Here is a 57,671-nt window from a genome sequence, read left to right on the forward strand (position 1 = left end):
AGCGCATAGCTGAGGCTCGCGCCGTCATCGATATCGGTGTCGTTGCCCGCCACCGAGCCGGTGATCAGCGTGTCCTCGTCGCCCGCGTCGGTGTCGTCCACCGCAACCGGCGCGTCGTTGACGCCCGTCACCGTGACGGTCAGCTGGCCGGTGTCGGAGCCGCCAAGCCCGTCGGAGACCGTGTAGGCGACCACCACGTCCGTCGTGGCCCCCGCCGCCAGGTGCTGGTAGGCGGGGTGCGTGGTGTCGAGCGAATAGCTGCCGTTGGCGTTGAAGGTCAGGCCGGCCGGCGCCGGATTGACCAGCGCATAGCTGAGGCTCGCGCCGTCATCGATATCGGTGTCGTTGCCCGCCACCGAGCCGGTGATCAGCGTGTCCTCGTCGCCCGCGTCGGTGTCGTCCACCGCAACCGGCGCGTCGTTGACGCCCGTCACCGTGACGGTCAGCTGGCCGGTGTCGGAGCCGCCAAGCCCGTCGGAGACCGTGTAGGCGACCACCACGTCCGTCGTGGCCCCCGCCGCCAGGTGCTGGTAGGCGGGGTGCGTGGTGTCGAGCGAATAGCTGCCGTTGGCGTTGAAGGTCAGGCCGGCCGGCGCCGGATTGACCAGCGCATAGCTGAGGCTCGCGCCGTCATCGATATCGGTGTCGTTGCCCGCCACCGAGCCGGTGATCAGCGTGTCCTCGTCGCCCGCGTCGGTGTCGTCCACCGCAACCGGCGCGTCGTTGACGCCCGTCACCGTGACGGTCAGCTGGCCGGTGTCGGAGCCGCCAAGCCCGTCGGAGACCGTGTAGGCGACCACCACGTCCGTCGTGGCCCCCGCCGCCAGGTGCTGGTAGGCGGGGTGCGTGGTGTCGAGCGAATAGCTGCCGTTGGCGTTGAAGGTCAGGCCGGCCGGCGCCGGATTGACCAGCGCATAGCTGAGGCTCGCGCCGTCATCGATATCGGTGTCGTTGCCCGCCACCGAGCCGGTGATCAGCGTGTCCTCGTCGCCCGCGTCGGTGTCGTCCACCGCAACCGGCGCGTCGTTGACGCCCGTCACCGTGACGGTCAGCTGGCCGGTGTCGGAGCCGCCAAGCCCGTCGGAGACCGTGTAGGCGACCACCACGTCCGTCGTGGCCCCCGCCGCCAGGTGCTGGTAGGCGGGGTGCGTGGTGTCGAGCGAATAGCTGCCGTTGGCGTTGAAGGTCAGGCCGGCCGGCGCCGGATTGACCAGCGCATAGCTGAGGCTCGCGCCGTCATCGATATCGGTGTCGTTGCCCGCCACCGAGCCGGTGATCAGCGTGTCCTCGTCGCCCGCGTCGGTGTCGTCCACCGCAACCGGCGCGTCGTTGACGCCCGTCACCGTGACGGTCAGCTGGCCGGTGTCGGAGCCGCCAAGCCCGTCGGAGACCGTGTAGGCGACCACCACGTCCGTCGTGGCCCCCGCCGCCAGGTGCTGGTAGGCGGGGTGCGTGGTGTCGAGCGAATAGCTGCCGTTGGCGTTGAAGGTCAGGCCGGCCGGCGCCGGATTGACCAGCGCATAGCTGAGGCTCGCGCCGTCATCGATATCGGTGTCGTTGCCCGCCACCGAGCCGGTGATCAGCGTGTCCTCGTCGCCCGCGTCGGTGTCGTCCACCGCAACCGGCGCGTCGTTGACGCCCGTCACCGTGACGGTCAGCTGGCCGGTGTCGGAGCCGCCAAGCCCGTCGGAGACCGTGTAGGCGACCACCACGTCCGTCGTGGCCCCCGCCGCCAGGTGCTGGTAGGCGGGGTGCGTGGTGTCGAGCGAATAGCTGCCGTTGGCGTTGAAGGTCAGGCCGGCCGGCGCCGGATTGACCAGCGCATAGCTGAGGCTCGCGCCGTCATCGATATCGGTGTCGTTGCCCGCCACCGAGCCGGTGATCAGCGTGTCCTCGTCGCCCGCGTCGGTGTCGTCCACCGCAACCGGCGCGTCGTTGACGCCCGTCACCGTGACGGTCAGCTGGCCGGTGTCGGAGCCGCCAAGCCCGTCGGAGACCGTGTAGGCGACCACCACGTCCGTCGTGGCCCCCGCCGCCAGGTGCTGGTAGGCGGGGTGCGTGGTGTCGAGCGAATAGCTGCCGTTGGCGTTGAAGGTCAGGCCGGCCGGCGCCGGATTGACCAGCGCATAGCTGAGGCTCGCGCCGTCATCGATATCGGTGTCGTTGCCCGCCACCGAGCCGGTGATCAGCGTGTCCTCGTCGCCCGCGTCGGTGTCGTCCACCGCAACCGGCGCGTCGTTGACGCCCGTCACCGTGACGGTCAGCTGGCCGGTGTCGGAGCCGCCAAGCCCGTCGGAGACCGTGTAGGCGACCACCACGTCCGTCGTGGCCCCCGCCGCCAGGTGCTGGTAGGCGGGGTGCGTGGTGTCGAGCGAATAGCTGCCGTTGGCGTTGAAGGTCAGGCCGGCCGGCGCCGGATTGACCAGCGCATAGCTGAGGCTCGCGCCGTCATCGATATCGGTGTCGTTGCCCGCCACCGAGCCGGTGATCAGCGTGTCCTCGTCGCCCGCGTCGGTGTCGTCCACCGCAACCGGCGCGTCGTTGACGCCCGTCACCGTGACGGTCAGCTGGCCGGTGTCGGAGCCGCCAAGCCCGTCGGAGACCGTGTAGGCGACCACCACGTCCGTCGTGGCCCCCGCCGCCAGGTGCTGGTAGGCGGGGTGCGTGGTGTCGAGCGAATAGCTGCCGTTGGCGTTGAAGGTCAGGCCGGCCGGCGCCGGATTGACCAGCGCATAGCTGAGGCTCGCGCCGTCATCGATATCGGTGTCGTTGCCCGCCACCGAGCCGGTGATCAGCGTGTCCTCGTCGCCCGCGTCGGTGTCGTCCACCGCAACCGGCGCGTCGTTGACGCCCGTCACCGTGACGGTCAGCTGGCCGGTGTCGGAGCCGCCAAGCCCGTCGGAGACCGTGTAGGCGACCACCACGTCCGTCGTGGCCCCCGCCGCCAGGTGCTGGTAGGCGGGGTGCGTGGTGTCGAGCGAATAGCTGCCGTTGGCGTTGAAGGTCAGGCCGGCCGGCGCCGGATTGACCAGCGCATAGCTGAGGCTCGCGCCGTCATCGATATCGGTGTCGTTGCCCGCCACCGAGCCGGTGATCAGCGTGTCCTCGTCGCCCGCGTCGGTGTCGTCCACCGCAACCGGCGCGTCGTTGACGCCCGTCACCGTGACGGTCAGCTGGCCGGTGTCGGAGCCGCCAAGCCCGTCGGAGACCGTGTAGGCGACCACCACGTCCGTCGTGGCCCCCGCCGCCAGGTGCTGGTAGGCGGGGTGCGTGGTGTCGAGCGAATAGCTGCCGTTGGCGTTGAAGGTCAGGCCGGCCGGCGCCGGATTGACCAGCGCATAGCTGAGGCTCGCGCCGTCATCGATATCGGTGTCGTTGCCCGCCACCGAGCCGGTGATCAGCGTGTCCTCGTCGCCCGCGTCGGTGTCGTCCACCGCAACCGGCGCGTCGTTGACGCCCGTCACCGTGACGGTCAGCTGGCCGGTGTCGGAGCCGCCAAGCCCGTCGGAGACCGTGTAGGCGACCACCACGTCCGTCGTGGCCCCCGCCGCCAGGTGCTGGTAGGCGGGGTGCGTGGTGTCGAGCGAATAGCTGCCGTTGGCGTTGAAGGTCAGGCCGGCCGGCGCCGGATTGACCAGCGCATAGCTGAGGCTCGCGCCGTCATCGATATCGGTGTCGTTGCCCGCCACCGAGCCGGTGATCAGCGTGTCCTCGTCGCCCGCGTCGGTGTCGTCCACCGCAACCGGCGCGTCGTTGACGCCCGTCACCGTGACGGTCAGCTGGCCGGTGTCGGAGCCGCCAAGCCCGTCGGAGACCGTGTAGGCGACCACCACGTCCGTCGTGGCCCCCGCCGCCAGGTGCTGGTAGGCGGGGTGCGTGGTGTCGAGCGAATAGCTGCCGTTGGCGTTGAAGGTCAGGCCGGCCGGCGCCGGATTGACCAGCGCATAGCTGAGGCTCGCGCCGTCATCGATATCGGTGTCGTTGCCCGCCACCGAGCCGGTGATCAGCGTGTCCTCGTCGCCCGCGTCGGTGTCGTCCACCGCAACCGGCGCGTCGTTGACGCCCGTCACCGTGACGGTCAGCTGGCCGGTGTCGGAGCCGCCAAGCCCGTCGGAGACCGTGTAGGCGACCACCACGTCCGTCGTGGCCCCCGCCGCCAGGTGCTGGTAGGCGGGGTGCGTGGTGTCGAGCGAATAGCTGCCGTTGGCGTTGAAGGTCAGGCCGGCCGGCGCCGGATTGACCAGCGCATAGCTGAGGCTCGCGCCGTCATCGATATCGGTGTCGTTGCCCGCCACCGAGCCGGTGATCAGCGTGTCCTCGTCGCCCGCGTCGGTGTCGTCCACCGCAACCGGCGCGTCGTTGACGCCCGTCACCGTGACGGTCACGGTCTCGGCAGTGGTCGAGCCATGGCCGTCATCTAAAGTGACGGTGTAAGTCTCGGTTACACTCTGTCCTTGGGCCAAATATTGGGCTGCAGCGTTGTTGAGGGTGTAAGTCCAGGCAGTCGTGCCGCCGATCGTGTTCGGTTGTTCAGTAGTGACGAATGTCAGCGAACCGAGAGGTGAGGCGGGGCCACCAGTGATGCTGACCACATGGGTATCGGCGAGATCGTAATCGTCGAACGTAATGTTTCCGGTCGCAGTCAGCGCAGGTCCATCTTCGACAACAGCGCCGGCCTGAACTCCACTCGTGATGGCGACCGGATCATTGTCGCCCAGATTTACCGGAGTTCCATCGACATAGATTGTCAGGTTCTCAACCTTGGACATGTTCAGAACGGTGCTTCCTCCATTCACGGAGAAAGTCACTGTTTCATTCGAGACTTGCCCGTTGCCAACGGACCGAACAGAAAGCCATTTTTGATAGAACGTTGTAAGTGCGGACTGATAGAGCTCGTATTCACTAGCCGTCATGTTGAACACGAGCGTGTCAACTCCAGAGCCTCCGTCGTAGGTGTCGACTGTTTTTAGTCCGGAGATGATGTTTTCAGAGAGCGTGTAAATCAGGGTGTCGCTTCCGGAATCCCCGTTTACAATGTCGCTGCCGGCGCCTCCATCGACCGTATCATCGTCGGCTCCGGCAACTATTCGGTCATTGCCAGCGCCCCCAGAGATGGTGTCGTCGCCAGCTCCGCCGTTGAGCGTTTCACTTGCGCTTGTCCCCACGATCGTATCGTCGCCTGAAACGCCGGTTGCCATTGTTGATCGCCCTATTCCTGGTTCAAATGTTCGTCCACCGAGACAGTTGGTATGCGGCACTTCCCCGATCACGATGGATCGCGGAAAAGAAAGGTGATGGCGAGGTTAAGCAAAATGGTCAGGCAGACCCTTTCGGGGGTCGCCTAGTGAATCGCTGAGCAAAATCTACTGATCTAATGCGCTAGCCAGCGCATTAGAGTCGAACGCAAGATTCTGCTCTGGTTTCGGCCAGTTACCCCACCCCACACTCGTCTAGCCCTTGCTTGGGCATAATCTTTATTGGTTCGCCGGACCGCATTAGGCGAACAGAGTAGGCAATTAGATGTCGGCTCCAAAAATTTGTAAATGAGTAACCATATTAAACTGTGTGGTTAGTTAATATATGCATGAATTCCTACTCTTTTTGCGAGCGTCACGACCATGGTCGCAACGGCCAGTAATTGACCTTAGCAAAGCTCGCCGGCGACATCCCCGCCAGGCAGTCAGCTCAAAGGCGACGAGCGAAGCTATACTCATCTCTGCACCCGTCGTCGCCAGCCAGACAGTCCCGCGCAAGTAGAGCAATCCGCATCAAGCCATCAACCAAGTGTGTCCGCCTGTTACAAACATCTCGATGTTGCCGGGCATTAACCCGAATTCGGTAGGGGCAAAACCGAATTCGGCCACAACGCAAATCAACCTTCATAGAACCGCCTCACACGCAACAGCACAAGGCGGCATCATGTCGAACGTCAATGAACTTCCAGCGGCCGGCTTCATACGGCTGGCATCTATCCTTGCGCCGAATGGGCCGATCCCCGTCAGCAAGTCCACATGGTGGGCGGGCGTCAAAGACGGACGGTTTCCAAAACCGGTCAAGCTCGGTCCGCGCATCACGGCCTGGCGCGTCGATGACATTCGTGCGCTGATCGATCGCGGAGCCGCTTGAGATGGCACGGCACCGGCTCGACCGGCGCAAGGTTAAAATCCATCGCAGCTATACGATCGATGAAGCCGCTCGCACGATCGGTGCGGCCAAGGGAACGGTGCGACGCTGGATCGACAAGGGCCTGCCCGCGATCCGGGATCGCAAGCCCGTCTTGATCCTCGGCCCTGATCTTGCCGATTACATGGCTAGGCAAGCCCGTCCGAAGCGATCTTGTCCGCCGGGCACCTGCTATTGCGTCAAATGCCAGGACGTGCGCCAGCCGGCCGGGGGCATGGCGGAATTCGTGCCGATCAATGCAACGTCGGGCAACCTTCGGGCGCTCTGTCCGGATTGCGGAAACCTGATGCACCGGCGCACCTCGCACGCCCAGCTTGAGGCGATTCGAGGTTTTCTGGACGTGACGATCGTGGAGCCGCTGCCACGCATAGATGATAGCGGCCAACCCTCCGCGAATGATCACTTGCAAAAGGAGCCGAAAACCCATGCGTAAGCACCATCCCGAAAATGAGCGGACGAAGCGGCGTTACTTCGATTTCCTGAAACACGCCAAGCGGCTTGCGGAATCGAGCGTCGATCAGGTGGCGGCGGCGATAGCAGATTTCGAAGCCGCAACCGGGTACCGCGATTTCCGCCAGTTTCGGATCGAATGGGCGCAAAAATACAAACGCCAACTGGCCGAACGAACGAACGTCGAGACGGGAAAGCCGCTGGCCAAGGCGACCATTTCTTCGCGGCTAGCGGCGATGAAGGCGTTCTTCCAATGGCTGGCCGAGCAACCGGGCTTCCGTTCGAAGCTCACCTATTCCGACGCCGAATATTTCAACGCGTCCGCTAATGACGATCGCATAGCCAAAGCGGTGCGCGATAAGCCGGTCGCCAGCATCGAGCAAATCCAACGGGTGCTCGAATCCATGCCGGCCGGAAGCGATATTCAAAAGCGCGACCGGGCGCTGATCGCCTTCACATTTTTGACCGGCGCGCGCGACAACGCGCTTGCCTCGATGTCGCTGAAGCATGTCGATCTCGCCAGGCGAACCGTGTTTCAGGACGCGCGGGACGTGCGGACGAAGAACCGTAAGACGTTCACCACATGGTTCTTTCCGGTGGGCGCCGATGTCGAAGCCATCGTGACGGAATGGATCTCATGGCTGGAAAAGGAAAAGCGATGGGGGCCGGGCGATCCGCTGTTTCCGGCGACCAAGGTGACGCTGGGCCTGAGCGGCGGTTTCGAGAACGGCGGGCTGGACCGCAAGCACTGGAAAAGCGCCGCGGCGATCCGGACGATTTTCAAGACGGCATTCGAGCAAGCGGGCCTGCCCTATTTCAACCCGCACTCGTTCCGGAACACGCTGACCATGCTGGGAGAACGAATTTGTCCTTCGCCGGAGGCCTTTAAGGCGTGGAGCCAGAATCTCGGGCATGAGCATGTCGCGACCACGTTCACTAGTTACGGCGCGGTTCCCGGCCATCGCCAGGCGGAAATCTTCGATCAGCTTCGCTCGCGGCAGACAACCGGCGCGGCGGCGGAGCGACTTGGTCCGCTCGACGCCGACACAATCGCAAAAGCGGTTGTCGCCGCGCTCAGCCGACACGCCGCCTGAGCGGGCCGGACGGTATGACAGTCATTCGCTGTTGCCAGCGGCAGTCACGCCTGATTCTATGCGGTCCGACACGAAGCAGACAAACGGCCGGGTTTGGGAGAATCAATGGTTGAGCAAGCACAGGCCGACGCGTTCTTGAACGCGTTGAGGAAGATGCGCGGTTCGGCCGGCAACGGAAAGCTCCGCCAGGCGCTGAACTGGGATGAAGTGACCTACAATGCGGTCAAGCACGACCTTCTCGCAACCGGCGCGATCGAGGCAGGCCGCGGGCGCGGCGGTTCGGTAGCGCTCGTAGACCGCACCAACCGCGCTATGATCGCAGAGATACTCCGCAAGAACCCACCGCCGGGATTTTCGTCTCCGGGAGAGGCGGAAAATTCAGCCACCGCCGATGAAAAGCTTGCCGATCAGCCGACCTCGCCCAGACGCGGCAGGGCAACACCCGTCAAATCCAATGGCGGCAATCTTGGTTTCGAGGCGGAACTGTTCAAGACGGCCGACAAGCTCCGCGGCAATATGGAGCCGTCGGATTACAAGCACGTCGCGCTCGGGCTGATCTTCCTCAAGCACATCTCCGATAGCTTTGAGGCAAAGCGCGCGGAATTGCTGGCGGACTATCCCGACGGCGCGGAAGACCCCGACGAATACGCAGCCGAAAACGTGTTCTGGGTGCCGAAGGAGGCGCGCTGGTCGCATCTTCGCGCAAGCGCTAGGCAGCTCTCGATCGGCAGGCTGATCGACGAGGCGATGCTGGCGATCGAGAAGCGCAACGAGAGCCTCAAAGGCGTCTTGCCGAAGGACTATGCGCGGCCTGCACTGAACGCGGTGATGCTCGGCGAGTTAATCGATCTGATCTCCGGCATCGCGCTTGGCGCGGAGCGCGGCGAGGCGCGTGACGTGCTCGGCCGCGTCTATGAGTATTTTCTCGGCCAATTCGCCGGCTCGGAAGGCAAGCGCGGCGGCGAATTCTACACGCCACGCTCGGTCGTGCGCGTCATGGTCGAGATGATCGAGCCCTACAAGGGCCGGGTCTACGATCCGTGCTGCGGCTCAGGCGGCATGTTCGTACAGTCGGAGAAGTTCGTCGAGGCGCAAGGCGGTCGGATTGGCGACATCGCCATCTATGGGCAGGAATCGAACTACACGACGTGGCGGCTTTGCAAGATGAACCTCGCTGTGCGCGGCATCGACGCCGACATCAAATGGAACAGCGAGGGCAGCTTCCATAAGGACGAGTTGCGCGACCTAAGGGCCGATTACATCCTCGCCAATCCGCCATTCAACATTTCCGACTGGGGCGGCGATCGGCTGCGCGAGGACGCGCGCTGGCGCTACGGCGCGCCGCCGGCCGGCAATGCCAATTTCGCCTGGGTTCAGCACATCGCGCACCACCTCGCGCCGGCAGGCGTGGCAGGCGTGGTTCTCGCTAACGGCTCGATGTCATCGACGCAGAATGGCGAGGGTGAAATCCGCCGCGCGTTGATAGAGGGCGTAAGCGGCGCGCCGGGCGTGGTTGATTGTATGGTGGCATTGCCGGGCCAGCTGTTCTATTCGACGCAGATTCCCGTCTGCCTGTGGTTCCTCGCGCGCGACCGCTCCAACGGCGTCGCGCGCGACGTGAAGCTGCGCGACCGCCGAAACGAAATCCTTTTCATCGACGCGCGCAAACTTGGCCACATGGTAGACCGCACGCGCAAGGAATTCTCCGACGCCGACATCGATCGGATCACGCGCGCCTATCACGCGTGGCGCGGCGAAGCCGATGCGGGCGCATATGCAGACGTGCCTGGCTTCTGCAAGGCGGCTAGCCTGGAGAATATCAAAAGGCACGGCTACGTGCTGACGCCAGGCCGCTATGTTGGCGCGGCAGACGTGGAGGATAACAAATTACCGTTCCCCGAACGGCTTTCTACGCTGCAAGTCATGCTCGAAGAACAATTCGCACAAGCTGATAAACTAACGGAGACGATCCGAATCAGGCTTGCCGGAGTGCGGGTCGATGGCTGAATGGAAGACCGAACCTCTGGACGACTGCCTTGAGACCCTGCTTGACTACCGTGGGAAGAGCCCGCCTAAGTCGAACGCAGGCATTCCAGTGCTATCCGCCAAGGTGGTTAAGACGACCGGTCTTCTCCGGCCAATTCAACAAATGATATCCCGGAACTATTATCCAACTTGGATGGTCCGGGGGCTCCCACGCCCCGGCGACGTTGTGATGACGACGGAAGCGCCAATGGGAGAGGTCATTCAGCTTGACAACGAAACGGCCCAGTTTGCGCTGGGGCAGCGCATCGTTTGTATGCGCGGCAAGGCCGAGAAGCTGGATAACACGTTCCTCCGCTATTTGCTAACGTCACCAATGCAACAAGGCATTTTGGCGAGCTATGCCACCGGAACAACTGTCTTGGGGATTAGCCAAAAGGCACTGCGCTCGGTGCCGATTACGTTCCCGGTTTTTGCCGATCAGCAACGGATCGGTATGCTACTTGGTGCGCTCGACGACAAGATCGAGTTGAACCGGCGGATGAACGAGACGCTGGAGGCGATAGCGCGGGAGATCTTCAAGGATTGGTTTGTCGACTTCGGTCCGACCCGCGCCAAGATCGAAGGCCGCGACCCTTATCTCGCGCCTGAGGTTTGGTCGCTTTTCCCGGATCGGCTCGATGACGAGGAAAAACCAATAGGGTGGACTTCGGCGTCTCTCGGCGCGTGTTGCTCTACCATTTTCAGTGGTGGCACACCCTCAACTACTGAAAAGACCTACTGGGGCGGTGGGATCGCATGGCTTTCATCCGGTGAAACACGAAATCTGGTAGTTACAGAAACCGACCGAACCATAACGGCAGCAGGCGTCGAAAATTCGTCCACCAGACGTGCTTCCGCGCTGAGCACGGTAATCGCTAGTGCGGGACAAGGAAATACACGCGGACAAGCATCCTTGATTGCAGAGCAGATGTATATTAACCAGTCTGTTATCGCGATGTCTGCGAATCCGGCAGTCACTACTGATTTTTTGTTGTTTTTGGATGTAAGCCGTCGTTACGATGAGCTTCGTCAGATGTCCGATAGCAATAGCTCTCGCGGCAGTCTAACCACAAAGATTGTCTCCTCTCTTAAAACCGTAATTCCACCCCGAAGCATTGTAAGGAGTGGCAACGAAGTTATTCGACCAATTTTCGAACAGATCATTTCTAACCAAAGAGAAAGTCGAATTCTCGCTGCTACCCGCGACCTACTCCTGCCAAAGCTCATGTCCGGTGAGGTTCGCGTCAAGGAAGCTGAGACAATCGTCGGGAAGGGGGCATGAGCGCTGACTGGTATCCGGGCATACGGGCGTTCTGCACGCATTGGAAACACGCGCCGATGCTGCAACAGACTTTCGAGACATTGGAGCGCGAGTTTGTCGACGAGAACGACGCGTGCATCGACGCCGCGAAAGGCTTCGTCGAATGCGCTTGCCGCCTACTGATCCAGGAACTGGATGATCCGATCAACCCAATCGCCACTTGGCCCGACAGCCCGATCAAGGGCGCGCATCCCAGTTTCAACAATTGGGTGTCGGCAGCTTTCCGGCTGATGGCGCTTGTCGAGAGCCGCGACGACCCGTTCAGCAAGATCATTTCGCAGCACTACAGCCTGACCGAGGCTCTCGGAAGATTCCGCGACATCGCCGGCACGATCAGCCACGGCAAGAATGGCCTCAGCCAGAAGCTCTCGGTCCATCATAGACGCGCCGCGCTCCTAGCGGCCGACGCGATCGTGACGTTCCTGCATCAGGGCTATCTCGAAAGGGAGCCCGATCCGGTCCGGACTTTCGAGCCTTACGAACGCTTCGAAGCATCAAACGCACTGATCGAGAAGCACGTTGCATTCGACGCCGAAGCCGACGAGGAAGGTAATTTGAGCGTGCGCGTCTATCTGCCAGGCGGAGAAGAGATTGCGCTCGCAATCGAAGCGTCGCGCCTTTTGTTCGGTGTCGACCGCGAAGCCTACAAAACCGCTCTCAATGCTTGCCGCGAGGCGGAAAAGGCAGCACTTTCCGGTTCGTTGTTCCGCGAGGCAGGGTCATGACCAGAGCAGACCTAGAGGGAGCTTGACATGCCGTTCATCGCAAAGAGCGCTCCGGCTAGCCCTGACGCTGACGACATTATGACGATCCGTGAAAGAGGCATGTATGGCGGTGATGCTATTAGCGCAGGCGATACGATCTTTCTGTGGAGTTCAGAAACACGAGGCGGCAACGGTCTGTGGGCGCGGGCAACCGTCCTGCGGCGGCTGCCAGAAAGCGGACGTATCGCGATCGTGGCCCGGGTGGACCGGGTCCGGCCGGAAGCAAGGCTGATGGTCGAGCACCTGGAGCCCTACCGCGACTCCCGCGGCGCGAATCCGATGATCGGCCTGTCCCGGAAGCTGTATGGGCACGCTCACAACAAGATCGCCGCGCTCGACGATGATGAGGCCGCGTTTCTCGACAGCTATTTCGGTGCGTGAGATGCGATAACGGGCGCGGGGAACTGGACTATGGCCTTCCTCTCTGAAGCTGCGCTGGAAACGACCGTGCTCGATCAGCTCGGATCGCTCGGTTACGCCCTTGCGACCGATGCCTTGATCGGCCCGGACGGCCGCAATCCCGAACGCGACGCCTATGCCGACGTGATCCTGGTGCGGCGGCTGACCGTCGCGATCGAACGGTTGAATCCGACGATCCCGGCGGAAGCGCGCGACGACGCGCTGCGCAAGGTGCTGGCGACCGAAATGCCGTCGCTGGTCGAGGAGAACCGGCGGCTGCATAGGCTGGTGGTCGAAGGCGTGGATGTCGAGTTCTATACGGAAGACGGGACGATCCGTGGCGACAAGGTGCGGTTGGTCGATTTCGACGACATCGCCGCCAATGACTGGCTAGCAACGGGGCAGTTTCCCGTAGTAGACGGACGAACCAACCGAAGGCCTGACATCGTCGTCTTCATCAATGGCCTTCCGATCGGCGTGATCGAACTGAAAGCGCCCGGCAGCGAACATGCGACGCTTGCCGGCGCGCACAACCAGCTCCAGACTTACAAGGCACAAATAGCCTCGCTGTTCCGCACAAATGCGGTGCTGGTGACGTCCGACGGACTGACGGCGCGGGTCGGTTCGCTTACCGCCGACCAGGAACGCTTCATGCCCTGGCGAACCACCGATGGCGCGATGGTCGCCGCGAAAGGCCAGCCGGAACTTTCCGTGCTGATCGAGGGAGTTTTCGACCGCCAGCGGCTCCTCGACCTGTTGCGGGATTTCACCGTCTTCGGAGAGACTGGTTCCGGCCTCGCAAAGATTATTGCGGGGTATCACCAGTTCCACGCCGTCGGCCGCGCTGTGAGGTCGACCTTGCGGGCGCTGGCGCTCAACCGGGGCGACGATAGCGCATCCTATTCGCCGGGGATGCGGGAAAACCCGGTTTCCTATGGGCTGCCCGGCGTCGCCGGCTACGGCAAGGGCGACAAGCGCATCGGCGTCATCTGGCATACGCAAGGCTCTGGCAAGAGCCTGCTTATGGCGTTCTACGCCGGCCAGCTCGTCCGGCATCCCGAAATGGAAAACCCGACGATCGTCGTCATCACCGACCGCAACGACCTCGACGACCAGCTTTTCGGCACGTTCGCCATGTGCCGCGACCTCATCCGTCAGACGCCGATCCAGACCGACAGCCGCGAGGACCTCAAGAGGGAACTGGCGCGCGCGTCCGGCGGCGTGATCTTCACGACGATCCAGAAGTTTTCGCCCGCGACCGGGGAAGCGGTGTTTCCGATGCTGTCGGACCGGCGCAACGTCGTTGTGATCGCTGACGAGGCGCATCGCAGCCAGTACGGCTTTGGCGCGAAGATCGAGCGCAAGACCGGGGTTATCGCCTACGGATTCGCCAAATATTTGCGCGACGCGCTGCCCAACGCTTCCTTCATCGGCTTCACAGGAACGCCGATCGAGAAAGACGATACCAACACGGCGGCCGTGTTCGGCGACTATATCGATATCTACGATATCAGCCGCGCGGTCGAGGACGGCGCGACCGTGCCGATCTACTATGAAAGCCGGCTGGCGCGGATCGAACTGCCTGAAGACGAGAAGCCGGCGATCGACGCTGAGATCGAGGAACTGACCGAAGACGAGGCGATCACCGAGCAGGAACGCATCAAGCGCAAATGGGCGACAATCGAGGCGCTGGTCGGCTCGAAGAAGCGCCTCCAGATGATCGCCGCCGATCTCGTCCGACACTTCGAAGCGCGTTCGGCTGCGCTCGATGGCAAGGGCATGATCGTGTGCATGAGCCGGCGCATCTGCGTCGCTCTCTACCAGGAAATCGCGGCGCTCCGGCCGGACTGGCACAACGGCAACGACGAGGCCGGCGCGATCAAGGTCGTTATGACCGGTTCGGCATCCGACCCGCAGGATTGGCAGCCGCATATCGGAACGAAAGGTCGCCGCGACTTGCTGGCCAAGCGAGCAAAGGACGCCAACGACCCGCTGAAGCTCGTCATCGTGCGCGATATGTGGCTGACCGGTTTTGACGCGCCGTCGATGCACACGATGTATGTCGACAAGCCTATGAAGGGTCATGGACTGATGCAGGCGATCGCCCGCGTTAACCGCGTGTTCCGCGACAAGCCGGCTGGTCTTGTCGTCGACTACATCGGCATCGGCGACAATCTCAAGAAGGCGCTCCAACAATATTCCGGCGCGGACCAGCGCCAGGCCGGCATCGACGAAGCGGAAGCGGTCGCCGCGCTGCTGGAGGCCTATGAAGTGGTCAAGACCATGTTCCATGGCTTTGACTATGCGCGCGGGCTCGCCGGGACGGATCACCAACGTCTAGTCGTGCTTGCCGAAGCAATCGAATGGACCCTAATCCGCCAGCACGAAGCGGCGGCAAGAGAGACGACCGAGGATGGCAAACGGCGCGAGAACCGCCGCTATCAGGATTCGGTACTAGCCTTGTCGAAGGCGTTCGCGCTCGCCTCGGCCAGCGACGAGGCCCGAGCCGTACGCGACGAAGTCGGCTTCTTCCAAGCGGTGCGCGCGGCGCTCGTGAAATCGGCTGACAATGGCGTCCGCTCCGGTGTCGATCGCGAGTTCGCCATTCAGCAAATCCTCGATCGGGCCGTCGTCTCCACGGAGATCGTCGACATCCTCGCCGCCGCCGGGATCAAGACGCCTGACATCTCGATCCTTTCGGACGAGTTTCTCGCCGAGATTCAGGCATTGGAGAAAAAGAACCTTGCGCTCGAAGCGCTCCGAAAACTACTCAGCGGCGAAATTCGTTCGCGCAGCAAGACCAACATCGTCGAAACGAAGCGGTTTTCCGAGCGTCTCGAAGACGCGATCGCGCGCTACCACACCAATGCGATCAGCACCGTTGAGGTGATCCAGCGACTGATCGAACTTGCCAAGGATGTCCGCGCTGCGCTTCGGCGGGGCGAGGACGAGGGGCTGACGCAGGACGAGATCGCGTTCTATGACGCGCTGGCCGAAAACGAGAGCGCCGTGGACGTATTGGGAAACAATTCCCTTAAGGTTATCGCCCACGAACTGCTTGAAAGCCTCAAAGGCAACGTCACCGTCGACTGGTCGCACCGGGAAAGTGCGCGGGCGCGCATGCGTGTGCTTGTCAAACGCATCCTTCGCAGACATGGCTATCCGCCAGACCTGCAAGACGCAGCTGTGCAGACTGTCCTGAGACAGGCGGAGGCTTTGTCGGCGAGTTGGGCTTCCTAAAATGCCGAATATTCTTGTCGTGGTGCGGCGCCTCGTCGCATGGGATAATCTTAGCGTCGAGACTGTGTCACAGGCGGGTGACATTTGAGAATGTTGGTATATTTGTTGGTATTCCAAAACCCGCATCGACTTTTACGATTTATAAACAATAGTTTAACCTCCGTCTTCGACGCCTCTTCTGGCACCATTCCAGTTAAGATTCTAGACCGTTTAGTATGGTCCAGAAGCACAGCAAAAAGCCCAGCCTACCGGGCTTTTTTTGTGGTCCGTTGGCGTCCGATGCTGCTTGCCGATATCCCGCTCAGGAACTTTATCGTGTCGGTCGAGCGGACAGCTTCCTCCCGCCACGTCCAGTCGTCGATCGTGTCAACGCCGAACCCGGCTGCAAACCGGTAATTGTCCGAGCCTTCACCCCGTCCAGCGTGATCGTTGCCGGGACCTCCCGTCGGCGCTGGATTTCAGCATTGTTGTCATAATATTCCTATCTCTGCTATTGAGGCTTGGGGTTTTGGATAAGGCGGACATTGTCCACCTTATGAAGGGCGGTAATTTGAAAGAACAGCCTGAAATTTGGCAGCTGAACGCGCGCACTTCATTTCGTCGGCTTCATTACAAAGTCAACGCGAGCTTCGAGCCGCATTCGCCCCTCCCCGCGTTGCCTCCAACAGGATGGCATCCAGCGTCCGAAACCATCCCCAGTGCTTGGCCCGACGAATATCTCAAGGACTTTGGCCAACCGTTCGAGCCGAGTCGCTTCTACCTGAACTGCGCCCAGGTGCTTGGCTTCGCTGCAGAGAACCCCGAAGCAGAACAGGATTGCGCGATAGTCCTGAGCGAATTGATCGAGACTGCCAAGCGCTATTCGCTGCTGCATGAGGGAGCGCGTTTTACGCGGTACGACTTCGAATTCCCGCGCGAGGGCTATAAACTTTCCCCAGGGTTGGGTGAGCGCGATAGGTAACGGTTTCATCCTGCACGCGCTCTGCCGCGTTGCTCGCAGCTTTCCCGATCTCGGCGCAATCGAACTTGCGCACGAATACGCTCGCGCCTTTCAGGTCGTGAACCGAGGCGGGAACGATCGGCCTTGGTTCACTTTCATCGGCGAGGACGGCTTTCTCTGGCTCGATGAGTATCCCGCTGACGACGGCTATCCGACGCGGGTTCTGAACGGGCATATCCACGCGCTATTTGGGCTACAGGTCTACGCGACAAGCACACTTTGTGAAACCTCCGCAGCGATCGTGGACGGCGCGATAACGACGATGCGGCATCACGTGCTAGAATTTCGCCGGCCCGGCAAAATTAATCGCTACAGCCTGCGGGAACCAACCAAGAAAGACTATCTTCCGGAGCGCACAGTTCGCCAGCAGCTGGAGCTATTCAAGCTCACGCGTGACAAGTGGTTCTTTGAGGCCGCGCGAATGTTTCGGGACGACATTCGGGAGGCTCGCAAGGGGGCCGTCCTCGAATTCTTCAGCAGCGATGGGCAAGCTTCGTTGTTCATTGCAGACAGCAAGGTGTACCGGTGGGACGGTACCGCTATCGGCGTGGTTGCCGATGGCGTGATCCACGACACTCAAGGACGGTTCGTCGGATGGGTCAAACACAACACGCTTCTCAATTCCCGAGGTGAGAGGTGCTTCGTGACTCCACAGGCGGATCGGAGCGACCACTCGGTTTCGATCTTCATGCGTCCCCCGAAGGGAGCCAAGCAACGTGCGCCAGCCCCGCTCCACAAGGAACGGCCGCCCGTTTATCCAGGTCAGCAATTCTCCTGGGCGGCTGATCCATTCATCGAAGCCGCAAGCCGTTACTTCCACAAGCCGAGGCGTTCGCTGGTGCGACGAGTACTCGGAAGGCTCAGGCGAATTCTACTTCCAAAGCGCCCCAGCCAGCACGCCCGCTGATCTCCGATGATCGGCTAGCCCTGGTCGAGATCGATGTCCGCGATGAGCAGTCGTTCGATCACGTCGCGACTTCGGTATCCTTCCAAAGCCAGACTGCTAGCGAGCCGGATCGCCCTCGAATATTTGTTTCGATCGGCCCGTGAAGGGCGCCCGACTTGTAAAGCTCGCAGTCTTCTCCGGCGACGTGCAGCAACTCGTTGCTGACGGCAAGTTCGGTCCGGTGGCTGGCGGCAACCTCCATCAGGCGGCTGGCGACATTGACGGTGTCGCCGGTGGCCGCGATGTGCTGGTGGCTTTCGCCGCCCAGTCTCGACGCGATGACCGTGCCGAAATGCGCTCCGATTTTATAGCCCAGACGCGATGAGGTGGATCCAGGCAGGGCGGCAAGCCAGGCTTTGGTGCGATTGGATAGCCTGACGCTGCAACTGGCGGCATTCGACGCATCACCGGCCGCCGGTTCGGGCAGGCCGAACAGGATCATCGCTCCGTCACCCATGAAACTGGTGACGATGCCGCCACACTCCGTTACCTCCTCGTCAACCAGCGTGTGAAACGCGCTCAGCAGTTCGCGAGTGGCATTCGGCCCCAAGGTCTCGCTCAACCCGGTGAAGCCGGACAGATCGATGAACACGACCGCCGCGTCTTCACTCACCGGCTCCTGAAGGAAGTCGCCATGCTTTGCCAGCCACTGGCCCAGCCCTGGCGCTTGCACTTTCTGCAGCAACCGGCTCTGCGTGGCGAAATATTGCGCGCGGTTCCTGTCGCGCCAGAGCTGCGCGGCTCCGAACAGGATCGCCGGAGGCGCAGCGGCTGCCATGGGCAGCGCGGCGCTCAACCATATGCCGTTCGAAAAGGCTGTTACGTTGGCTAGGGCCCAGGCCAGCACCACGCCGATGACGGCTGCCAGGCCGATCGCGCTGCGCCGCCAGGCCACGAGCGCGACGAGGATCATAGGCAGGACCACGGCAAAGCCGGCATCGACGAGACGAACATGCTGGTCTCTCACGATACCGTCGCCGGCGGTCAGGTGGGCGATCGCCGTGGAGATCACCTCGACGCCTGGGAGCACCGGGTCAAAGGGGGTAGGAAACACATCTCCGCCGCCGGTTACAGTTGCCCCGATCACGACAATCCGATTGCGAATTTCGCCGTCGTCCAATTGTCCCGCGAGCACGGTCGCGGCGCTGATCGTGGGTATGGTGCCGCGCGGGCCATAGAAGGCGAGAGGGAGAAGGTGGCCCAGATCCGTCCGGATCGACCGCGTTCCCAAAAGCAGGCGGTTGGGCTCGATCTCAGGCTCGGCTCCGATCGCCAGCGCGGCGACACGCAAAGGGAGAGAGGCTTCAACCTGGTCTCCCGAACGAAACAGCAGCGGAACGAAGCGGGGCGTTCCCGTCTGGTCGGTGGCCACATTCACAACGCCAACCGCGGCGGCGTCGGAAAACGCTTGCAGCGGCATCAGAAATCGTTCCGCATTCGGCACCCGAACGAGGGGACCGTCGGTTTCGGGTGGTATCCACTGTTTGCCGCCCGCGAAAACCGCTGCCGCCGCGATCACGGCCGCACTCCCGCCAAGCGATCGCGCCAGCGCTTCGTCGTCCTGTCTTTCCTTTGGATCGACGAGCAGCAGGTCAACTGCGATCGCCTTCGGATCAAGGCGCGCGATTTCGTCTATGAGGCGAGCCAGCGTGGCGCGGCCCAGGGGGTAGCCTTGGTCTTTCGCGACCTCGTCGTCTATCGCGACGATCGTGATCAAATCAGGCGGCCTCGCCGTTCCCCTGATCAGCGTTCGAACATCAGTCATGGTGGCCTCGACACGATCGAGAAACCACATGTCGCCGCGCCAGTGAAAATAGCCCAGGCCCGCACCCCAAAGCCCTGCCAGAAGCAGTGCAATCAGCGTCGGGAGCGCCCGGCGTTTCAAGGCTTTATTCTCCCAGGCGCGCCATCAATGCAGACACGCGCGCCGCCGGCCAACGCTTGACGGTCAAGGGAGTCGTTCCGCGTTCGACATCGACGCCTTCGCCCGGGCCCAGCAGGACGCCGGCGCTCGAGCTTGGCCGTTGAACACCGACGCGACCGTTGACGACAAAGACCGAGGTCTTGCCACCCTGCACGTCCACCGCCCATTTCGTGCCTCGCACGGCGGCAATCGCCTGGGGCGTGACGACGACGAACCCAGGCGTTTGTCCAGTCGGGACCTCAAGCAGCAACGCCTTCCGTCGTAAAATGACACCGTCGGCATTTCCGTCCTGATTACGGTCCGCCAGTGAATATCGAGCACCGCCTTCGGTGGTGATCCTCACACCGCCCGGGCAGCGCAGGACTTGCCTTGAGGCACCCGCAGTTTGCTCCAGGTTGCATCCCAGGCCGGCAGATTGCGGCAATGCAACGGTCGCCCAAAACACCATCAGGAAGACGACGCTCGCGCTGCAAATGGCTCGGTAGCTCGCACTCACGGAAGATGCCTCCTCGTATCGTTGCAATACGTTCACGCATCGCCACCGGCTACGGACTGAAGCAAAATTAGCTCAAGGTGAATCGAGCCGAGGTATGTCCGCTACAAATGCCGATGTTTTCTATTCATCAGTATAGCCCGGTTCCCCTGAAAGGAACAATTCAACCGATGCTGGCGATGGATTTTCGCCATCGCAAGCCGACGTGGGGCATAGCATCGCGGATATTAGTCTAGCCGGTGGCCACTACGCGCCGTTGCCGCACCAGTGAAATAATGCCGTAGGCCAGCAGCGCAACCGCCACGAAAAGCAGGCCTGCGGAGATGGGGCGACTTACGAACTCGGTCAGATCGCCGTTGGAATACATCATGGCGCGGCGCATATTGGTCTCGAAGATAGGCCCGAGCACGAAACCCAGCACCATCGGGCCCAGCGGAAAGCCGTAGCGCTCCATCCCGTAGCCCAGCACCCCGAAGCCGAGCATGAGCCAGACCTCGAACAAGCGGTTGCCCGAGGCATAGGTGCCGACGACCATCAGCACGACAAGCACCGGCAGAAGGAAGCGGCGCGGCACCAGAAGCACGCGGGGGAAAAGCCTGATCGTGGCGAGCTGGATCACCAGCAAAAGGACTGTAGCGAGGAAAAAAGGCGGCATAGATCATGGCGATGAGGTCCGGCTCGTTGCGGAACAGGAGCGGTCCGGGTTGCAGTCCGTGGATGGTGAAGCCGCCAATTAGGACTGCGGTCACTCCGTCTCCCGGGATGCCGAGCGTGATCAGCGGCAGCAGCGCGCCGCCGACACTGGCGTTGTTGGCCGTCTCGGAAGCGTAGATGCCCTCCACCGCGCCCTTGCCGAAGCGTTCCGGCGTCTTGGAAGCCTGGCGGGCGGCGCCATAGGCGACGAGGTTGGACGCCGATCCGCCGATGCCGGGCAGGATGCCGATAGCGATGCCGATCACACCCGAACGCAGCATGTTCCAGCCGTTGCCGACAAATTCGGCCAGGCGTACGCCACTGCCGCGAATGTCGAAATTCGGCTTGATGCGCAGCGACGGCTCGACCGTCTGGCGGATCATCTCGGAGATGGCGAAGAGCCCGACCATGAAGGGCACGATGCCGATGCCGGCCATGAGATCGATGGAGCCGAAGGTGAAGCGTTGCGCAGCTCCGATCGGCGCGAAGCCCACGGTGGCGATGGCGAGACCGAGCGTCGCCGAGAGCAGTCCCTTGACCACATTGGCCTGCGCAAGCACCACCACCAGCATGAGGGCCGCAAGTGTGAGCGCGGTGAATTCATGGGCGCCGAAGCGGATGGCCAGGCGCGTCAGCGCCGGCGCGAAGGCGACCAGCACGACAAGGCTCATCAGTCCGCCGACGGCGCTGGCGACCATTCCGGTGGCAAGCGCCTTGGTCGCCTCGCCGTTGCGGGCGAGCGGATAGGCGTCGAAGGTGGTTGCGATCGAGGACGGCGTTCCGGGGATGCGCAGCAGGGTCGCCGACACGAGGCCGCCGGTGATACCGCCGATATAGGTCGCGACCAGCATGGCGATGGCTACGTCGGGCTGCATGGCGAAGGTGACCGGCAGCAGCAACGCCACCGCCATGGTGGCGCTGAGCCCCGGCAACGCACCGAAGAAGAGGCCCACCAGAAGTCCGCCAAGCATTATCGCCAGCGTGTCGAGCGAAAGGAGCTGGCCCAGATTGATGAAGAAGAGCTCTAGCATGATCTAACCCAGAAAGACGCCAGGAAGGGGAACGCCGACCAGCACGCGCAGGCCCGTGCCGACCACGAAGGTCACGACTGCCGCGGCGAGGATGGCGACGATCGCACTCCGCACCGTGCGAGGGCCGAACAGGAAGATGGCGATGGACAGGAAGACGAAAGTGGAGAGGCTGAAGCCCGCCTTCTCGAAAAGCGCTACATAGGCGCAGAGATTGACGAGGTGGATGATGCTGAAGAGTGCCGGTTCGGCAGGGATCATTGTTGCGGTGTCGGCGTTCTCGCCGACTCCCGCCTCCACCGCCGGCGGAGGCGGCGCGACACGCCGGATCGCCAGAACGCTACCCAGTAGCACGAAGAGAATGCCGAGCGCGGCAGGCAGCACGGCAGGACCGGGATCGCCCTGCCCCAGGCTTGGGGCGGTAAGCCGATACATCAGCCATATCATGGCGAACCCGAGCAGAACGAAGCCCGCGCCCAGTATCCTGTCTGCCTTCATCACAGGTTCCTCCCCATATGGCCGGGGCGTCCCGCGGGCCGCCCCGTAGATCGCGCGGCTTCTATTTGCCGCCCATCAGCGATTTGACGAATTCCAGTTCCTTGGCCAGGAACTCCTTGGTCTCGGCTGGGCCGCGCACCGCAGGAACCTGCGAGCCCTTCTCCAGCGCCGCCGAGAATTCCGGATCCGCCTTCATGGCCGCCAGCACGTTCTCGAAAGCCGAGACCGCCGCCTCGTCCATCGCGGGCGGGCCATAGACGGTGAAGACGAGCGGGAATGAGATTTCGACGCCCTGCGATTTGGCGGTGGGGAAATCGGGGGCAAATGGATCGGCGCGCTCGTTGATCACCGCCAGCACCTTGATCTGCCTATCCTCGACATATTGTTTGGCGTTCGCCACGCTCATCGAGATGACGTCCACCTGCTTGCCAGAAGCGCAATGATGCGATCCGATTCGCCGCCTGCGTCGACCACGCGCATAGCGCCATCGGAAAGCGCGTTGATGGCATCGCCCTTGACCTGCGTGGTGCCGCCGAATTGCGAGCCGATCGTGATACCGTCCGGGTTCTTGCGCGCATGATCCGCGAGTTCGGGCAGCGTCGAATAAGGCGCGTCGGCGCGCACGGCGTAGACGTCGTTATATTCGGCGACAGTGGCAAGCGGGGTGAGGTCCGTATAAGCGAAGGGCGACTGGCCGGAGAGATTGGTGGTGTGGACCGCCGCGTGCCAGATATAGAGCACACTCCCGTCGGCAGGCGAAGTGGCCACTGTCTGCGCCGCTACCACACCTCCGCCCGCAGGCTGGTTGACGATGGCGACGCTGGAGCCCGAGTGCTTCTGGAAATAGTCGCCGAAGATGCGCGCGTCGACATCGGTCGAGCCGCCCGGTGCGGCGGGCACCATGATGCGCACGGAATCTACTGGATAGTCGACCTGCGCGAAGGCCACGTCGGTCGACAAAATGCCGGCAATGGCAAAAGCGGCCGCGGTGAGCATATGTTTCATGATCTAGGCTTCCTCCCTGTGATCGTTGACGGGCTTCAAGCCACGTCGGCTTCCGAGAACGCGCCGGTTTCGGGTTTGTCCTCCTTGAACTCGTGCTCAAGTCCGTTGACGTTGAACACGGCGACAACCGTGCCCTCCTCGAGCGCGATCGGCGAATGACGATGTCCTTTGGGGATCAACGTGCCTTCGAACTGTCGCATGACGATGGGCTCGCGGCCCTCGACATCGATCTGCAGGGCGCCCTTGAGGATCAGCCAGCCCTCGTCGCCATTGGTATGGCGATGCCAGGGAAAGCGTCCCGTCACCTCGGCGATGCGCAGGTTGTATTTGTCGTCGAGGCGGAAGACGTTGAAATTGGTGCGGGGCGGATGGCCTTCCAGGGTCTTCATGACGTTGAAGAGCTTGAAGGCGCCCAGCGGCTCAGTGTTCATGACTTGCCCTCCTCAATCCGAAACGTAGTTCGCGCCGTGCGCCGGCCGGTCCCATTCGAGCAGCGGACCGCGCAGCGCCTCGAGCTTGTCGCGGTCGAGCTCGAAGCCGAGGCCCGGGCCGGTCGGCACGATCAGGCGCGTGCCCTCGTAGCGCAGCGGCTCGGTGACCACATCCTCGACATAGAGCAGCGGCCCGACCGGATCGCCGGCATAGTGGAGTTGCGGGATGACCGCCGCGAGATGGGCGTTGGCGGCGGTGCCCAGGCTCATCTCCTGGGTGGTGCTGATCAGGCATTTGAGGCCGGCCGCCTCCGCGAGGTCGAAGAGCTTCTTGGCCTGATAGATGCCGCCGGACTGGATGGTGATGTTGAACACGTCCACCGCACCCGCCTTGATCATGCGCATGGCCTGGGCCTGGCTCGATATGTGCTCGGAGATGTCAACGTCGATGCGCCGGCGCAGTTCGCTCATCCCCTCATAGTCCTCGGCCCAGCAGGGGCTCTCTATGAGTTCGAAATCATATTCCTTGAAGCGCTCGTAGATGCGCAGTGTGTCGCGCCAGTGGAAATGGCCCTGGAAATCCAGCGCCTTCAACTGCACCGAGTTGCCGAAACGGTCGCGGAAGGCTTTGAGGAAGCGTTCGTCCTGATCGAAATCGACGCCGACATAATAGCGGAACCGGTTGACGCCCTCGGCGACGAGTTCGGCGGTGTAGCCGAGATAGCGTTCGGTATCGCTTTCTTTCTTGGCTTGGAACACCGGATAGGTGATCTCAAAGCTGTCGCGCACCTTGCCGCCGATCAAATTGTACACCGGGGTGCCAAAGGCCTTGCCGACGATGTCGTAGAAGGCCATCTCGACGCCCGCCGCGATCTGCGAGGCGGGGGTGAAGGGGGGATAATTGTTGGCGTAGCGGAAGTAGACAGGCATGTAAGCCAGCAGCCGCTCGTGCAGCGCCGCGATTTCGAACGCGTTCTGGCCGAGCGCCACCTTCTCGATCCCCACACGTACGGCCTCCGGATCGGGCATGTACATGCGGTAGCAATCGAGGTCGGAAATCTCTCCAAGCCCGACAATGCCGGCATCGGTCGCAAGCTCGAGCACGATGTGCGAGCTGATCGCCCCGGTGCGGCGGCGCGTGCGCACCGTGTGGAGCGTCACACCGGTGATCTTGATCGAGTCTTTTGCGGATAACTGGGTCTGCAGCATAGTCTGTTCCATCAATAGATTTCGGGCTCGGGCAGCGGCGCACCTGCCGCCAGGAAGTCGAAGTCGCAGCCTTCATTGGCCTGGCTGACATGGCGCGCGAACATGGCGCCGTAGCCGCGCGCCAGACGCGGCTCGCGCGGGATCCATTCGGCGCGGCGGCGGGCGAGCGTTGCCTCGTCAACATCGAGGTCGAGCCTGCGCGCTTCCACGTCCAGAACGATGAAGTCGCCGTTGCGCACCAGCGCCAGCGGTCCGCCGACATAGGACTCGGGTGCTATGTGAAGCACGCATGCTCCGTAGGAGGTGCCGCTCATGCGCGCATCGGAGAGCCGCAGCATGTCCCGCACACCCTGCCTGACCAGCTTCTTCGGGATTGGAAGCATGCCCCATTCGGGCAACGCAGGCCCGCCCTGTGGGCCTGCGTTGCGCAGCACGAGCACGTGGTCGACGGTGACGTCGAGGTCGTCGCTTTCGACCGCTGCCTTCATTTCCGCATAGCTGTCGAACACCAGCGCGGGGCCGCGATGTTTAAGGAAGCGGGGCTCGGCGGCTGACGGCTTCATCACCGCGCCATCCGGCGCAAGATTGCCCTTGAGGACGGCCGTGCCGCCGCGCGGATAGACCGGATTGGAGAGCGGGCGAATGACATCGGGATTGTGGACCACTGCGCCCGCAAGCCCTTCGCCGATCGCGCGGCCGCTGACGGTGAGGCAGGTGCGGTCTATCAGATCGCCAAGCTCCGCCATCAGCGCCGTCAGGCCACCGGCATAATAGAAGTCCTCCATCAGCATCGTGCCCGAGGGCCGGACATTGGCGATGACGGGCACGCGCTGCGATATCTCGTCGAAGCGCGCGAGGGTAAGGTCGAGCCCCGCGCGGTGCGCCATGGCCAGGATATGGATGATGCCGTTTGTCGAGCCGCCCATGGCTTGGTGGACCGAGATGGCGTTGTCGATGGCGGCGGGAGTGGCGATCTTCGACGGCAGCAGGTCTTCCCAGACCATTTCGACGATGCGGCGGCCGGATTCGGAGGCCATGCGCGGATGGTTGGAATCCGGCGCGGGAATCGACGATGAGCCGGGGAGCGAGAAACCCATGGCCTCGATCACCGACATCATGGTGGCGGCCGTGCCCATGGTCATGCAGGTGCCGTGCGAGCGCGCTATTCCCTGCTCCATCTCGCGCCAATCGGCCTCGGTGATGTTGCCGGCACGCTTCTCGTCCCAGTATTTCCAGGTGTCGGAGCCCGAACCCAGCACCTTTCCGCGCCAGTTTCCCCGCAGCATCGGCCCCGCCGGCACGAAGATGGCCGGAAGATTGGCCGAAAGCGCCCCCATGAGCAGCGCCGGCCCGGTCTTGTCGCATCCGCCCATCAGCACCGCACCGTCGATGGGATAGGAGCGCATGCCCTCCTCCACCTCCATGGCGAGGAAATTGCGGTAGAGCATCGTGGTGGGCTTCTGGAAGGGCTCCGACAAGGTCATCGCCGGCAGCTCGAGCGGGAAGCCGTCTGCCTGCCAGATGCCGCGCTTCACCTCCTCGACCCGCACCTTGAAATGCGCATGGCACGGGTTGATGTCGGACCATGTATTGAAGATGCCGATGACCGGCTTTCCCATGAAGTCGGTCCGCTCATAGCCCATCTGCAGCAGGCGCGACCGGTGGCCGAACGAGCGCAGGTCGTTCACGCCGAACCAGCGATGGCTGCGCAGGTTTTTCAGGCTTTTAGGCATCATTCCTCCGTCATGGCCGGATTGTGTTATCATTCCCGTCTAGATCATACAATCCCTGCTATTTACAAATTTGTTATACAATCTTATTCAGAGCGAAGCCGCAGCATAGGAGCTCTCCATGGTCGACAAGATTGCCGAGAAACTGGGCCGCACCGTCGTCGCCGTTCCGCCGGTGGCGTGGACGCGGACGCTGGATCTAGCCGAGAACCAGAACCGGCGCCTGATCGGCCACATAGAAGCAGGCGGCGTGGGCGCGCTGCTCTATGGCGGCAACGCCAATCTCTATCATTTCGATCTGGGGCGCTTCGCCGCGCTGATGGAACTGCTGACGGAGGCGCCGAGCGCAGCGACCGATGTCATCCCGTCCATCGGCCCGGATTTCGGCAAGCTCCTGGACGAGGCGACAAGCCTGCGCGACATGAACTTCGCTGGCGTGATGGCTCTGCCCATGACCTTCCCCACCCATCCCGAGGGCATCGAGAAGGCGCTCCGGGCCACAGCGGACCGGCTCGGCGCGCCGCTCATCCTCTATGTCAAGCGCGAGCACTATCTCGCCCCCGCGCGGATCGGAGCGCTGGTGGCCGACGGCGTGGTCAGCTTCGTCAAATATGCCGTCGAGCGCAATGAGCCGGCCGGCGACACCTATCTCGCCGATATCTGCAGTGCGATCGGCTCCGGCAATGTCGCGAGCGGCATGGGCGAGACGCCGATCCATGTCCACCTGCCGCAATACCGGCTGCGGACCTACACGTCGGGCGGCGTGTGCATCGCGCCGCGCGCGGCCATGAAGCTGCTTGCCGCTCATCGCGCTAAAGATGCCGAAACGGCCGGCCGTCTCGCTGTTCCGTTCCTCGCCTTCGAGAAGGTGCGCGCCGCGATCAACGGCTTCTCGGTGATGCACGACGCGGTGACGCTGGCGGGAATAGCCGACATGGGGCCGATCCTGCCCATGGCCGGCAACATCCCCGGGGACGAGCGGGAAAGGGTGCAGCACGCGGTCGACGCGCTTGTGGCGCTGGAAAGGACCTGCCAGAATCGAGCCTAGCACCAACGCAAACCGGACGAGGTGGCCTGCCCAATGAGCGAATTCGACCTTGTGGCCCCAGGCACTAAGGGGACAGCCGGCCGGACGCTCAGCGACGCGGTCTATCAGCGCATCTACGAGCGGATATCCAACGGTGAATGGCCCAAGGGCACCCGCCTCCTCACCGAGATCGAGCTGGCGGAACAGTTCGGGTCTCGCGCACGGTCATACGCGAAGCCCTGCTGCGGCTGCGCATAGACGGGCTCATCGCTTCCCGGCAGGGAGCGGGCACCCATGTGATCGGCGCGCCCAGCCAGCGCGTCATCGACTTCGCCGAGCCGGGCAGCGTCGCGGACCTGCAGCGCTGCTACGAATTCCGCGTCGGCGTGGAAGGGGAAGCGGCCTATCTCGCCGCTACCAGGCATTCTTCAGAACGCATCGCGGAGATCGAGGCGACGCTGGACGCCATGGAACGCTGCATCGCCGAGGACCGGCTGGGCGCGGAGGAGGACATCGCCTTCCACCTGGCGATCGCGCGGGCGACCGAAAACGACTATTACCAGCGCACCATCGCCTCGGTCACCAAAGCCATCCGCGTCGGGATGTCCATCGCGGCGACGCTCTCGAGCCGCCCTCCGCCCCAGCGTCTCGGCATAGCCATAGGCGAGCATCGCGGCGTGCTGGACGCCATCCGCGCCTCCGATCCCGACCTTGCCCGGGCTCGCATGCGCGCCCACATCGAAGGCGCTCGCAGACGCGTGTTTGTCGGAACCAGCTAACCGCGAATGCGACAACAGCAATTCAGCATCTCCGGCTGACGAGTTCAAATTAAGGACGCTGTATTCAGCCAGGTCTGGCCTCGCGTCAGGCAGGTTCACCTTTGACATACTGTGTCACGGCGACATCAAACGTGTTCACTTGCCATGGAACCAACAGGAACCTGCCGCATTTGCTGCCCCATTTTGCCTGCTAGCTGCCCTTCATCTACAAACGGGGCAAACCTAAAACATGACGACGAAAATAGCTGCGACCGCCGCGGCAACGCTGGCGGCCGGGCTGATGCTCGCCGCTTCCACGGGTTCGGCATCGGCGCAGTGCGGCCGCGCATCCTGGTACGCACTCCATTCCAAGACTGCGTCGGGCGAACGCATGAATCCATCCGCCATGACCGCTGCTCACCGCAGCCTGCCTTTCGGCACCAAAGTTCTGGTCACCAACAAGAAGAACGGCAAAAGCGTCGTCCTCCGCATCAACGATCGCGGTCCCTTCATCAAGGGCCGGGTGATCGACGTTTCCAAAGGCGCGGCGCAGAAACTCGGCTTCATCAGTGCCGGCCATACGTCGATCTGTTTCGATCGGCAGTAGACTGAGCAGACACGGACGGCAGCTCAGGCCGTCGTGTCCTTTATGATCTTCGTCCCTGCCCTATAGGGCCGGAGAGCGCCTTCCTTCCCCAGTTTTTTTGGCTGGCAGCAAAAGCGGGATAGGCTATCGCAGCAGCCTGTTCGCTGCGGTTTCGGCCATCGCATCGGCGAGGCTGAGACGCCATTGCGAGCGGCAATAGGCGCGGAAGTCGAAGCAGGGCAGGCCCGGACAGATCTCGAATTCGATGAGGTGCACAGTGTCGTCCTCCTCGACGCGGAAATCGAGCGAGAACACGTCGCGCAGGCCGAGCGCCTGCATCAGCCGGTCCGCGATCCTTCTGATCCTTTCATCGGCGAACGGTTGACTGTCGGCCACGGACGTTAACTCCGGCTCTGCATAAGAGCCCTGCGCCTTAGCGCTCGCGCCGGTGTCGCCATAAAGCGCGAGGCTGTCTTCCATAGTCTGGAAGTCGCCACCTGAATGGACGAAGGCGACGCCCAGCGCTTCGACGCCGGTTTCTGCTGTCAGTCCGAGAAAGCTCGCCCTGACATTGCGACCCTCCACATAAGGCTGCACGACGACATCGTCGCGGTAGGCGGAAAAAACCCGGCGGCTGAGTTCCAGCGCATGGTCCAGGTTCTGGCAGCGCGAATCCGGCCAGATGCCGATCTTGGCGCCGAGCCTGTTCGGCTTGACGAACCAGCCGGCAGCCGAGGCCGGAGGCTCCACCAGCCAAATTCCATCGCGCGCCAGGCCGCTCGGCGGCACCGGCAGGTCGAGCGGCTGCAGCACCGCGCCGGAGCGGAACTTGTCCTGGCAGAGCGCAAACAGCGAATCGTCCGCACCGATCGTCGGCAATCCGTTGAGGCGGGCAAGTGCCGGTCCAGCGCTGCCGCGGAAATAGGCGACGCCGTCGCTCAGCGTCCAGACAATTGAGCGTCCCGGATCGCAGCGCGGCAGTGTCGCCGAAGCCTCGTCGAGCTCCACTGGCATGAAGTCCAAGCCGCGCGCAGCACAGGCATGCGCGATCTCGTCGAACTCGAGCGCAAGATCGGTGCACTGCGCCAGATAGGATGAGATCTCCAGCGCCTGCCGCCCGGCGAAACCTTGGGTCGCCAGCCGTGTGCGGCAGGCTGCTTCCGGTTCGTAGATCAGCACCAGTCGCGGCCGCGCCATGTCGTTTCAGATCGACACTTTCGGCTCGAAGCGGCCGCGTACGGGCAAATCGATGAGGAAGGTCTTGCCCGCATGCGGGTCGGCGAGGCGCGCTTCAGCGTCTAGGCCCTTCCACGCCGAGGTCACGACCAGCCGCGCCGCATCGGGGCCGGCGAAGGCCGGGCAGGAGGACTGGCTGGCTGGAATCGAGATCGACCGCAAACGCCTGCCTTCGGGCGACCAGGCGTCAACGGAGCCTGCGCCCCAGCGCGCGTTCCACAGCACGCCGTCGGCGTCGACCACGGAGCCGTCGATCCAGCCTTCCTGGCCGCGCCAGTCGAGGAAGACGGCCGGCTCGCCCGAAGGCATGCCGGTCAGTGGATCGCAAGCGACCCGGAGGAGCAGGCCGGACGGCGTGTCAGTGAAATAAGCGATCGCGCCGTCGGGAGAGAAGCAGATCGAATTGGGGATCGCGATATCGGGGTAGAGCAGGCGGATCTCGCCGGCGCGGAACCAGTAGATCGCGCCTGTTTTGGGCCCCTCGTCCTTGGGCATGGTGCCGATCCACATCGACCCGGACGGGTGCACCCGCGAATCGTTGGAACGCGTCAGCGTATTGTCGGCTTCGAGCGGCGTATGGAGCGTCAGCGCGCCGGTCCGTACGTCGCGTAGATAAAGCCCGGTCTCGGCGACCAGCAATTGCCGGTCCGCATCGACGAAGGCGATGGCGCTCGCCATAAAGGGCAGGTCGTGCGCGATGGTGGCGCCGTCTAGAAACGCCTTCTCCATGAGCTTGCGGCCGACAATGTCGAACCAGAACAGCTTGCCGCTGCCGGGATCGTAGGACGGTCCCTCGCCGAGTTCGCAGGCGACATCGGAGAAGATCGAGACGGCGGGCTCAGCCATGGGACGACCGCACGAAGGCGGCGCGCCAGGCGCTGACCGCGGCCGCCGCGCGCTCACGCACCGCCGCGACGCTCATGCCGGGCGCAAACAGGCTGGAGCCGAGCCCGAATGTGCGCACGCCGATCTTCGCATAGTCGACGAAGTCCTTGTCCGAGACGCCGCCGACAGCGCCTACAACCGCGTCGGCCGGCAGCACCGCCATGATGGCGGCGATGCCCTTCGGCCCAAGCGCGCTGGCCGGGAAGAATTTCAGCGCCGACGCGCCGAGGCGCAGCGCCTGAAAGGCTTCGCTTGGCGTGAACACACCGGGCATGGTGACAAGTCCATGATGTGTGGCGCGATGCATGACGGCGGCGTCGATGTTGGGGCTGACCAGCAGCCGGCCGCCGGCATCGGCGAGACTGTCCACCTGCTCGGCGGTCAAAACCGTGCCGGCCCCGAGCAGCGCTGAAGACGGCAACGCCGACACGATGCGCTCGATCGAAGTGAACGGGTCGGGCGAGTTGAGCGGCACTTCGATCGCCTCGATGCCCGCCTCGTAGATAGCCGAGGCCATGTCGACAGCCTCTTCGGGGCGCAGGCCGCGCAGGATCGCCACCAGGCCGTGGGCGAGCTTTGGAAAGGGCGCGCGTTCGGTCATGCCGTCGCTCCTGCAGGCTCGGCCATGCCGAGATGGCGCGCCGCGGCGTAAAGGCCGGCACGCACCGCCTCGTCAGCCTCGACTGGCCGGATTTCGATACCCGCAAGGCCGAGCGCCGCCTCGTAGAGCGGGCGCAGAGCCCCTGACGCGACTAGGACGACCGGCGCTCCGGGCCTAGTGAAGCGGCGAGACGCGGAAGCGACTTCCGCGCCAATGAGCAGGCCGGACAATGCGGCCGCCGCCTGGTCGGCCTGAAGGTCGAGCAGCAGGGTCGAGGCGCGGATGCGGAAAAGTCGGGCGCTGACATCGCCAGGTTCGGACAGGCTGTCCTGGCACCAGCGCCGGAAGAGCGGGTCCGTTGCGGAGACGGCATGCGACTCCGCGCCAAGCGAGTGGCTGAGGATCGAGTGGCCTGCCAGCACGGAGAAGAGCTCACCGGTCATGTAGGTGGCGAAGCCGGCGATGGAGCCGCCGGAGATCTCAACCCATTTGGAATGCGTGCCCGGCATGCAGACAATATGGGTATCTGAGCCGAGCAGGCTGGCGATGCCCGCAAGCTGGGTTTCCTCGCCGCGCATCACATCGGGTGAAGCCGGATCGCGCTGGGCGACGCCAGGCAGGATGCGGATATCGCGCTGCGAACCGGGGATGGAGGCTGCGCCTGCGAATATACCCTGCATGGAAGCGGGGACGGCGACATAGGGCGCCTCGACCCAGCCCTGGCGCGAGCCCGCCATGCCGCAGATGATCGCGGGCAATTCGGCCGGCGCGCCCATGGCGGCAAGATGTCCTTCGAGGATGCGCGCAAAACCGTCCGGCCGGGCGGCGAGCATTCCCTCGTCGCTGCGGCGTTCGGCCAGCACGCTGCCGGCCTCGTCGAGCAGCCAGATACGCAGGCGCGATGTTCCCCAGTCGACGGCGGCGATGCGGGCCCTCACAGGTAGCCACCATCGACGATCAGCGTCTGCGCCGTCAGCATGAGAGAAGCGTCCGACGCCAGGAACAGGCAGGGGCCGACCATATCCTCGGGCTTCATCACCTCGTGGATGCACTGCTTGGCGACATGCGCCGAAAGCGCCTCGTCGGTGACCCAGTGCGTGCGCTGGCGCTCGGTGATCACCCAGCCCGGCGCGATCGCGTTGACGCGGATGCCGTCCGGGCCGAGCTTTCCGGCAAGGCCCTTGGTCAGTCCAATGATGCCTGCCTTCGCCGCGGTGTAGGACGGCATGTCGGGATGGTTGATGAGGAAGGAGGTCGAGGTGAAATTGATGATGGAGCCGCGGCCGGCCTCTTTCATGCCCGGCGCGACCGCCTGGGCGGTGAAGAAATGCGGGCGCAGGTTGATCGCCTGGTTCTCGTCCCAAAACTCGGGGGTGACGTCCGCGACGGCATGGCGCTGGTCGAAGGCGGCATTGTTGATCAGCACCGTCACCGGACCATGCGCGGCTGCCGCGCGGGCTACGGCCGCGCGCAACGCCTCGACATCGCGCAGGTCGCATTTCAGGAACAGCGGCCGCGCGCCAGCGCTTTTCTCGACCGCGTCGCACAGCGCCTCGCTGGCCGTTTCGGCGATGTCGATGAAGGCGACCTTGCAGCCCTGCAGGGCGAAGCCTTCGGTGAGTGATGCGCCTATGCCCGATCCGCCGCCGGTGATGAGGACCGATACGCCTTTGAGGTCGGGAAATCTGGCCGATGGCATCATGTGGACATGTTCCGTGCGCTGCGCCGCTGGTTTAGCAGAAACGCAAGCCGGTTCAAGGCGACGATGTGCGGAGCCTAGATCGCCTTGGCGCGCGATGCGCCGCGGAAGGAATCGCGGAGGTAGCCGAGCGTGGCGTCGGCATCGACCGGCTTGCCGAAGAAATAGCCCTGCCCGCCGCCACAGCCGAACTCAACCAGCCTGTCGGCCTGGGCCTCCTGCTCGATGCCTTCGGCGACCACCTCCATGCCGAGGCCTTCGCACATGGCGAGGATGGCGCGGATGATGTGCTCCGATGGCCGGTCGTCGAGGATGGAAGACACGAAGGCGCGGTCGATCTTGAGCTTGTCGAAATGGAATTCGCGCAGGCGTCCGAGCGAGGACTGGCCCGTTCCGAAATCGTCGAGCGACACCCGGATGCCGCAGCGGCGCAGGTCGTCGACGATCTTCTCCGCCGAGGCAGGGTCGGTCATCAGGCCGGTTTCGGTGATCTCGATCTCGAGGCGGCGCGGGTCGAAGCCGGTCCGGTCGAGGATAGCCAGAATGTGCAGGCCGGTGTTCTGGTCGACAAGCTGCGAGGGCGACAGGTTGAACGACAGGAAAAGATCGCTTGGCCAGTTGCGGGCAGCCTCCGTCGCCTTGCGCAGCACCAGCTGCGACAGCGGTCCGATTATGCCGCGTTCCTCGGCGATCGGAATGAAAACTGCTGGCGAAACGAAGCCGAGATCGCGGTCGGTCCAGCGGGCCAGCGTTTCGAAGCCGATGGTGCGGCGGTCTTTCAGGTCGACGATCGGCTGAAAATGCGGCTCCACTTCGCCCGCCGAAACGGCGCGGCGCAGCGCCTGCTCGATGCGGGTCACGCGTTTGGCCGCTTCCTCCATTTCGCGCGTGTAGACGACGACGCGCCCGCGGCCCGAACGCTTGGCGTGGTAGAGAGCGGTCTCGGCCTTGTTGACCAGCACTTCCGTCGTCTCGTCGCCGGAAGAAAACAGCGAGCAGCCCACCGACGCGGACAGCCTGGCGGTGCGCTCGCCGACATCGTAGGGCGCCGACAGTATCTCGATCAGCATCCTGGCCTTTTCGGCGGCGGCTTCCTCGGAAAACACCATCGGATAGAGAAACGCGAATTCGTCGGCCCCTATCCGGGTCACGGCGGAATGCCCGTCCATGGACGCGCGCAGGCGCATGGCGACCTGCACCAGAATGTCGTCGCCCGCTTTGCGGCCGAAAAGATCGTTGATCGGCTTGAAGCCGTCGAGATCGAGAATGCCGACGGTGAAGGGCGCCGGATCTTCGGCGCGATCACTGATCAGACGGTCGACCTTGTCGAAGAATCGCCGGTCGTTGCCGAGACCGGTGAGCGGGTCGGTGAAGGCAAGATCGGAGTTGTCTCTGGTCTGGCCGAGGCCGAACGGGGGCTTCATCTGTATTCCTGGCGTTCACAATGTGCCGAGACCATGGCAGCAAACCGTTTAGGAAGCGTATCCCGGGCAGATGCGTTTTGGTCGCAAATGCCGTCTTGCACTGACGCTGGGTCAGGCGAATTCAGTTCCGGGCTCGCACCCGGTAAAGCCGGAGCGGCTGGTTGGCGCTAGTGTCGACTAGCTCCAGCCAATCCGGCGCATCGCCATTGAGGAGCATCGCTAGAAATCCATCGGGCGATTCCTTGGCGTAAATCCCGCTCTCCGTGTTGGCGGGGCAAACGGCGACTAGGCCGACCTGATGGTGCTCGATAATCGTCCGCGCCTCATCGGGGGAGCCTGTGTGCGCGTCGAGAGCCAGCCTGTAGCCCTCTACATTGCGGTGATATGGGCCGGAAAGAGACCGGTGTTCGCTGTAGGCTAAAATCGGCGAGCCGAGATTGGAGATCGCAAGAACCATTGCTTCCGGCAATTGGGCCAGCGCCGCATAGTCCTGGCGGCGTTCGCAATACCCGGCGGCCGGGTCTTCTGCCGCGTTTGGTGCATTTCGTTCCAGAGCGACGGCGGCGGCCGCCGCCGCGCCGGTCCAACTCGCATTCAGCGAAACGAGCCACACGGCGATCATCTTGGCCGAAACCCATGCCGAGCGGCTGACCTCCGCCCGCTGCCGCCAGGTTGCTATCCAGGCCGACAGCGGAATGACCGCGAAAGCGATGGAAAAGGTCGAGCCCCGCACCTGCCAGACGCTGACCGCGAAGGCGGCGGCGAGAACCGCGCCGACAAGAATGTCGGGCCGGCGCCAATGCCTGCCGCGAAGCGAAACCGCCATCCAGACAAGGCCGATAAGCGGCGTCGTGTAGCGTGCGATGACCGCGCCGGGCTCGGAAGCTATCAGCGTGAACAGAGACTTGGCTTCGGACACATGGTCGAGCCAGTCCTTGCGCAGCCTTTCGTCAAGCATGGAATAGGGATCGGAGATGCATTGCGGGAAAACCAGAAGCAGGACCGCGCCGACCGCGCCGCCAAGCAGACCCAGCGAGATCAGCCGCCGGGCACGCGTCGGGCTCGCGGCTTCGATCGAAGCGACCGCGGCAAGCCCGAGGCCGGCGAGCGCCGCAACCGCGAACTGCACGACCGAAAAGGCGTCGCACTGCGCGACCGCCCAGCTGGAGGCCGGAACGGTGACGAGGAACGCCAGCGCCGCGACGCCGGCAAAGCCCAGTCCGAAATTTCTGGCGATTTCCGCATCACCCTTGCCGCCGAATAGGAACAGCCCGGCCACGCAGAGGCCGATTACGGCGACGTAGGGCGCGGTCTCCATGCCGACCGCCAGCATCAGGGCGGCGCAGGCGCCGGAAAGCAGCGCCGCCGGCCGTATTCCGGGCGCTTCAACCAGCAGACACAGGCTGGCAGACGACAGCATGAGCTGCACATTGTGGTGGTCGAGTGCGCCGGGCGCGTAGACGCCGATGAAGTGCAGGGCGGCGGCGCCGATGACGACGGAGGGCAGAACCGCCGGCTCGCCGCCGAAGAGGCGCGAGACGCGCACGATGAAGAAAAGCGTAAGGCAGAAAAGTAGGGCGGGCCACAGGATTTGCGCCGCGGTTTCGGCAATGGCCATGCTGCCGGTGAGGGCCGATCCGGCGATGATGATGGCAGCGATAGGCCCGTCAACCAGACGCGACCAGTGCATGGCAAAACCGCCTTCCGGGCCCATGCGGTCCTGGTTGAGGTCGAACCAGCCCTGCCCGCCTATCAGGTCGCGAACCTGGACGAGGCGCATCAGGCTGTCATTGTCGCCGCGAAAATTGACGAGCGTCTCGAAACCGCCGACCGCATGCAGGGCCAGCACCACGATCGTCGCGATCACGGCCAAGCCGATTTCGGTTTTCAGGCCGGTCGCGGCCGGACGGTTCTCTGCATTCATGGATAGGGTACCCCAGCCCGCCTGTTGAGCGAATCTACGGCAACGGCTTCAACAAACGGTAAATCCGGTGATTTCCGCCCCGGCTATCGGCCGGGGGCGGCCGCAGCGAAGGCCCACCGCGACGACAGCAGGTAGCTGGCGACGCTAGACGCCACGGTGATCGCGACGGACATGGCAAGCGGCGGCATCTGCAGATAGATCACCAGAACATGGGCAAGGCCGCCCGACATCAGCGCACATCCCACCTGGATGATGAAATAGCGCGGCAAAGCGTGGCTGTGGCGATGTCGTGCGCCGAACGTCCAGGCCCGCTGCGCCGTGTAGGCGACCGCGAACGCCGTCGCGTAGGCGACGACGCTGCCAGCGAAGGGCGGCGTCCCCATCGTCACGAGCACATAGGACAGCACGACCATGATCGCCGCGGCGCCGATGCCGACCACCGCGAACCGGACATGCTGCGCGCCAAGCGCAGTCCGGAACCGGGCGCTCACGGAGCGTCTTCCGGCGTCTGGCCGGCCGCGCACTCGCTTCTGCGCTTCACCGGGATTTCCAGCACTCCGAGCAGGAAAGCGGAGAAGAACACCTGCAACGCGATGACGATGAGCGTCAGGCCAAGCACAACCACGCGGGGAATCTCCGGGCTAAGCAGCGGGCCGAAGCCGAGGCTAGCCCAGGAAAGTATGGCGTATCCGAAGAACATCGCGCCCGCCAGAAGCAGGATGCCGGCATTGATGGCGAGCCGGTCGGTGCTGACATGCCGCATCAGCCAGTCCGACCGGGTATTGCTGGGCAGGATGCCTGTGATCTCGGCGTAATAGCGCGACAGAATGCCGAACGTGACGAGCTGGACGCCCGTGACGATCATGAAACACGCCGCCACGAAGGTGTTGAGGTCGAGCGACAGATTGTCGGCGAGATAGAGCGGGCCGAAGAAAAGTAACATGGAGAGCAGCACGCCCAGGCCGCAGAGTGACAGGCCTGGAATGACGAAGAGCCAGCGCGGATTGTACATAAGCAGGAATTTCAGGTGCCGCCAGCCGTCGCGCCATGTCTTCAGATGAGGCGCCCGGCTACGGCCATCCGGCTTCAGCGTGGTCGGGACCTCTTCCGTACGCAGGCCGGCAAGCGCGCTACGCACCACCATCTCGCTAGCAAATTCCATGCCCGTGGTGCGCAAGTTCAGGCCTCTTATGCTTGCGGTGTTGAAGCCGCGCAGGCCGCAATGAAAATCGCCGAGATCGATCCTGAAGAACAGCCGGCCGAGATAGCTCAGCACCGGATTGCCGAGATACCTGTGCAGCGCCGGCATGGCGCCGGCTTCGATGCCGCCCCTGAAGCGGTTGCCCATGACCAGTTCGGCGCCGCCGCGCAGGCGCGACAGGAAGGCGTCAAGTTCACTGAAATTGTAGCTGTCGTCGGCGTCGCCCATCACCACGTAGCGCCCGCGGGCCGCCGCTATGCCGCCGAGCAGTGCCGCGCCGTAACCCTTCTGCGGCACCGGCACGACCCGCGCGCCGAGACCCGTCGCGATCCGCTGCGACCCGTCCGTGCTGCCGTTGTCGGCGATCAGCACCTCGCCGGAGATGCCTGCCCTGCACAGGAAATCCTGCGCCTTTCCGATGCAGACGGCGATCGTCTCCGCCTCGTTCAGGCACGGCATCAGTATGGTCAGTTCCATTTCGCCCGCTGTGCTGGCGTTTATCGGGGTGACGGCGTTCATCGCGGCCTCGGGTCTGCCTTCGGCGCGTCCGCGCCGGATTCTTCGGGTCACGCATAACCAACAATGATGTTTTCCGCGTTAACGCCTGTGTCGGCGCGAGGTTCGGCCCGGCCGCTTGCCGGCGCCCGCCATTGATGCTGGGTTCAAAATGTCTCGATTGGCAGGCCGCGGCCAAGCCTGTACATGCTCTTGGCTAGAACCGCCTACCGCCGGAGATCGTCGATGCCGCTCAATATCGCCTTGCAGATGGACCACATATCGACCGTGTCGATTGCCGGCGACACCAGCTTTGCGCTTGCGCTCGAAGCGCAGCGGCGCGGGCACAGGCTGTTCCACTATACGCCCGACCGGCTGTCGATGATCGGCGGCAAGGTGTTTGCCCGCATCGAGGAGCTTCAGGTACGCGACGAGAAGGACAACCACTTCACGCTCGGCGAACCTTTGCGCACCGATCTTTCGGCAATAGACGTGATCCTGCTTCGCCAGGATCCGCCCTTCGACATGAACTACATAACCACGACGCATATTCTGGAGCGCATCCATCCGAAGACGCTTGTGGTCAATGACCCGGCCTGGGTACGCAACAGCCCGGAAAAGATCTTCGTCACCGAATTTCCCGACCTGATGCCGGAAACGCTGATCACCAAGGACGTGCGGGAAGTGGACGCGTTCCGCCGCGAATTCGGCGACATCATCGTCAAGCCGCTCTACGGCAATGGTGGCGCCGGCATTTTCCACCTGCATGAGGCAGACCGCAATCTCGCCTCCCTGCTCGAAATGTTTGCCCAGATGTTCCGCGAACCGTTCATCGTGCAGCGCTACCTCAAGGAAGTGCGTGCCGGCGACAAGCGCATCATCCTGATCGACGGTGAAGCCGTCGGTGCGATAAACCGCGTGCCGGCTGAGCACGATTCCCGCTCCAACATGCATGTCGGCGGCCGCGCCGAGAAAACCGCGCTGACCGAGCGCGAGCGCGAAATCTGTGCTCGCATCGGCCCGTCGCTCAAGGAGCGCGGCTTCGTCCTCGTTGGCATCGACGTCATCGGCGACTACATGACCGAGATCAACGTCACCTCGCCGACCGGTATACGCGAGGTCAAGAGGTTCGGCGGCGCCGACATCGCCGCGTTGTTCTGGGACGCCGTGGAAGACAAGCGGCGCTGACCGGCGGCCGAGGCTAGTGTTTGCATCGCCACATCATGCCGAGACCGGCTGCATCTAAAGCGTGCAATTGTTCCTGTCTTGTTCTTGCTTTGGTCTGGCGATTATATATTTGACAAACCCAATTCCCTAACGTAAGTTGATGGAACGTTGAGGGAACCAACCATGTCCGTCCTGTCGAAGCCCTACTTCCATAACGAAGCCGCCGCCTTCGAGCATGTCGAGGCGATGCTTTGGCCGCAGGGTCCGGTCTGCCCGAAGTGCGGTTCGATGGACAAGCACTACAAGCTGGTCGGCGTCCGCTCCAAGGCTTCCAAGAAGCACCCGGAAGGCGTCGACCGCCACGGCCTCTATAAGTGCGCCGCCTGCCGTTCGCAGTTCACCGTCCGCATGGGCACGATTTTTGAGGAAAGCCATTTACCGCTGCACAAGTGGTTACAGGCAATCCACCTTATGTGCTCCAGCAAGAAGGGCATCAGCAGCCATCAGCTTCACCGCGTTCTGGAATGCACCTACAAGACCGCGTGGTTCCTGTCGCATCGCATCCGCGAAGCCATGCGCTCGGATGACTTCACGCCCATGGGCGGCAACGGCAAGACGGTTGAGGTTGACGAAACCTACATTGGCCGTCTGGCTGACGTTCCGGTCAACAAAGGCACGGCGCACAAGAATATCGTTCTGACGCTTGTCGAGCGCGGCGGCATCGCCCGTTCCTTCCATATCGACACCACGGCGGTCGCCCGCGTCGTTCCCATCGTCAACGCAAACATCGCCAAGGAAAGCGCGTTCATGACCGACGAAGCCCGCCAGTACGTCACGGTCGGCAAGACGTTCGCCATGCACGGTTCTGTCGAGCACGGCAAAGGCGAATACGGCAAAGCTGGCGGAGTCAACACGAACACCGTCGAAGGCTTCTATTCGATCTTCAAGCGCGGCATGAAGGGCGTTTACCAGCATTGCGCCGAACACCACCTGCACCGCTATCTGGCTGAATTTGACTTCCGCTACTCCAACCGAACGGCCATGGGCGTTGAAGATCAGGAGCGCGCGGCCCGTGCGCTCAAAGGCTTCGTTGGCCGTCGCCTCACCTATCAACAGCCTGCTTGAAACGAAGGCAAAGTACCGACGAAAGCCGGTGCAGCTATCGCTTCCACTCTGGAAATATTCGAAACGGAAGCGGAACAAGCCTTAATTTCCAAAGGCTCCGAATTTTGTGGAAACCCCGAATCAGGTGCGCTATATTATGGGTGCGAGTGACACGGTGAATCTCCATGCCGTAGCCCGCCCATAACGCAGGTGGCGCGGGTGCCATGTGAGGGATTAGCTTTGGAGTCCTCACCTCGCAAATAAAGGGGCGCTTCGGTGCCCCTTTTACTTTTGTGGCCGTACCAGTCGGCCCTTCTTAAGCCGCCGCACGTATTCATCGTTCCGAATTTTGTGGAAAGTCGAGATCCAAATTTCGTGGCGCTCCGATGTCGTTTTAACCGCCAGATGGAAAATCTTTCCGAAAACATTCTGGTCGTCATAGAAAAACGACAGAGCGCCATTTCGGTCTTGGACCACAGCACCTAGATCGGCGGCGATTGGTATCATCGGCATCTGGAATGCTGTGAGTTTGTGCTTAAATACAAGCTTTGGTGCTACGCCGGGATGAATGAGGATTCTGTCCTCTTTCGCGCCCAAAAGGTTCACAAACTCAGGAGCCAGGCGACAAACCCGGATAGGCTCCAGGAAATCGCCATTGGCGAAACGATGCCACTCAAGAGGGCCAAGAATTGACAAATACCAAACCCGCCGAACCGACTCAGATCGACAAGTTTAAATCAGCCGCTCGCGAACTGGAAACCGACCAGTCCGAGGAAGCGTTCGATCGCGCGTTGAAGAAGATCGCTAGGCCCAATTCGAGGGAAGCCGCCGACAGGCGTGCAGTTGATGAGGCCAAGACGGCGCGCGCAAAGAAGATCGCGAAAGCGCCGCCGAAGGATGACAAGCCGAAGAAGGCCGCGACCTAGTGCTTACGCGGCTTCTCAATTTGAACAGGCACTAGCGCCGAAAGTGCCAACTCCGCAAACGATGGCGGAAGGTCACCCTTAGCTACCTTGCCTGACAAGTAGCCCTTGAACTTGCCCCCTTCGAGGTATTCGTCCTGCAGCCATTCCCTGTATGCGCCAAGCGCCGGGAGCGGGTAGCACCAAGATTCCTGCGGGTTCGACTTCGATTGAGGATGGTCGTCGGGGTAGCGGTGCGGGTACTTCTGGCGTGGACCGTACAGCTCAGAAAGATTGTGCTCTTCCCAGTATTTCGACCAATGCTGGCCAATCGAGATGTCTACGACGAACTTCTCACCAATCTCGGCTCCCGCCACGATCAACTCGTAAATGACGGTGTGGGCTTCATTGAAAACATGAAAATGACCCTTCGGCGCGGATTGGTGGTTCAGCGCTAGCCGCTCATGCCACTTGGCGAAGCGGTCCTTTCCATGCTGCGACGCGGGATCATAGCCGACCTGACTGTAGATCATCTCACGTAAGCGGGAACCGGCGAGAATGCGGTAATTATCGCGCGCCTTCTCCGAAACGTTCACGCCCGCATCGATGGCGTAGTATTCCATGATCGCGAGACTGACATCGGTCGGATAGCAGTAGTGCGTCACGCCCTTATGCACGACTTCAATGTGAGCGGTCGGCGGCACCTTTCCCACCTTTGCGAGGATGGCTTTTATGCGCTGAATACGCGGTTTTTGATCGACCTCGTTCCACAGGCTGCTGATCGTCCCAATATGCGCGTTCTGAACGTCGCAAAGGGCGGCCAAACCACGCTGGTTGAGATAGGGGGTTCCGTCCGACAGGACACCCATAACAATGCCGTCAATCTCGCGTTCTCGCGCGATAGCCAGCGGCAAACTGGGCTGATTTCCTTTCACGTCATTTTTGGAGATCTTCTGCGATAACGCATTGATTTTAACTGTCATTTAGGTGATTTCCTCACGCCCAATCGACTCAATCGTCGATCCCCTTTGACGCAAGGTAACACAACTTTAGCGATTCGTGATACAGTGAGAGTTTCCCTCGAATAGCTAGATTCGATACACGCCCTGATAGGTGCTATGGTCCCTTCCTTTGGGGAGGGAAGGGCAATGGCAGTCTATATCGTCACCTATGATCTCAACGCGCCGAAGAAGGACTATGCACCGCTTCTGGCTGCGGTACGAAAATACATCCACTGCTACGCGCTAAAATCGGCTTTCTTCATCGACACGGTGGAAACCGAAATGACGGTCGCCACCAAGCTGATGAAATTGGTCGATGCCAATGACTCGCTTTACGTCATGGAAATCTCGCAGCGCTGGGCGGCTAATCGGAAGATGGCATGCACGGAATGGCTGACGAGTGCGGCGCGATCTTGGGGGAAGAAGTCGTAGCCACCCCGTAGGGCATCCCGTCCACATGAACTAACAGCCCAAGCGCCTTCGCTATGTAGTGGAGGATCGTGAGTTTCATCGTTCTTGCTCCTGTGCTGGAATTGAAAACGGCCCGCCTTGTGGAAGGGCGAGCCGTCTATGTTTCAGCGCTGGTCGTGACCATAGCGCCGGTGCTGGGTTTGTCAAATATATAATCGCCTTTGGTCTGAAAACTATGCTTGTCTGACGCAGGGTCATTCGTGATCGGGCTGCGGGGCGCAGCCTGCTTTGGGGGACGGCATGGTTTCGCGCGTACGCACTGTTGCGTTCCAGGGCATCGAGGCCGTTCCCGTCGACGTCCAGGTCATGATTGCACCGGGCAAGGTCAACATGCACATCGTCGGCCTGCCGGACAAGGCGGTGGCCGAAAGCCGCGAGCGGGTGCAGGCGGCGCTGCATGCCTCGGGCCTCTCCATGCCCTCCAAGAAAGTGACCGTCAATCTGGCGCCGGCCGACCTTCCGAAGGAAGGCAGCCACTACGATCTGCCGATAGCGCTAGGGCTGATGGCGGCGCTCGGCGCGATACCCGGCGATGCATTGGCGGGGTACGTCGTTCTCGGCGAACTGTCGCTCGACGGCACCATAACCGCCGTCTCAGGCGCGCTGCCGGCCGCGATCGGCGCCAATGCCGACGGCAAGGGACTGATCTGCCCGGCGGCATCCGGGCCCGAAGCCGCCTGGGCCGGCGCCGATATCGACATTCTGGCGCCGCGCAGCCTCATTGCCATCGCCAATCATTTTCGCGGCACCCAGGTCCTGACGCGGCCGGTGGCGAGCGTGCATGCGCCCGCCCGTGACCTGCCTGATCTCGCCGACATAAAGGGCCAGGAAACCGCCAAGCGGGCGCTCGAGGTCGCCGCGGCCGGAGGCCACAATCTGCTGATGGTCGGCCCACCCGGCTCAGGCAAATCGATGCTGGCGCAGCGCCTGCCGTCAATCCTGCCGCCGCTCAGTCCGCGCGAACTCCTGGAAGTTTCGATGATCGCTTCGATTGCGGGCGAGCTCAGCGGCGGCAAGCTCACCGACCGGCGGCCTTTCCGCGCGCCGCATCATTCCGCGTCGATGGCGGCGATGGTGGGCGGCGGCCTGCGTGTGCGACCCGGCGAAGTGTCCCTGGCGCATAACGGCGTGCTGTTCCTCGACGAGTTTCCGGAGTTCTCGCCGCAGGTGCTGGATTCGCTGCGCCAGCCGATAGAGGCGGGCGAGTGCATGATCGCGCGCGCCAATCACCGCGTCACCTATCCGGCGCGCATCCAGCTCATCGCGGCGATGAACCCGTGCCGCTGTGGCATGGCCGGCGAGCCGGGCTATCGCTGTGCGCGAGGGCCGCGCTGCCTGACGGATTATCAGGCGCGTATTTCAGGCCCGCTGCTTGACCGCATCGACTTGCGCATCGAAGTTCCCGCCGTCTCGGCATCCGACATGATCCGGCCGGGGAGGGCTGAGGCGAGCGAAACAGTCGCGGCGCGCGTTGCGATGGCGCGCGCCATCCAGCAGGAGCGGTTCGCGCGGCTTTGCCCACGAGCGCCGACCACCAACGCCCATTGCCCGACTGCGACGATCGAGGAGATTGCGGCGCCCGACGCGCATGGCCTGGCGCTGTTGCGCGACGCCAGCGAAAAACTCGGCTTTTCCGCCCGCGCCTACCACCGGGTGCTGAAAGTCGCGCGGACGCTCGCCGATCTCGATGCGAGCGAGACGGTCGGCCGTATCCATCTGGCGGAGGCGATCTCCTACCGCATCGCCGGCGAGAGGCTGGCGCAGGCGGCTTAGCTATCCCTCCCCACAAGGGCCTGTTGCGCAATTCCGGCGTTCGCAAATGTTCCTGAAACGTCCTGGAATCTTTTGGAGAACATCCCAGAATCGGAGCGGGAAAACGTCGTCCGGTTTTGGAATTGTGCAACAGGCCCCACAAGGGGGAGGGATCGTCAGCGTCACGTTCCAATCATATGCGATTGCCCTGCCTTGAGGGGGTAGTCGAATTTGGAAAGATGCGTCCTTCGAGGCTCGCTGCGCTTGCACCTCAGGATGAGGAAGGCTGAGCAGAGGCGATCCCGGAGCCCTCACGGTGAGGTGTGAGCCCCAAGGACCGCCTGGCAAAAAGGCGAGCTTCGAATCACAGGCGACAAGCGCCATGTCAAAACTACCCGTCGGCGCGCACCTGCTGGCGCTGCGAGCCAAGCCCTTCGATGCCGAGTTCGACCACGTCGCCAGCCTTGAGATAGCGCGGCGGCTTCATGCCCATGCCGACGCCGGGCGGCGTGCCGGTGGAGATGACGTCGCCAGGCAGCAGGGACATGAACTGGCTGAGATAGGAGACGAGGAAGGCCGCGCCATAAACCATGGTCTTGGTCGAGCCGTCCTGCATCGTCTCGCCGTTGACCTTCAGCCACATAGGCAGGTTCTGCGGGTCCGGCACCTCGTCTTTGGTCACCAGCCACGGGCCGGTCGGGCCGAACGTGTCGCAGCTCTTGCCCTTGGTCCACTGGCCCTGCCGCTCGGCCTGGAAGGCGCGCTCGCTGACGTCGTGGACGACGCAGTAGCCGGCAACGTGGTCCAGCGCCTCGGCCTCGGAGACATATTTGGCTTTCCTGCCGATGACGATGCCGAGTTCGACCTCCCAGTCGGTCTTCTGCGAGCCGCGCGGGATCAGGAGATCGTCATTCGGGCCGACGATCGCCGAGGTCGCCTTCATGAAGATGATCGGCTCCGGCGGCACGGTCGCGCCGGTCTCGGCGGCGTGGTCGGAATAGTTCAGGCCGATGCAGATGAATTTTCCGGTGCCCGCAACGCACGGGCCAAGGCGCTGGCTGCCGTCGACCAGCGGCAGGGTATTGGAATCAAGGCGCGCCAGGCTTTCGAGCGATGCCGGATCGATCGCCTTGCCGGCGACATCGGCTAAATGCGCCGACAGGTCGCGGATATTTCCATCCGCGTCGATCATGCCCGGCCGCTCGTTTCCGGCCTCTCCGTATCGAACCAGTTTCACATCAAACTCCTTTGGGATCAGATCGTCATGCCGCCGTCGACGGCATAGGCTTGGCCGGTAGTATAGGTCGCACCGGCGAGATAGACGGCGAGGTCGGCGATTTCCTCGGGCGTGCCTAGGCGGCCCATCGGCTGGCGCGCGATGAAGGCCGCGCGGGCCTGTTCATAATCGCCCTGCGCCCGCATCCGGCCTTCCAGCGACGGGCTCTCGACCGTGCCGGGGCAGATGGCGTTGCAGCGTATGCCCTGGCCGACGAAATCGGCCGCGACGGACTTGGTCAGGCCGATCACGGCGGCTTTGGTCGTGGAATAGGCGAAGCGGTTCGGCACGCCCTTCATGCTCGAAGCGACCGAGGCCATGTTGATGATCGCCCCGCCGCCGCGCGCGATCATGCCGGGCAACACGGCGCGGATGGTCCGCACCATGGATCTCACATTGAGGTCGAAGGCAAAATCGAGATCGCCCTCCTTCATGTCCAGGATCGAGCCGGCATGGACGAAGCCGGCGCAGTTGAACAGCACGTCGATGCCGCCGATATCGGCCAGCGCCGCGGCGACGGCATTGTCGTCCAGGACATCCAGCCTGCTGACGGATATGCCGTCCTCGCGCCCAAGCTCGCCGAGCAGCTTCTCGTTGATGTCGGTGGCGTGCACCTGGGCGCCGGCGCGAGCGAAGGCGAGTGCGGTCGCGCGGCCTATCCCTTGCGCCGCTGCGGTCACCAGAACCGTCTTGCCCGCCAGATCTCCCGTCATCGCAATTCTCCGCACGCGGTGGCAGAGCCCGGCGGGCTCCCAAGTTTCGGCGCATCAACTCGTTCGGCAGGTTCGCAGCGTTCGCCCGCGGACCCCGGTTCGGGCCCATGCTCTAGTTTCTCCGCGGCGGCCCGTCAACGCGACCGAGGCCGCCGCGAGGAAATCCGTTGCTCCGCGCGACGGATTTTTTCGTGGTCCAGCCTTGCGGCCGCCGGTTCGGCAACGGAGGGCGCGCCGGCATCCCGCAAGCGCTACACTTGGCATATGATGCGCGCGAAGAAGCGGTCGCGCGGATTGTATTGCGGCCGGAAGCCGGAGAATTTCTGGTCCATGACTTTCAGCGATGTCACGCCCTCGATCGGAAATGTGCGGAAACCGATGCCGCTGCCGCCGGCCGTCTGGACCGCCGAGAGGACGAGGTCGTCATGCTCGTCGTAGCCCAGGATGAAAGGCTCCGCGATCCTCGCCTCACCCTTGTAGGTGAAGGAAAGCAGACGGCGTTGCGCGATGGCTCCGCAGATCACATCGACAACGGCCATTTGCGCCTCCCTCGACCCGTGGGATTACGCCACGCCCGACTCGCTCACACCGCGGCGCGAAGCATCGACGCTCCACGCGCCCGGTCCCGCGACGAACAGATAGAGGTAGATGAAGCAGTACAGGATCGCGGCATCACCCATATTGTTGACGGGGAAGAAGTTCTGCGGCGCATGCGCCATGAAGTAGGCGACGGCCATGAAGCCTGACAGGATGAACGCCACCGGCCGCGTCAGAAAGCCGATCAGGATCAGAAAACCGCCGAACGCCTCCAATATGGCGGTGACCAGCGTCATGCCGTCCAATCCGCCGGCTCCGCCCTCCATGGACGGCGGGAATCGATCAGCTTCTGCGTGCCATGCTCGATGAACAGCAACGCCGTCATGATGCGCAGCACGCCAAGCGCGTACGGCTGATAGCGGAAGAGATTGTCAAGCATTGCAGGTCGCCTCCTTCGGAACGGTTTTCCGCGAGTCAGCCCGCCGCACTCACCCGGACGAGGCGATATATGGCAAGGCTCGCTGAAAAGGACAGGCCGGACGCAACGCTCCGCCCGCCGGCACGTCAGCCGACGAAGGCGCGCTCGACGACGAAGGCGCCGGGATGGCTCAAGGAGCCCTCGACGAAGCCGAGGCTTTCGACCAGTTCCTTGGCGTCCTTCAGCATGTGCATCGAGCCGCAGATCATGACGCGGTCGGTCTCGGGATCAAGCTTCTCGATGCCGAGGTCCGCATAGAATTTGCCCGAGCCGATCAGCGCGGTGATGCGGCCCATGAAGTCGGACGGCTCGCGCGTCGTCGTCGAATAGAGCGTGACGCGGCCGGCGGTCAGTTCGCCGATCAGCGGATCGTTTTCGAGCTCGCCATAGAGTTCTTGGCCGTACCCCAGTTCGGCGATGTCGCGGCAGGTGTGCGTAAGAATGACCTGATCGAATTTGTCATACGTCTCGGGGTCGCGCAGGAGGCTGGCGAAAGGCGCGATGCCGGTGCCGGTGGAGATCATGAACAGCCGCTTGGCCGGCGTCAGCGCGTCGACCACCAGCGTGCCGGTCGACTTCTGGCGCATCAGCACCGTGTCGCCCGGGACGATTTTCTGCAATTCCGAGGTCAGCGGGCCGTCCGGCACCTTGATCGAGAAGAATTCGAGCTCGTCGTCCCAGTTCGGGCTGGCCACCGAATAGGCACGGAACACCGGCTTCTCGGCATTGGGCAGGCCGATCATGACGAACTCGCCCGAGCGAAAGCGCAGCGACTGCGGGCGGGTGATGCGGAACGAAAACAGCCGGTCGGTATAGTGCTTCACCGACACCACCGTTTCGGCGTAAACATTGGCCGGGATCGGAAACCCGAGCGGCTTTGCCTCGTTGATGTTCAGGGCTGCTGCAGTATTCATGAACCCAAAGCCTTGTCTTGACGGCAAAATCTTGCCGCTGCGCCGCTAAGCCTTTCGGCCGGGGCGCTGCCAAAAATCCCGAAGCGGGAAACTCTTGTCTAGCAAACTTATTAGTGTACAAACGATATTCAGGTCAAGATAGCGGTGGGAAACACTCTTCCAAACTGCGCCGCATCCTTAGTCCGGGCATTTCGGGTTTGGCGCATGGCTGAGAATTTTCCGGCAAACGGGGGCGGAATCGTCGCCGGCATCGATGTCGGCGGCACCTTCACCGACCTTTTGCTGATCGACGGCCGCAGCGGCGGCAAGGTGCATATCGCCAAGACGCCGACTACCGTCGACAACCAGGCTTTTGGGGTGGTGGCCGCACTTGCCGACACCGGCTTTCCGGTCGCAGACATCGACCTCATCGTGCACGGCACGACGACCACCACCAACGCCGTGCTCGAGCGCCGGCTGGCCAAGACCGGCATGATCACCACGCGCGGTTTTCGCGACGTGATAGAACTCGGCCGCCGCACGAGACCGCAGGCCTACGGCATGACCGGCACCTTCGTTCCCGTCATTCCGCGCAATCTTAGGCTGGAAGTTTCCGAACGCGTCGAAGGGTCCGGCGCGGTGCGCGTTCCGCTCGACGAGGAAGAGATGCAGACAGCGGTGTCACAACTGCTCGAAGCCGGCTGCGAATCCCTCGTCATCCATTTTCTCCACTCCTATGCCAATCCGGAACATGAAAAACGGGCGGCCGAGATCGCCGCCGAACTCTGGCCGAACGGCTACATCACCACCGGCCATTCGCTGCTTTCGGAGGCGCGCGAATTCGAGCGCGGCGTTACCGCCGCCGTCAACGCCTCGGTGCAGCCGATCCTGGAGCGCTATGTCGAGCGGCTGCGGCGGGAACTGGAGGCGCGCGGCTATGCCCGCGACTTCCTGATCATGAACGGCAATGGCGGCATGATCTCCGCCCGTTTCGTCACCCGGGAATCGGCCAAGACCGTGATGTCGGGGCCAGCCTCCGGGGTGATCGCGGCGGCCTATACCGGCAGGCGCGCCGGCTACGAAAACCTCGTCACCTACGACATGGGCGGCACCTCGACCGACGTCGCGCTGATCCAGAATGCCGAGCCGGCCGTCTCCAACGAGACCGAGATCGAATACGCTATGCCGATCCACGTGCCGATGGTCGCCGTCCATACGGTCGGCGCCGGCGGCGGCTCGATCGCGCGCGTCGACGCCTCGGGCCTGATCCAGATCGGCCCGGAAAGCGCTGGCGCCAATCCCGGCCCGATCTGCTACGGCCGCGGCGGAACCGAACCGACGATCACCGACGCCAACCTGGTGCTCGGCCGGCTCGATCCGAAGAAACTGCTCGCCGTCGACAACCCGGTCACGGTCGACCATGTCCGCGCGATCTTCGAGGAGAAGATCGGCGCGCCGACGGGGCTTTCCGGCGTGGAAGCTGCCGGCGCGGTGCTGCGCCTAGGCAACATAAAAATGGCCGGCGCGATCCGCATGGTGTCGGTGTCGCGCGGCCACGATCCGCGCGATTTCGCGCTGTTCGCCTTCGGCGGCGCCGGGCCGCTGCACGCAACCGCCCTTGCCCGCGAGCTCGGCCTGCCGAAAGTGCTGGTGCCGGCCCGGCCCGGCATCACCAACGCGCTCGGTTGCGTCGTCGCGGATCTGCGCCACGATTTCGTCAATACCGTCAACCAGCCGGTGGCCACCGTTGATGAAGCGCGTATCCGTGAGATATTGGAACGGCATCGCGCCGAGGGCGCGGCGCTGATCGCCAAGGAAGCGGTGCAGCCGGAAACAATCCGCTACAGCCATTCCGCCGACATGCAGTTTGTCGGCCAGACCCACATTCTCAACGTGCCGCTGCCCTCGGCCAATCCTGGCCGCGACCTGCTGCAGCGCCTGTTCGAAGAGGCCTATTTCGCTCGCTTCAAGGTCGAGCTGCCGGAAATCCGCGCCAATCTGGTCAATCTCAACACCTCCGTCATCGGCGTTCGGCCGGCGGTCGACCTGTCCCGGCTGATCGACCCGGACGGACGCCGCGACACGCTGAATGGTGCTCTGAGCGAGATCCGGCCGGTCTGGTACGATGAAAGCTGGCACGACACGCCGGTCTATGCCCGCGAAAAACTGCCGCTCGACGCGGTGATCGCCGGGCCGGCGATCCTGGAGCAGATGGACGCGACGACGGTGCTGGAACCCGGCGACTGGGCCACGACCGACGCGGACGGGAATATTGTTATCGAGGTTGGGAGATGAGCGGCTGTCAAAGGCAAGCTTCGATACCGAAGGCGCGCAGAACCCCCTCTCCGTCTCGGGCTTCGCCGGAGCCACCTCTCCCCCGCTACGCAGGGGCGAGGAACCGCTGCCGCGATGCGGCCGCGAGCTTCTCATGGCTTGGGTTCCCCGCCCCTACAACGTGGGGGAGAGGTGGATCGGGCGAAGCCCGAGACGGAGAGGGGGGTTTCGCCCCGTCCGGTCACGTTGACACCGAAGTTCACGACGGCAGGGCGTGACAGTATGACCCCCCTCGACGCCATCACCCTCTCCGTCATCCAGGCCGCGCTGCAGCAAACCTGCGACGAGATGGATCTCACGTTCTCCCGCGCCGCCTTCTCGCCCGTCATTGCCGAGGCCAACGATCGCTCCGACGGCATCTATTCGGCCGAGGACGGTTCGCTGATCGCGCAGGGATCGCAAGGCCTGCCGGTGTTCGTCGGCGTGATGCAGTATTCGACGAAGACACTGATCGAGATGATCGCCGACGGCCGCTGTTTGCCGCCCGAAGAAGGCGACATCTACATCGTCAACGACCCCTACCTCGGCGGCACGCACCTGATGGATGTGCGCTTCGTCATGCCGGTCTGGCGCGGCGGAAAGATCTTCTGCTGGCTGTCCAACACCGGACATTGGCCCGATATCGGCGGCTCGGTGCCGGGCGGGTTTTCCGCCTCGGCGACGGCGGTGGAGCAGGAAGGGCTGAGGCTGCCGCCGGTAAAACTGTTCAAGCGGAAAAAACTCGATCCGGAAATCTACGCGATCATATGCTCCAACATCCGCGTTGCCGACCAGCGCATCGGCGACATCCGCGCCCAGGCCGCCGCGCTCTATGTCGGGCGGGAGCGGCTCTTTGCCATCTTGGATCGTTACGGAGACGAAACTGTTGTCGCGGCGATTTCCGAGCTGAGAAAACGCGCCGCCGAGCAGATGCGAGCGCATATCGCGCCCATCCCGGACGGCGTTTACCGGTCGAAAGCATTCGTCGATTCCGATGGCGTCGTCGACCAGCCGCTGACGATCGCGCTGTCTGTGGAGAAGAGTGGCGACACGCTCTCCTTCGATTTCTCCGGATCCAGCCCGCCCTGCATCGGCCCGATGAACAGCGTACTCGCCACCACGCTGTCCTCCGTCTATCTCGCCATGCGCCACATCTTTCCCGACGTGCCGATCAGCGCCGGCGCGTTCGAGCCGCTGATCGTTAAACGGCCGGAAGGCACCTTCCTCGATGCGAAATATCCGCGTCCGGTGTCGGGTTGCGCGGCGGAGGTGTCGCAGCGCATCGCCGAGGCGGTGTTCGCCGCCATGGTCCAGGCGCTGCCGGAAAAAGTCACTGCCGCACCGGCCGGCTCCAGCGGCAATTTCGCGCTCGGCGGCAACGACCCGGCGCGCGGCCGCGACTACGTCATGTACCAGATTTCCGGCGGCGGCTATGGCGGCAATTTTTTCCACGACGGCCTGACAAATGGGTGTTCTACCATCGGCATTTCCAAATCGCCGCCGGTCGAGATCATGGAGCAGGCCTATCCCGTGCTCTACCGCCACTATGCCCTGCGAGAAGGCTCGGGCGGCGCAGGAAAGCACCGCGGCGGCTTCGGCCTCGCCTACGAGGTCGAGATACTGCGCGGCGAAGCGCGAGCATCCTTCGTCATGGATCACGGCCGTACCGGGCCGCAAGGCGCCTGCGGCGGCAAGGACGGCGCGGTCAACACCGTCACCGTTTTCCGCGACGGCAAGGCGCATGTGCCAAAACACCTGTCCAAGGAACAGGACATTCCGCTGAAGGCCGGCGACCGCGTCCGTGTCGGGACCCCCGGCGGCGGCGGCTACGGTGATCCGCTTTTGCGCGACCCGGCGCTGGTGCAGCGGGATGTGAGGTTGGGATATTACACGGCCGAGCAGGCGGCGGAGATGTTCGGGGTGGTGATTGTTGGCTCGGACCTAGACCGGGAGGCGACGAGCAAGCTGCGGGAAGCTTAGCGCCGCCCCCTCACCTGCCTGCCGGCTTCGTCTCCCCGTAAGGACGGGGAGAGGAGCGCAGTTGCCACGCCGGATCTCCTTTCCCTTCCTTACCGGGAGGAGGAAACTCCAATGTTGCCGCCCCCTCTCCCCGTTCTTACGGGGAGAGGGTAAGGGTGAGGAGCAGCACTGACGGCCCAACGGAATCGGCGTTCGCGTCCCCTCACGCAAGCTTCGCCAGCAGCTTCATGAACACCGGAATTTCCTTCGCCGTCAACGGCGACAGTGTCTCCTCGGTGATCTTCTGCGCCAGCGGAATCAGGCGCTCGACCGCTTCGCGGCCTTCCGGGGTCAGGCTGACCAGCAGGCGGCGCTTGTCGACCTCGTGCCTGGTCAGTTCGACGAAGCCACGCGCCTTGAGACGGTCGATCACGCCCTTCACCGTCGCGGCGTCCATGGCGATCAATTGTCCGAGCTGGTTCTGCGAGGTTTCGCCGACATCGCGCAGCTTGGCGAGGGCGGCAAACTGCGGCGGCGTCAGGTCGGCGATATGAGCGGCGAAGATCGAGACATGGCGCTGGTGCGCACGGCGCAGGATGAAGCCGACCTGGTCCTGGAGGCGATAGCCTTCCACGCCGGGCTCGCCGGCGTCGACCAGTTTCAGGATCGCCTCCTCGCCGCTCATCGCAGGCCGTCCCATGCTTTGATGCCGTCGGCCTCCAGCCCGCCCATGCGGTTGTGAATGCGCGGGCCGATCGTCATGGCGAGGCAGAACAGATCTCGTCGGGCCGCGGGCCGTCGCCGACGCCGACCTCCATGGCGTCGAAATGGCTGCGCACGTACGCCGCGTTGATGTGGCCGAGCGGCACGTCGAGCCGCGAGCCGAACGCGCCGACCTTCTTGGCCGAAGGCACGATCGCCTTGGCGTCGCCCAGCCTTTCGCGCATGGCGTAGCCGCCCGGCACGTGCCACAGCGCGCCGTGCTCGAGCTCGCCGGCCGTGCCGACGATTGCGCCCTTGCCGTAGCCGTCGATCGACTTCGGATCGCCGCCAAGCGCCGAAATCAGCCGGTCGGCAAGCATGAGGCCGAGCGGCTTCAGATCGTCCATGGCGCCTTGCAGTTCCTCGACATAGCGGCCCGCAAACGGGTTCTTCACCAGCGCAAGTGCCGCCGCCCGCCGCCGCGGCTCCGCCGCCACCGGCCCACCCTCGTGGAAGATTTCCTCGGTGAGCACGGCGATCTTCCGGATGGGGAATTCAGGCATGGGTTCCTCGTTCTATTTGGTCCGAGACGAACATTTCAGGATATTGCCTTTTGACGCCGCACCTTATGCCCCCTCTCCGCCTCGCTTCGCTCGGCACCTCTCCCCCGCTCCGCACGGGCGAGGAAGCGCTGACCTTCGCTGGCTCCGGTTCCTCGCCCCCATGGAATGGGGGAGAGGTGCCGAGCGAAGCGAGGCGGAGGGGGTTCTTTTGTCAAATTATGGACGGAGTCCATGTCGGCGAGCGCTCCGCAGACCCGGGTCTCACCGCCGAGGAATAGCGCCGCTGCCTCTATAAGCCCTTGCCGGCAGCAATCCTCGGCGACTGCAAGTCCGGCGTCGAGCGCCGCCGCCACGTCCGCGCTAGAAAGCGCGCCTACTCCCACCGTCACCAGCCTCTCCCCGAGATCGCTGTCCGGCTGGAGCGACGAAGCCGGCGCCCGCTCGACTGCGGGATGCTCCGGCAGGTCGACGGCATTGGCGATGATCGTCGCGGCGGCGTCGGCTGCCGCGGCATCCGCCGCTAGCACCGTGACCGCATCGGCTATGCCAAGCGAATGGCTGCGCCCGCGCCAGCCGGACGTAGCGACCCCGCGCACCGGGTCTTCCGCCTGGATCGTCACGCGGTCGGCAAAGCCATGGCCCGTGCCGGCGATCGCGATGCTCATTGTCTCGCCGTCGCCAAGATGCAACGCGCTGTCGCCGCCATTGTTGACATAGGCTTTTTGCAGCGTCCGTCCGGCAAGCATGGCCGCCATAAGCTCGTCTGCGACCGAGCCCGCGACCGCCGCCATCGGCGTGATAAAGTCTTTTGCGTGGGGACACACCGCGCGCTCCATCCGCCGGGCCGTCGGACCGGCGAAAGCCCGTGGCCGCAGCCCGGCCGGGCGGCGCAGTTCCGGCAATTCCTCCACAAGCTCAGTCAGAATGGTTTCGAAGCGCGCCACCGCCTGGCCATACGCGGCGTGCATTTCCTTGGGCTCGCCAAAGGCCTCGACGATCAGATCGATCGGGCCGTGATTGAGGTGAAGCCGCCGCCCGTCCTCCAGCCAGTTCGCCTGCGGGCCGGTCATGACGCGCCTCCGGGCGGCACGCGGCGCAATTGCTGCAGCGGCGGCCACGGATTGTCGGCGGCCGCTGCCTTCTGCGCGCGCGGGTTCAGATATTCGCCGCCGGAGGCGACGATGTCTTCGACGGTGCGGATTTCCGAGGCGTAGCCGCCGAGGCGAAGATAATCGTCGCGGCGGAGCGTGAATTCGATCGGCGCGACCAAAGCAGGCGTCGGCACATAGCCGAAGGCGTTTTCCGGCACCCGCATCACGTCGACCATCAGCGTGATGCCGCCGCCCGGCCAGATATAAGTGGGCGCGCCGCCGACCGTGACATAGGTGTTCAGCCCCTGCACCGAGCGGGTCAGGTTGACTGGGTTCTCGACCACGCCGGCCCTTAGCGACCCGCCCGCGCCGCCGACGAACAGCACCGTGCACAGCGCCGGCTCGCAATTGTCCTCGATCAGCCCGACGGATTTTCTCAGCCTTTCTGGAAACGGCTTTTCGACGGGCTTCAGATCGTCGTCGAGCTCGAAATAGGCGAACTGCTCGCCGGTGGTCGAAACCATCAGCAGCGACAGGCCGGGTCGCGCGCCCTTCTTCGGGTTCCAATCGCCGAGAATCGACAGCGGATCGGAGATCGTCGTGCCGCCCCAGCCGACGCCCGGCTCCGAAACCTTAAAATAGCGCCCCGGCGTCGAGCGGCGGCCAAGAATCTTGATGCCGGTGTCCTCCCAGCCCAGCACCTTGCCGGCCTGATGCTCGGAAACCACGCCGGTGATATGGTCGTCCACCACGACCACCTCGTCGACCAGTCCGCGCCACTGCGTAGCAAACATGCCGATGGTCGCCGAACCGCAGCCGACGCGCATGCGGTGCTCCATCTGCCCGTCGATGATCGGCGCCTTGCCGGCTTCGACGATGATCGTCGCGCCGCCGTCGACCGCAAGCTCCACCGGCTTGCGGTTGCACAGGTCAAGCAGCGTTTCGCAGGTCACGCGGCCTTCCGCCTTCGAGCCGCCGGTCAGATGATGGACGCCGCCCAGCGACAGCATCTGCGAGCCGTATTCGCCGGTGGTGACATGGCCGACAGCCTCGCCCTGCGCCCGCACCGTCGCCGTTTCGGGGCCGATGTGGCGGTCCGTGTCGATCTTCACCTTGACGCCGCAATAGGAGAAAATCCCTTCCGTGACCACGGTCACGAGATCGACGCCCTCGACTTCCTGGCTGATGATGAAGGGCGCAGGCTTATAGTCGGGATAGGTCGTGCCGGCGCCGATGGCCGTGACGAACCGCCTTCCCGTATTGACCAGTTCGCCGTCCCATTCCTCGCCGGCGAAGGACACGACAGCCGAACCCGCCTCGGCGGTGTGTTCCAAAATGGTCAGCGGGTCGCAGCGCACGATCCTGCCGCCGACATTGCCGTAGCGGTCGCAGGCCCCGGTGCGGCCCTCGGCGATGTAGCACATGACCGGGCAGGCGTCGCAGCGGATCTTTTCGCCGACCTGTTTTGCGCCGGCCTCCGCCGTTTCGAAGCGTTCGGACAATTCGCTCATCGGTGCGCTTCCGCTTCGCGGATCGCCGCGCGGATGCGGCTCGGCGTCGCCGGCACTTTCGTCACCAGAACGCCGGTCGCGTGGCGGATCGCGTTGAGGATCGCGGGCGCTGTCGGGATCAGCACATGCTCGCCCAATCCCTTGGCCCCAAAAGGTCCTTCCGGATCCGGAACTTCTATCAAGATGGTTTCGATCGGCGGCACGTCGCCGATCGTCGGGATGAGATAGTCGTGCAGGTTCTCGGTGCGGCCCGGAATATATTCTTCCATAAGCGCCATGCCGATGCCTTGGGCGATGCCGCCCTCGATCTGGCCTTCGGCAAGCACGGGATTGATCGCCTTGCCGACATCGTGCGCCGCGGTGAATTTTAGCAGCTTGACCGTGCCGAGCTTCATATCGACTTCGAGCTCGGCGATCTGCGCGCCGAACCCATACTGCGCGTAGGGCTTGCCCTGGCCTTTGGCATCGAGCGGCGTCACCGGTGGATCGTAGGTTTCCTCCGCCCCGAAGACGAACCCGTCAGCATCGGCTTTCATGCCGGCGAGATCGAGGCGGCGGACCGCATCGCCCTCGCGGATGACAAGCGTTGCACCCTCGAATTGCAGCGTCGCCTTTTCCGAGACATTGGCGAAGCGCAGGATTTTTTCGCGCAAGGCGCGCGCGGCCTTTTCAGCCGCTTTGCCGCTGACAAAAGTCTGGCGCGAGGCCGACGTCTTGCCGGCATCGGGCGTGATTGCGGTGTCGGCGCTCTTCAACCGAAGCGTTTCGAGTGGCACACCCAGCGCATCCGCCGCGATCTGGGCGATGACGGTGTTGGAGCCCTGGCCGATGTCGACCGCGCCCTGATGCAGCCCGACCGCGCCGTCAGCCGAAATGCCGAGCTTGATCGTCGATGGGTTGGGCAAGGAGGTGTTGCCGCAGCCATACCAGCACGAAGCGATGCCGACGCCGCGCTTGCGGTCGCCGTGT

The 57,671-nt window shown here is 63.3% G+C and carries 48 protein-coding genes and 5 pseudogenes (2 of these 53 cut by a window edge); 20 read left to right on the top strand and 33 right to left on the bottom strand.

Annotation, left to right across the window (positions count from 1 at the left end):
• A protein-coding gene (locus ACG873_RS24755) for a beta strand repeat-containing protein (RefSeq protein ID WP_394893684.1) crosses the window boundary here: on the bottom strand, positions 1-4,769 show its 5' portion. Its footprint begins 2,041 nt before the window's first position; 4,769 of the gene's 6,810 nt are visible here — the first part of the coding sequence; it begins with the start codon at positions 4,767-4,769; its stop codon lies off the left edge, out of view.
• Positions 4,770-5,051: 282 nt separating this feature from the next.
• Positions 5,052-5,198 (bottom strand): annotated as a pseudogene (locus ACG873_RS24760) (hypothetical protein); the annotation flags it as partial.
• Positions 5,199-5,919: 721 nt separating this feature from the next.
• Between ACG873_RS24760 and ACG873_RS24765 the strand changes: the two are divergent.
• The 10 genes from ACG873_RS24765 to ACG873_RS24810 all read left to right on the top strand — a co-directional run bounded on the left by ACG873_RS24765 (position 5,920) and on the right by ACG873_RS24810 (position 17,383).
• On the top strand, positions 5,920-6,126 hold the full coding sequence (locus ACG873_RS24765) for a helix-turn-helix transcriptional regulator (protein WP_394888439.1): 207 nt from the start codon (positions 5,920-5,922) through the stop codon (positions 6,124-6,126).
• 1 nt (position 6,127) lies between these two features.
• A complete protein-coding gene (locus ACG873_RS24770) occupies positions 6,128-6,616 on the top strand; it encodes a helix-turn-helix domain-containing protein (protein WP_394888440.1) in 489 nt (162 codons plus the stop codon).
• Positions 6,609-7,727 carry a tyrosine-type recombinase/integrase gene (locus tag ACG873_RS24775; RefSeq protein WP_394888441.1) on the top strand — a complete coding sequence of 373 codons (1,119 nt, stop codon included), beginning with the start codon at positions 6,609-6,611 and terminating at the stop codon, positions 7,725-7,727. Before ACG873_RS24770 ends, ACG873_RS24775 begins: the two co-directional genes overlap by 8 nt.
• Positions 7,728-7,832: 105 nt before the next feature.
• On the top strand, positions 7,833-9,734 hold the full coding sequence (locus ACG873_RS24780; RefSeq protein ID WP_394888442.1) for a type I restriction-modification system subunit M: 1,902 nt from the start codon (positions 7,833-7,835) through the stop codon (positions 9,732-9,734).
• Positions 9,727-11,034 carry a restriction endonuclease subunit S gene (locus ACG873_RS24785; protein ID WP_394888443.1) on the top strand — a complete coding sequence of 436 codons (1,308 nt, stop codon included), beginning with the start codon at positions 9,727-9,729 and terminating at the stop codon, positions 11,032-11,034. Before ACG873_RS24780 ends, ACG873_RS24785 begins: the two co-directional genes overlap by 8 nt.
• Positions 11,031-11,798, top strand: a complete 768-nt coding sequence (locus tag ACG873_RS24790) for an abortive infection family protein (protein ID WP_394888444.1) — start codon at positions 11,031-11,033, stop codon at positions 11,796-11,798. Before ACG873_RS24785 ends, ACG873_RS24790 begins: the two co-directional genes overlap by 4 nt.
• 27 nt (positions 11,799-11,825) lie before the next feature.
• On the top strand, positions 11,826-12,218 hold the full coding sequence (locus ACG873_RS24795) for a hypothetical protein (RefSeq protein WP_394888445.1): 393 nt from the start codon (positions 11,826-11,828) through the stop codon (positions 12,216-12,218).
• A gap of 30 nt (positions 12,219-12,248) precedes the next feature.
• A complete protein-coding gene (locus ACG873_RS24800; RefSeq protein WP_394888446.1) occupies positions 12,249-15,476 on the top strand; it encodes a type I restriction endonuclease subunit R in 3,228 nt (1,075 codons plus the stop codon).
• A gap of 535 nt (positions 15,477-16,011) precedes the next feature.
• Complete coding sequence (locus ACG873_RS24805) at positions 16,012-16,437, top strand: hypothetical protein (protein ID WP_394888447.1); 426 nt, start codon at positions 16,012-16,014, stop codon at positions 16,435-16,437.
• Positions 16,421-17,383, top strand: coding sequence for a 4-fold beta flower protein (locus tag ACG873_RS24810; protein WP_394888448.1), 963 nt, complete (start codon positions 16,421-16,423; stop codon positions 17,381-17,383). Before ACG873_RS24805 ends, ACG873_RS24810 begins: the two co-directional genes overlap by 17 nt.
• Positions 17,384-17,441: 58 nt before the next feature.
• On the opposite strand, the gene ACG873_RS24815 is transcribed toward ACG873_RS24810, so the two are convergent.
• The 10 genes and pseudogenes from ACG873_RS24815 to araD all read right to left on the bottom strand — a co-directional run bounded on the left by ACG873_RS24815 (position 17,442) and on the right by araD (position 26,439).
• Positions 17,442-19,307, bottom strand: a complete 1,866-nt coding sequence (locus ACG873_RS24815) for a CHASE2 domain-containing protein (RefSeq protein ID WP_394888449.1) — start codon at positions 19,305-19,307, stop codon at positions 17,442-17,444.
• Positions 19,308-19,311: 4 nt separating this feature from the next.
• Positions 19,312-19,842, bottom strand: coding sequence for a FecR family protein (locus tag ACG873_RS24820; RefSeq protein ID WP_394888450.1), 531 nt, complete (start codon positions 19,840-19,842; stop codon positions 19,312-19,314).
• Positions 19,843-20,071: 229 nt separating this feature from the next.
• The gene (locus tag ACG873_RS24825; RefSeq protein WP_394893685.1) at positions 20,072-20,494 is read right to left on the bottom strand and encodes a tripartite tricarboxylate transporter permease; all 423 of its coding nucleotides are present in this window, start codon (positions 20,492-20,494) and stop codon (positions 20,072-20,074) included.
• 46 nt (positions 20,495-20,540) lie between these two features.
• Positions 20,541-21,563, bottom strand: a pseudogene (locus ACG873_RS24830) (tripartite tricarboxylate transporter permease); the annotation flags it as partial.
• A 3-nt stretch (positions 21,564-21,566) separates the two neighbouring features.
• A complete protein-coding gene (locus ACG873_RS24835) occupies positions 21,567-22,058 on the bottom strand; it encodes a tripartite tricarboxylate transporter TctB family protein (RefSeq protein WP_394888451.1) in 492 nt (163 codons plus the stop codon).
• A gap of 61 nt (positions 22,059-22,119) precedes the next feature.
• Positions 22,120-22,464, bottom strand: a complete 345-nt coding sequence (locus ACG873_RS24840) for a hypothetical protein (RefSeq protein ID WP_394888452.1) — start codon at positions 22,462-22,464, stop codon at positions 22,120-22,122.
• Positions 22,461-23,063 (bottom strand): Bug family tripartite tricarboxylate transporter substrate binding protein, encoded by a 603-nt coding sequence (locus ACG873_RS24845; protein ID WP_394888453.1) that lies wholly within the window; start codon positions 23,061-23,063, stop codon positions 22,461-22,463. Before ACG873_RS24845 ends, ACG873_RS24840 begins: the two co-directional genes overlap by 4 nt.
• 35 nt (positions 23,064-23,098) lie before the next feature.
• Entirely contained in the window at positions 23,099-23,494 is a 396-nt protein-coding gene (locus tag ACG873_RS24850) for a cupin domain-containing protein (protein WP_394888454.1), read from the bottom strand.
• A 12-nt stretch (positions 23,495-23,506) separates the two neighbouring features.
• Positions 23,507-24,703, bottom strand: coding sequence for a mandelate racemase/muconate lactonizing enzyme family protein (locus tag ACG873_RS24855; protein WP_394888455.1), 1,197 nt, complete (start codon positions 24,701-24,703; stop codon positions 23,507-23,509).
• An 11-nt stretch (positions 24,704-24,714) separates the two neighbouring features.
• Positions 24,715-26,439: an L-arabinonate dehydratase gene (araD, locus tag ACG873_RS24860; RefSeq protein ID WP_394888456.1), complete on the bottom strand. Its 1,725-nt coding sequence runs from the start codon at positions 26,437-26,439 to the stop codon at positions 24,715-24,717.
• Between the two features lie 115 nt (positions 26,440-26,554).
• On the opposite strand from araD, the gene ACG873_RS24865 reads away from it, so the two are divergent.
• The 3 genes from ACG873_RS24865 (at position 26,555) to ACG873_RS24875 (ending at position 28,825) form a co-directional block, all read left to right on the top strand.
• Positions 26,555-27,481, top strand: a complete 927-nt coding sequence (locus ACG873_RS24865) for a dihydrodipicolinate synthase family protein (protein ID WP_394888457.1) — start codon at positions 26,555-26,557, stop codon at positions 27,479-27,481.
• A gap of 137 nt (positions 27,482-27,618) precedes the next feature.
• Positions 27,619-28,239, top strand: a complete 621-nt coding sequence (locus tag ACG873_RS24870) for a FadR/GntR family transcriptional regulator (protein ID WP_394888458.1) — start codon at positions 27,619-27,621, stop codon at positions 28,237-28,239.
• Positions 28,240-28,468: 229 nt separating this feature from the next.
• A complete protein-coding gene (locus ACG873_RS24875; protein ID WP_394888459.1) occupies positions 28,469-28,825 on the top strand; it encodes a septal ring lytic transglycosylase RlpA family protein in 357 nt (118 codons plus the stop codon).
• Between the two features lie 123 nt (positions 28,826-28,948).
• Here ACG873_RS24875 and ACG873_RS24880 read toward each other — a convergent pair whose 3' ends face one another.
• The 9 genes from ACG873_RS24880 to ACG873_RS24920 form a co-directional block, all read right to left on the bottom strand.
• The gene (locus tag ACG873_RS24880) at positions 28,949-30,001 is read right to left on the bottom strand and encodes a D-alanine:D-lactate ligase-like protein (protein WP_394888460.1); all 1,053 of its coding nucleotides are present in this window, start codon (positions 29,999-30,001) and stop codon (positions 28,949-28,951) included.
• A 6-nt stretch (positions 30,002-30,007) separates the two neighbouring features.
• A complete protein-coding gene (locus ACG873_RS24885; protein WP_394888461.1) occupies positions 30,008-30,886 on the bottom strand; it encodes an SMP-30/gluconolactonase/LRE family protein in 879 nt (292 codons plus the stop codon).
• Entirely contained in the window at positions 30,879-31,526 is a 648-nt protein-coding gene (locus tag ACG873_RS24890) for a 2-dehydro-3-deoxy-6-phosphogalactonate aldolase (RefSeq protein WP_394888462.1), read from the bottom strand. The genes ACG873_RS24885 and ACG873_RS24890 overlap by 8 nt, the downstream gene beginning before the upstream one ends.
• A complete protein-coding gene (locus ACG873_RS24895; protein ID WP_394888463.1) occupies positions 31,523-32,464 on the bottom strand; it encodes a 2-dehydro-3-deoxygalactonokinase in 942 nt (313 codons plus the stop codon). Before ACG873_RS24895 ends, ACG873_RS24890 begins: the two co-directional genes overlap by 4 nt.
• Entirely contained in the window at positions 32,461-33,228 is a 768-nt protein-coding gene (locus ACG873_RS24900; protein ID WP_394888464.1) for an SDR family NAD(P)-dependent oxidoreductase, read from the bottom strand. Before ACG873_RS24900 ends, ACG873_RS24895 begins: the two co-directional genes overlap by 4 nt.
• A gap of 74 nt (positions 33,229-33,302) precedes the next feature.
• Positions 33,303-34,649: a putative bifunctional diguanylate cyclase/phosphodiesterase gene (locus ACG873_RS24905; RefSeq protein ID WP_394888465.1), complete on the bottom strand. Its 1,347-nt coding sequence runs from the start codon at positions 34,647-34,649 to the stop codon at positions 33,303-33,305.
• A 121-nt stretch (positions 34,650-34,770) separates the two neighbouring features.
• Positions 34,771-36,573: a GtrA family protein gene (locus tag ACG873_RS24910; protein ID WP_394888466.1), complete on the bottom strand. Its 1,803-nt coding sequence runs from the start codon at positions 36,571-36,573 to the stop codon at positions 34,771-34,773.
• An 83-nt stretch (positions 36,574-36,656) separates the two neighbouring features.
• The gene (locus tag ACG873_RS24915; protein ID WP_394888467.1) at positions 36,657-37,064 is read right to left on the bottom strand and encodes a GtrA family protein; all 408 of its coding nucleotides are present in this window, start codon (positions 37,062-37,064) and stop codon (positions 36,657-36,659) included.
• Positions 37,061-38,293: a glycosyltransferase family 2 protein gene (locus ACG873_RS24920; RefSeq protein WP_394888468.1), complete on the bottom strand. Its 1,233-nt coding sequence runs from the start codon at positions 38,291-38,293 to the stop codon at positions 37,061-37,063. The genes ACG873_RS24915 and ACG873_RS24920 overlap by 4 nt, the downstream gene beginning before the upstream one ends.
• Positions 38,294-38,515: 222 nt before the next feature.
• Here ACG873_RS24920 and gshB point away from each other — a divergent pair, with 222 nt between their 5' ends.
• Positions 38,516-39,457 carry a glutathione synthase gene (gene gshB / locus ACG873_RS24925; RefSeq protein WP_394888469.1) on the top strand — a complete coding sequence of 314 codons (942 nt, stop codon included), beginning with the start codon at positions 38,516-38,518 and terminating at the stop codon, positions 39,455-39,457.
• A 162-nt stretch (positions 39,458-39,619) separates the two neighbouring features.
• Positions 39,620-40,561 carry an IS1595 family transposase gene (locus ACG873_RS24930; RefSeq protein ID WP_394888470.1) on the top strand — a complete coding sequence of 314 codons (942 nt, stop codon included), beginning with the start codon at positions 39,620-39,622 and terminating at the stop codon, positions 40,559-40,561.
• Between the two features lie 264 nt (positions 40,562-40,825).
• On the opposite strand, the gene ACG873_RS24935 is transcribed toward ACG873_RS24930, so the two are convergent.
• The gene (locus ACG873_RS24935) at positions 40,826-41,236 is read right to left on the bottom strand and encodes a hypothetical protein (RefSeq protein ID WP_394888471.1); all 411 of its coding nucleotides are present in this window, start codon (positions 41,234-41,236) and stop codon (positions 40,826-40,828) included.
• Between ACG873_RS24935 and ACG873_RS24940 the strand changes: the two genes are divergently transcribed.
• A complete protein-coding gene (locus ACG873_RS24940) occupies positions 41,230-41,466 on the top strand; it encodes a hypothetical protein (RefSeq protein ID WP_394888472.1) in 237 nt (78 codons plus the stop codon). The two genes, ACG873_RS24935 and ACG873_RS24940, sit on opposite strands and share 7 nt — an antisense overlap.
• On the opposite strand, the gene ACG873_RS24945 is transcribed toward ACG873_RS24940, so the two are convergent.
• Positions 41,463-42,425, bottom strand: coding sequence for a hypothetical protein (locus ACG873_RS24945; protein WP_394888473.1), 963 nt, complete (start codon positions 42,423-42,425; stop codon positions 41,463-41,465). The genes ACG873_RS24940 and ACG873_RS24945 overlap by 4 nt on opposite strands.
• A 165-nt stretch (positions 42,426-42,590) precedes the next feature.
• Here ACG873_RS24945 and ACG873_RS24950 point away from each other — a divergent pair, with 165 nt between their 5' ends.
• Both ACG873_RS24950 and ACG873_RS24955 read left to right on the top strand, forming a co-directional pair.
• Positions 42,591-42,875 (top strand): hypothetical protein, encoded by a 285-nt coding sequence (locus ACG873_RS24950; RefSeq protein WP_394888474.1) that lies wholly within the window; start codon positions 42,591-42,593, stop codon positions 42,873-42,875.
• Positions 42,876-43,154: 279 nt separating this feature from the next.
• Entirely contained in the window at positions 43,155-44,687 is a 1,533-nt protein-coding gene (locus tag ACG873_RS24955) for a YifB family Mg chelatase-like AAA ATPase (RefSeq protein WP_394888475.1), read from the top strand.
• Positions 44,688-45,057: 370 nt separating this feature from the next.
• Here the strand turns inward: ACG873_RS24955 and ACG873_RS24960 are convergent, their stop codons facing one another.
• From ACG873_RS24960 to ACG873_RS24980, 5 genes and pseudogenes are all read right to left on the bottom strand, one after another.
• Complete coding sequence (locus ACG873_RS24960; RefSeq protein WP_394888476.1) at positions 45,058-45,903, bottom strand: fumarylacetoacetate hydrolase family protein; 846 nt, start codon at positions 45,901-45,903, stop codon at positions 45,058-45,060.
• A 17-nt stretch (positions 45,904-45,920) separates the two neighbouring features.
• Positions 45,921-46,655: an SDR family oxidoreductase gene (locus ACG873_RS24965; protein WP_394888477.1), complete on the bottom strand. Its 735-nt coding sequence runs from the start codon at positions 46,653-46,655 to the stop codon at positions 45,921-45,923.
• A 251-nt stretch (positions 46,656-46,906) separates the two neighbouring features.
• Positions 46,907-47,194 (bottom strand): hypothetical protein, encoded by a 288-nt coding sequence (locus ACG873_RS24970; RefSeq protein WP_394888478.1) that lies wholly within the window; start codon positions 47,192-47,194, stop codon positions 46,907-46,909.
• Positions 47,195-47,218: 24 nt separating this feature from the next.
• Positions 47,219-47,631 (bottom strand): annotated as a pseudogene (locus ACG873_RS24975) (DoxX family protein).
• A 125-nt stretch (positions 47,632-47,756) separates the two neighbouring features.
• The gene (locus ACG873_RS24980) at positions 47,757-48,584 is read right to left on the bottom strand and encodes a ferredoxin--NADP reductase (protein ID WP_394888479.1); all 828 of its coding nucleotides are present in this window, start codon (positions 48,582-48,584) and stop codon (positions 47,757-47,759) included.
• A 204-nt stretch (positions 48,585-48,788) separates the two neighbouring features.
• On the opposite strand from ACG873_RS24980, the gene ACG873_RS24985 reads away from it, so the two are divergent.
• Positions 48,789-50,858, top strand: coding sequence for a hydantoinase/oxoprolinase family protein (locus ACG873_RS24985; protein ID WP_394888480.1), 2,070 nt, complete (start codon positions 48,789-48,791; stop codon positions 50,856-50,858).
• Positions 50,859-51,119: 261 nt separating this feature from the next.
• Positions 51,120-52,856 carry a hydantoinase B/oxoprolinase family protein gene (locus ACG873_RS24990; RefSeq protein WP_394888481.1) on the top strand — a complete coding sequence of 579 codons (1,737 nt, stop codon included), beginning with the start codon at positions 51,120-51,122 and terminating at the stop codon, positions 52,854-52,856.
• 202 nt (positions 52,857-53,058) lie between these two features.
• Here ACG873_RS24990 and ACG873_RS24995 read toward each other — a convergent pair whose 3' ends face one another.
• From ACG873_RS24995 to ACG873_RS25015, 5 genes and pseudogenes are all read right to left on the bottom strand, one after another.
• Positions 53,059-53,520 carry a MarR family winged helix-turn-helix transcriptional regulator gene (locus ACG873_RS24995; RefSeq protein ID WP_394893687.1) on the bottom strand — a complete coding sequence of 154 codons (462 nt, stop codon included), beginning with the start codon at positions 53,518-53,520 and terminating at the stop codon, positions 53,059-53,061.
• Positions 53,517-54,100 (bottom strand): annotated as a pseudogene (locus tag ACG873_RS25000) (amino acid synthesis family protein). The gene ACG873_RS24995 and the pseudogene ACG873_RS25000 overlap by 4 nt, the downstream one beginning before the upstream one ends.
• A 236-nt stretch (positions 54,101-54,336) precedes the next feature.
• Positions 54,337-55,170: pseudogene (locus tag ACG873_RS25005) on the bottom strand (UPF0280 family protein); the annotation flags it as partial.
• Positions 55,167-56,702, bottom strand: coding sequence for a 6-hydroxynicotinate reductase (locus ACG873_RS25010; protein ID WP_394888482.1), 1,536 nt, complete (start codon positions 56,700-56,702; stop codon positions 55,167-55,169). The pseudogene ACG873_RS25005 and the gene ACG873_RS25010, both read right to left, overlap by 4 nt.
• Positions 56,699-57,671 carry the 3' portion of a molybdopterin-dependent oxidoreductase gene (locus tag ACG873_RS25015; protein WP_394888483.1) on the bottom strand. 1,961 nt of this gene lie beyond the right edge of the window, so only the last 973 of its 2,934 coding nucleotides appear in the window; its start codon lies off the right edge, out of view — the gene reads right to left on this strand; the stop codon is at positions 56,699-56,701. The genes ACG873_RS25010 and ACG873_RS25015 overlap by 4 nt, the downstream gene beginning before the upstream one ends.

The sequence above is a fragment of the Allomesorhizobium aridi genome, from assembly GCF_043769475.1.
GTDB lineage: Bacteria > Pseudomonadota > Alphaproteobacteria > Rhizobiales > Rhizobiaceae > Allomesorhizobium.

Bases quoted from the DNA above. Each gene is read 5' to 3' on its own strand.
- ACG873_RS24765 (WP_394888439.1), top strand. From the start codon at position 5,920: ATGTCGAACGTCAATGAACTTCCAGCGGCCGGCTTCATACGGCTGGCA.
- ACG873_RS24770 (WP_394888440.1), top strand. From the start codon at position 6,128: ATGGCACGGCACCGGCTCGACCGGCGCAAGGTTAAAATCCATCGCAGC.
- ACG873_RS24775 (WP_394888441.1), top strand. From the start codon at position 6,609: ATGCGTAAGCACCATCCCGAAAATGAGCGGACGAAGCGGCGTTACTTC.
- ACG873_RS24780 (WP_394888442.1), top strand. From the start codon at position 7,833: ATGGTTGAGCAAGCACAGGCCGACGCGTTCTTGAACGCGTTGAGGAAG.
- ACG873_RS24785 (WP_394888443.1), top strand. From the start codon at position 9,727: ATGGCTGAATGGAAGACCGAACCTCTGGACGACTGCCTTGAGACCCTG.
- ACG873_RS24790 (WP_394888444.1), top strand. From the start codon at position 11,031: ATGAGCGCTGACTGGTATCCGGGCATACGGGCGTTCTGCACGCATTGG.
- ACG873_RS24795 (WP_394888445.1), top strand. From the start codon at position 11,826: ATGCCGTTCATCGCAAAGAGCGCTCCGGCTAGCCCTGACGCTGACGAC.
- ACG873_RS24800 (WP_394888446.1), top strand. From the start codon at position 12,249: ATGGCCTTCCTCTCTGAAGCTGCGCTGGAAACGACCGTGCTCGATCAG.
- ACG873_RS24805 (WP_394888447.1), top strand. From the start codon at position 16,012: ATGAAGGGCGGTAATTTGAAAGAACAGCCTGAAATTTGGCAGCTGAAC.
- ACG873_RS24825 (WP_394893685.1), bottom strand. From the start codon at position 20,494: ATGCCGCCTTTTTTCCTCGCTACAGTCCTTTTGCTGGTGATCCAGCTC.
- ACG873_RS24835 (WP_394888451.1), bottom strand. From the start codon at position 22,058: ATGAAGGCAGACAGGATACTGGGCGCGGGCTTCGTTCTGCTCGGGTTC.
- ACG873_RS24840 (WP_394888452.1), bottom strand. From the start codon at position 22,464: ATGAGCGTGGCGAACGCCAAACAATATGTCGAGGATAGGCAGATCAAG.
- ACG873_RS24845 (WP_394888453.1), bottom strand. From the start codon at position 23,063: ATGAAACATATGCTCACCGCGGCCGCTTTTGCCATTGCCGGCATTTTG.
- ACG873_RS24850 (WP_394888454.1), bottom strand. From the start codon at position 23,494: ATGAACACTGAGCCGCTGGGCGCCTTCAAGCTCTTCAACGTCATGAAG.
- ACG873_RS24855 (WP_394888455.1), bottom strand. From the start codon at position 24,703: ATGCTGCAGACCCAGTTATCCGCAAAAGACTCGATCAAGATCACCGGT.
- araD (WP_394888456.1), bottom strand. From the start codon at position 26,439: ATGATGCCTAAAAGCCTGAAAAACCTGCGCAGCCATCGCTGGTTCGGC.
- ACG873_RS24865 (WP_394888457.1), top strand. From the start codon at position 26,555: ATGGTCGACAAGATTGCCGAGAAACTGGGCCGCACCGTCGTCGCCGTT.
- ACG873_RS24870 (WP_394888458.1), top strand. From the start codon at position 27,619: ATGGCCCAAGGGCACCCGCCTCCTCACCGAGATCGAGCTGGCGGAACA.
- ACG873_RS24875 (WP_394888459.1), top strand. From the start codon at position 28,469: ATGACGACGAAAATAGCTGCGACCGCCGCGGCAACGCTGGCGGCCGGG.
- ACG873_RS24880 (WP_394888460.1), bottom strand. From the start codon at position 30,001: ATGGCGCGGCCGCGACTGGTGCTGATCTACGAACCGGAAGCAGCCTGC.
- ACG873_RS24885 (WP_394888461.1), bottom strand. From the start codon at position 30,886: ATGGCTGAGCCCGCCGTCTCGATCTTCTCCGATGTCGCCTGCGAACTC.
- ACG873_RS24890 (WP_394888462.1), bottom strand. From the start codon at position 31,526: ATGACCGAACGCGCGCCCTTTCCAAAGCTCGCCCACGGCCTGGTGGCG.
- ACG873_RS24900 (WP_394888464.1), bottom strand. From the start codon at position 33,228: ATGATGCCATCGGCCAGATTTCCCGACCTCAAAGGCGTATCGGTCCTC.
- ACG873_RS24905 (WP_394888465.1), bottom strand. From the start codon at position 34,649: ATGAAGCCCCCGTTCGGCCTCGGCCAGACCAGAGACAACTCCGATCTT.
- ACG873_RS24910 (WP_394888466.1), bottom strand. From the start codon at position 36,573: ATGAATGCAGAGAACCGTCCGGCCGCGACCGGCCTGAAAACCGAAATC.
- ACG873_RS24920 (WP_394888468.1), bottom strand. From the start codon at position 38,293: ATGAACGCCGTCACCCCGATAAACGCCAGCACAGCGGGCGAAATGGAA.
- gshB (WP_394888469.1), top strand. From the start codon at position 38,516: ATGCCGCTCAATATCGCCTTGCAGATGGACCACATATCGACCGTGTCG.
- ACG873_RS24930 (WP_394888470.1), top strand. From the start codon at position 39,620: ATGTCCGTCCTGTCGAAGCCCTACTTCCATAACGAAGCCGCCGCCTTC.
- ACG873_RS24945 (WP_394888473.1), bottom strand. From the start codon at position 42,425: ATGACAGTTAAAATCAATGCGTTATCGCAGAAGATCTCCAAAAATGAC.
- ACG873_RS24950 (WP_394888474.1), top strand. From the start codon at position 42,591: ATGGCAGTCTATATCGTCACCTATGATCTCAACGCGCCGAAGAAGGAC.
- ACG873_RS24955 (WP_394888475.1), top strand. From the start codon at position 43,155: ATGGTTTCGCGCGTACGCACTGTTGCGTTCCAGGGCATCGAGGCCGTT.
- ACG873_RS24965 (WP_394888477.1), bottom strand. From the start codon at position 46,655: ATGACGGGAGATCTGGCGGGCAAGACGGTTCTGGTGACCGCAGCGGCG.
- ACG873_RS24970 (WP_394888478.1), bottom strand. From the start codon at position 47,194: ATGGCCGTTGTCGATGTGATCTGCGGAGCCATCGCGCAACGCCGTCTG.
- ACG873_RS24980 (WP_394888479.1), bottom strand. From the start codon at position 48,584: ATGAATACTGCAGCAGCCCTGAACATCAACGAGGCAAAGCCGCTCGGG.
- ACG873_RS24985 (WP_394888480.1), top strand. From the start codon at position 48,789: ATGGCTGAGAATTTTCCGGCAAACGGGGGCGGAATCGTCGCCGGCATC.
- ACG873_RS24990 (WP_394888481.1), top strand. From the start codon at position 51,120: ATGACCCCCCTCGACGCCATCACCCTCTCCGTCATCCAGGCCGCGCTG.
- ACG873_RS24995 (WP_394893687.1), bottom strand. From the start codon at position 53,520: ATGAGCGGCGAGGAGGCGATCCTGAAACTGGTCGACGCCGGCGAGCCC.
- ACG873_RS25010 (WP_394888482.1), bottom strand. From the start codon at position 56,702: ATGAGCGAATTGTCCGAACGCTTCGAAACGGCGGAGGCCGGCGCAAAA.